The following is a 41,249-nucleotide window of genomic DNA, read 5'->3' as shown; positions in this document are numbered from 1 at the left end:
AGCGCCGATGGTACTATGGTGGCGACGCCATGGGAGAGTAGGTATTCGCCCGTCAAGTAAGCTCTACATATGTAGGGCTTTTTTTATTTGTCCAAATTTAACTTTTTTAATTATTGGCACTATGATTTGCCTTTTTGTTTTTAATTTTATAAAATTTCATTTAGAGGGGGTGTAAGGATGAATGGTCAGATCGATCTTAGTTCTATAATTATATTTAAAGATTTAAATTCATCGACATTGGATAAAATTTTAGAATTACCCATTGGAAAAGTGAACTATAACCCAGGAGACTTGGTAATTTCAGAGGGTGAATTGTTGGAGGATTTGCTAGTAATAAAATCCGGTCTTTTAAAACAAGCAAAACTATTAGAAGATGGTAGTGAAAAGGTGGTTGCTTACTATTATGAAAATGAGGTCTATCCTCTTCATCTCTTTTATGCAGATATCAATAAATGGCCCTATGATATTTATGCAGAGTGGGAAAGTGAAATATATTTGATTCCTTGGAAAAAATTGAGGCCTATTATAGATAATGATGTAGAGCTTTTAAATAATATTATAAAGTTTACGGCCCATTGTACTTGTCATACGAAAATGATACTAAATGCGACTCGTTATAAAAAGATTCAGGAAAGAATTGCCTATTGGTTGGTAAATATGAAGTATATAGATTCTTTTAAGATACCAGCAACACAGAAAATGTTATCGGATACTATTAGAGTTACTAGGCCGAGTTTGAACCAAGAGTTAAAAAAGTTGGAGAGTCTTGGTGTCATTGAAATAGATATCAATGAAATTCGGGTTATTGATGAAGAATATTTAGAGGATATTCTTGAAGACGTGTAATAAAAAGATGACATAATTTTTATACGATGTTCGCGCTCGAACTTGTGGGCCTAATTTTATATTGTTAATATGGACTTGTAAGGAAGACACATAAACTAGTAAACGATTCCATATGGGCAATGTTCTTCTTTAGGTAGATAATGTCTTTGTTATGAGCTCAAATGAAGATTTTACTAAAACTATGAAAACGATATTACAAGGAGAGAGAATTATGTCTGAAAAGATGAACCCTGATTTTAAATTTGTTGACAGTTATGGTTTTGATGAAGAATATTTGAAGGAAGCTTTTGCTGAAGCAAGAAAGATTTATAAGGAAAGAGGCTTCATGAGGGAAATGGGCCAAGGTATAGCTCCTGCAATTACCACTGTAGATATGGCTAAGGCCTGGATGAGTGAAGGACATCCATTTACTTGTGATAAATCTGAAGAAGTATGTGCCAATGCACTTAAAGTCCTGGAGGCTGGTAGAAAAGCTGGTGTTCCAATATTCCATACTACTACTGGTTATGTTGGAGAGAAGCAATGGGATCTACCTCGATGGGATGAAAAGATTCCTATGAGTGCTCTGGACATTGACAGCGAATGGATGGAGATTGACCCTAAATTAAAGCCAAGACCTGAAGAACCTGTAATCCACAAAAAATACGCATCTAATTTCTTTGGTACGCATTTAGCGCAAACTTTAAGCTTTCTAGGTGTTGATACTGTTATTGTAATGGGAGCTACTTCCTGTGCATGTGTTAGACATACAGTTATGGACTCTACTGGATATGGTTTTAAAACTTTGATTCCTGAGGGTACTGTAGGTGACAGAGTTCCTGGAGTTATTGAATGGAATATGTTTGACATGGAGGCAAAGTTTGCTGATGTACTACCTGTAGATGAAGTTGTGAAGTACTTAGAGGGAATTGATAATTCAGTTTATACTAAACACGAAAGAAAAATGGATAAGTAATTACTATCATAGTAGGAGGTTCTAATGAGTTTGTTAATCAAAAATGGAACTATTGTAACTGCTACTTCGGAATTTATAGCGGATATTTTAGTTGAGGGAGAGAAGATTAAAGAAATAGGCATTGACCTTCCAAAGAATGATAGTGAAGTAATTGATGCATCTGGTAAGTATATTTTCCTGGTGGTGTAGATGAGCATGTGCACATGGGGCCATTCGAATCCTATTCCTTCGAGACTTCCCACGCTGCTCTTGTAGGAGGGACTACAACTATTGTAGATTTTGCACCACAATTTAAGGAAATGACTCTTTTAGAATCACTTAAAGAACATGACAGAAAAAATGCAGTTGGAAAGGCATCCTGCGATTATTCATATCATGTAATGGTCATGGACAATGATGAAGAATTGTTAATGAAAAGCATTCCAGAATTAGCGGAAAATGGAGTGGCAAATCTTAAATTCTTTATGGCCTACAAGGGTACGCCTTTTTATGCCAACGATCAACTTATAATTAAAGGCATGAAAGAGGCAAGGAAATATGGTTTAACTGTAATGTTACACTGTGAAAATGGAGACTTTATTGAAGTCTTGGCTGAGGAGTGTAAAGAGAAAGGAATAACTGAACCTATAGGACATTCCTTGTCTAGGCCACCAATCGTGGAAGATGAGGCTACTTTTAGAGGTATTCAAATGGCTAAAATCAGTGATTGTCCACTATATATAGTCCATGTTTCAACTAAAAATGCTATGAATTTTATTAAAGAAGCCCAAGAAGAGGGTTATAGTGTATATGGAGAAACGTGTACACATTATCTGACCTTAGATGACTCTAACTTTTTAAAGGATGATTTTGAAGGTGGAAAATATGTATGTGCTCCTGCCTTAAGACCTAAAGAGCATTTAGAAGCTTTATGGGATGGAGTTGATAAGGGATATTTAAAGGCTGTTGGATCTGACAATGCTGCAGTCATTGGTGGATTTGAGGCTAAAAAAAGAGGCAAGGATGATTTTACTAAGATTCCAAATGGATGTCCCGGTATGCAAAATAGATTATATATGCTTTGGACTCAAGGTGTTATGAAGAATAGGATCACAAAGCAGAAATTTGTGGAATTGACTTCTACAAATCCTGCGAAAGTTTGTGGATTCTATCCTCAAAAAGGGGCATTACTTCCTGGGTCAGACGCTGATATTGTTATCTACAACCCAAAAGTGAGTGGAAAGATTACATTTAAAGACAATTACGAGGGAAGTGACTATGAAACATACGAAGGATTTGAAAGATCTGGAATTTGTGAAAAAGTCTTTTTAAGGGGTAAATTGGTAGCTGAAAATGGTAAATTTGTAGGCGAGAAGGGAAAGGGAAAGTATATAAAACAAAATCCTTATGCTCTTCCCTATGAGAGATATATACCTCGTGATTAAAGAATATAAAGAAGGAGAGCTGTTTAGGCTCTCTTTTTTTACGGAGACCTTTGTCTTTTTCTTTACAAATATACAATTTAAAGTCTAACGGCACACAAAAAAATTAATAAAAGCTTATAAACAAAAATATATTGACAAGATGTTAACAGGGAAACAAAATTACTTATGAAAATGTTGTCCTACTAACTTTTAATAAGATCTCAAGGTGTTAAACTTTAGTTAAGGTATTAAATACCAAATAAAAGATTTACCTAATATGAGGTGGGAGAAAAATGGATATTATTACGGTTACTAACAATAAAAGAATTGAAGATGGCCTTAATACCATACGGGTTTATGGAAGTTACAGAGATGTGTTGGTGAGGGTTAGGGACCTTATATACTTGGGACATGAACTAATTTCATATCCTTTAAATTCAAGTATAAAAATGTTTTTTTCTCCTGTTAAATCCATCTTGATAACCCCAAAGAAAGATAAAATCAGTGAAAATTCTGTTGTCATCATCGAAAATAGTATTTTAAAATACGATTTTACTCTAGGACAAAGGACCCCTGATTTTAAGCATATGGGGGATTATGAATTGTTGGATTATGAACTTTTTAAATCCTCATTGGAGGAAGTTTCTAGGTTTAATTCTATAGGAAAGGGTGAGTGAATTGAAACTTCAACTGCGTAAAGTCGAGATAAGGGATGTTCAATTTGGGGATGAAACCAAAGTTGAGGAAAAGGTTTTGTACATCCATAAAGAATCCTTTATTGAAGAAATGAAGAAAATTTCTGGAGTTAAGGACATTAAAATAGACTTAGCTAGACCAGGAGAAAAGAAAAGGATAATACCTGTCAAAGATGTTATTGAACCCAGATTTACCGTGGAAGGGACTCCAGGTTTTCCAGGAGTTACTACGGATGTAGGACCATGTGGAGATGGCAAGGTCAACGTGCTAGACCAAACTGCCATTGTAACTATTGGTGATATTGTTGGATTTCAAGAGGGTGTTATCGATATGTGGGGAGAGGGTGCTAAATGGACACCATTTTCAAAGACATTTAATATCGTCGTCGATATAACTCCTGTAGAGGGTCTAAATCCCCATGAACACGAAGAGACTTGTAGGATAGTAGGTCTCAAGGCTTCTGAATTTGTTGGAAAGGCAGCAAAGGATATTGAAGAATTCAAGGAAGTCAGTACTTATGAGATGGGGGACCATTCTAAAGAAAATGAAAAATATCCTGATCTACCTAAGGTAGTATATGTGGAAATGTTGATTTCTCAAGGGTTACTTCATGCTGGTTATATTTATGGGACAGATTCTGCTCATATCTTACCAACCTTCCTTCATCCAAATGAAGAACTTGACAATGCTGTAATAAGCGGTAACTGTGTAGCTGCATGTGACAAGATTACGACTTACCAACATCAAAACAACAACGTAATCCGTGAACTTTACAATAAACATGGTAAAGAAATCAACTTTTTAGGAGTGGTACTTACACCGGAGATGACTACTTTAAACGGTAAGTTTGTTTCCTGTGATTATACTGCAAAATTATGTAAAATGGTTGGAGCTCAAGGGGTTATTATCTCTGAAGAAGGATATGGTAATCCAGACTCAGACTTGGTAATGATTTGTTCAAGACTTGAGAAACAAGGGATTAAAACGGTTCTAATCACTGATGAATGTTCTGGTTGGGATGGTACAAGTCAACCTTTAACCGATACGGCAAAGGAAGCAACTGCTGTAATTTCAACTGGAAATGTAAGTCATATTGTGGAACTTGAAAAGGCTGATGAAGTACTTGGAAATCCTGAGGCCATAGCAAATCTTGCTGGTGGATGGGCTGGGGCATATGATGCTGAAACTGGAAAGATGAAATGCGAACTTAATGCAGTTATCGGAGCAACTTCAGAGATAGGTTATCATAATGCCACTTGTAAACTGTATTAGGAGGTTATTATGAGTAAGAGAGTTTTATATTATTTAAACCAGTTCTTTGGTCAAATAGGTGGAGAAGAAATGGCTCACATACCTCCTGAGTATAGAGAAGGAGGAGTAGGACCTTCCCAAGCTTTTGGTAAGGCGGCCCAAGGAATTGAGTTGATAGGAACTATTATTTGTGGGGACAACTACTTCAATGAAAATAGGGAAGAAGCTTTAGATTTTCTTGAAAAGATCTATGAAGAAGTAAAACCTGAAATAGTAGTGGCAGGACCTGCTTTTAATGCAGGTAGATATGGTGTGGCGTGTGCTGAAGTATGTAAATTCTTTAACAAAAAAGGCGTATCTTGCGTAACGGGGATGTATGAGGAAAACCCTGGTGTAGATGAAGCGAAAAAATTTGCATATACTGTGGCTACTGGAAATTCAGCTGCTGCTATGAGAAAAGCAATGCCTGCTATGGTAAAATTGGTTAATAAATTGGCTAAAGACGAAGAGTTGGATCCTAGAATAGACGACTATTTCCCTCAAGGCCAAAGAAGAACTATCTTGGTCGATAAGATAGGTTCTCAAAGAGCTATTGAAATGCTGATGAAGAGGATTAAAGGCGAGGAGTTTGAAACGGAATTGCCAATGCCGGTATTCGATTCAGTAGATCCTGCTGTAGCAATCAAGGATCTATCTAAAGCTACCATTGCCCTTGTAACAACTGGGGGTATAGTTCCAAATGGTAACCCAGATAGAATTCAATCTGCATCTGCTCAAAAATGGGGCAAGTATGATGTGGAAGGCTTAAGTGATCTAGAAGGTGAGTATTACACTATTCACGGTGGTTATGACCCTGTTTATGCAAATGAGAAGCCAGATAGGGTTGCACCTTTGGACATGTTGAAAAAAACGGAAAAAGATGGAGAGATTGGAAAGGTATATAAGTATTTTTATACTACCACAGGAACTGGAACAGCTGTAGCAAACTCTATTAGATTTGGTAAGGAAATTGGTAAAGAGTTGAAAGAAGCCGGTGTTGACGGTGTTATTTTAACATCAACTTGAGGTACCTGTACACGTTGCGGTGCAACAATAGTTAAAGAAATTGAAAGATATGGTATCCCTATAGTACACATGGCTACAATAACAACTATTTCACAATCCGTAGGTGCTAACAGAATTGTTCCTACAGTAGCAATACCTTATCCCGTTGGAAATCCGGATTTAGGTGCTAAGGAAGATAATTTTAGAGAGAATATGGTTAGAACAGCCGTAGAATCTCTAGCGACTGATATTGAAGAAAGTAAGATATTTAAATAGATTTTGGCAGAGCGAAAGCTCTGCTGGAACTAATCTTACTTCTTAGGTTAAAATCAGTATTGTATTTTGAAAATAGAATAGATTTACCTATGGAGGGGTATTATGAGTAACGAAAATAGGAGTAGTTGGAATAGTAGATTCGGTTATATTATGGCGGCAGCAGGATTTTCCATAGGATTAGGTAATATTTGGAGATTTCCGTACTTAGTTGGTACTAATGGCGGTGGTGCCTTTGTGCTAATATATTTACTTATATGTGTCTTAATAGGCATGCCTTTATTTTACATGGAGGTTACACTAGGTAGAAAGGCTCAAGCAAGTCCTATAGTTGGAATGAGGAAACTTACCAAAAAAGGTAGTCCTTGGGTTAGCTTTGGATGGTTAGGAGTTTTAAGTGCATTTTTCATATTGACCTACTATATTCAGATTATGGGATGGATATTGGCGTATTTAGTTAAGATGTTTACTGGAGAAATGAAAGGTCTTGATGCAGCCCAATATGCAGATAGATTTTCTGATTTGATTAAGAATCCTGTAACTTTAATTGCCTTCACGCTAATCTGTGTGATTATAATAGGGATAATCTCCGCTAAAGATTTAAGTTCAGGACTGGAAAAAGCTTGTTCCGTGATGATGCCAGCACTATTTATAATGTTGATTCTCGTTGTAATAAGATCACTGACTCTTCCAGGTGCTATGGAAGGGGTCAAATGGTATTTGAAAGTAGACTTTTCCGAAGTTAATGGACAAACGTTTTTAACCGCATTGGGTCAATGTTTCTTCTCGGTTGGGATAGCAAGTGGAGGAGCTTTTGTCTACGGTTCATATCTAAAAAAAGATTCCAATATACCATCAGATGGTTTAATGGTAATTGGATTTGACACATTGGCTGCACTAATTGCAGGTCTTGCAATTTTTCCAGCTGTATTTGCTCTAGGACTTCAACCAGACTCTGGATCAAATTTATTATTTATTACCATGAGCAATGTGTTTATGAATATGCCATTTGGTTCCTTGTTTGGAGTGTTATTCTTCCTATTGATGTTCTTTGCGGCATTGTCTTCTTCTTTAGGATATTTAGAGCCGGTGAGTTCGTCCTTTAGTGAAATATTGAATATTTCTAGGGCCAAGGGAGTTATTTACGCCTTAGTAACTATATTTGCAGTAGGGCTATTTACAATCTTTGGTCACAATATTTTAGAATCGGTTACAATTGGTGGAAGAAATCTTTTTGACTTTGCAGATTTTCTTTCTGGAAATATTCTGATGCCTCTTGGTGCCATAGTGCTTATCTTATATACACTTATATATTGGAAGTTCAATGGTTTTAAGAGGGATATTGACGAAGGTGCAACTGATTTTAAAGTTCCTATGGCAATGAAGTATATAGCATACCTTTTACCTGTAGTGTTAATAATAATTTTCATTACAGGACTGATGTAAATTTTAAGCCTGTAGTTTATGCTGCGGGCTTTTAAATATTAATCTATAATAAAATTATTTTAAGTATCCAATCAGGTATGTGTTTCCTTGAGAGAAATCCATCTATGATGTAAAATATAGATGAAGAGATTTTAATTCTAGTTTATCCTTGGAATTTTCTTTTATCTACAACAATTCCTTAAATTCAAAGTTTTCAAAGAGGTTAGGTGCGAAATGACAATATGGAACGAGGACATTTTAAATAGGCCAATTTTCAAGGGAATATCTACTGAGTCCATTGCAAGACTTTTAATGACCAATTCACAACGAAAGAGCTATGAACCAAATGAAGTGGTTTTTAGAAAAGGGGATAATCTTAAATACTTTTGTATTATAGAAAAAGGACTGTTAAAATCCTCTGAGTATACTAGTGCTGGAAAAGAGATGAGCTCATCATTTTTTTATCATGAAAAGGATATGGGAACAGACTATCCTTTTGCTATTGACGCTTTTCCCTTTTACTTAATATATGGTGGAATGGGAAAGCATACTATGGATACATACTCTGTAAAGAGCTCAACTATAATAAAAATACCATTAGACGAACTGAAGCCAATTGTGGAATCAGATCCCGTTTTTATGAAAAATGTGCTTATGTTTGTATCTGAATTTGCTTGCTACAGCCAAATAATGTTAAGAGCAGTGGAATATAGACGGGTGGAAGAGAGATTGGCATATTGGATGTTAAATGTAAATGAATCTAGAAACAATATACGAATACCCTATTCCCAAGAGGTTTTAGCAGGGATGCTCCACGTGAGTAGAAGCTCTCTAAATCAAGAACTAATACGCCTTAGGGAAGAAGGTTTAATCGAAGTTAATAAAAGAAAAATAACAATAAAAAATGTTAAATACTTCCTTGATTTGATATAAATATTTACTTGAAATTTACAATACGTTTACACAAAGCTAATTATGTTATAAAATCAAGTAGAGTAAATTAAAGGAGTATTTATGACAATAACATTTTCGAATTTTTTAAGTGAATTGACTACAAACATGCCTCTGTTGATTACAGCGGTTTTAACTTGTGCAGTAATTTTTGTCAATGGATGGACAGATGCTCCAAATGCCATTGCAACCATGGTATCGACCAGGTCCATGGATGTGGATCATGCAATTATAATGGCGGCGATATTCAACTTTTTTGGAGTTTTGGTCATGACTTTAGTAAATGCTAATGTGGCAGAGACCATCTACAATATGGTGGACTTTGGTGACGATGCAAGCATGGCTCTAGTTGGACTTAGTGCTGCATTGTTTGCAATAGTATTATGGGCTACAGTTGCCTGGTATTTTGGAATTCCAACATCTGAGTCCCATGCTTTGATTGCTGGAATTTCAGGTGCGGCAATCGCCATTCAAGGCAGTTTACAAGGAATTAATGGCGGAGAATGGATGAAGGTTATTTACGGTCTTTTAGTTTCTACACTGCTAGGTTTTGGTCTTGGATATTTTGTTGTACTCATTGTAAAAATTATCTTTAGAAAAGTGGATCGAAGAAAGACATTAGGATTTTTCAAAGGTGGTCAAATTTTTGGTGGAGCTGCAATGGCGTTTATGCATGGGGCTCAAGATGGTCAAAAGTTTATGGGAGTCTTTCTTTTAGGAGTCTTCTTGGCTAAGGGACAAGCACATGTCAACAATTTTCATATCCCTATTTGGTTAATGATTCTCTGTTCTCTTTTAATGGGGATAGGAACGTCCATTGGTGGTAAAAAAATAATCAAATCTGTGGGTATGGATATGGTAAAAATGGAAAAGTACGAAGGTTTCTCTGCAGACCTTGGAGCTGCAATCTGCTTATTGTATTCATCTTTGCAAGGTATTCCCGTTAGTACTACTCATGTGAAGACTACTGCGATAATGGGGGTAGGAGCATCAAAGAGGATTAAAAATGTTAATTGGGAAGTTGTTAAAGAGATGATTTTGACTTGGGTTTTAACATTCCCAGGATGTGGATTAATTGGCTTTGTTATGGCTAGAATTTTTGTAAAATTATTTTAAGGAGAAGTTATGGCGGTTTACAATTATTTTGATGGATTTGTAAGGATGTCTGAAAGAGCAAAGGAATGTTCTATCTATTTAAACAATACTCTAAAATCCTATGATAGAACCAATATGGAAAAGAAGACTTTAGAAATTCATGAAATTGAACATAAGAGTGATTTGATTAAACATGAAATAATGGAAAATTTGGTTAGAGAGTTTTTGCCTCCTATAGAAAGGGAAGACATTACCAATATTTTACACTTCATTGACAATGTGGTTGATAATATTGAAGAGATTTTTATTAAGATCTATGTGATGGATGTGGATTCAATTACAGACGAAGCTATACAATTTTCGGATTTAATCATTAGATGTGTGGAAATGCTACATAAATGTGTGCTGGAATTTCACAACTTTAAAAAGTCTAAGGATTTAAAGAAACTCATTGTAAACGTGAATTCAATTGAAGAAGAAGGGGACAAACTCTATATTAAAGTCATGAGAGACCTTTACAAGAATGCAACTGCGGATTATATTATTAGATGGGCGAAGCTTTATGATTTAATGGAAAAATGCCTAGATTCATGTGAAACGGTAGCGGATCAATTAGAAGTTGTTATTTTAAAAAATATGTAATAGTGAAAGGGAGAAGATATGAAATTTTTTATTGATACGGCAAATATTGAAGAAATAAAGGAAGTTGCTTCTTGGGGGATAATAGATGGAGTTACTACTAATCCATCTTTGATAGCAAAAGAAGGCAGAGTTTTTAAAGATGTAATTAAGGAAATTACCGACATTGTAGATGGACCTATCTCAGCTGAAGTGGTGAGTTTGGAATGTGATGGAATGCTTGAAGAGGCTCAGGAACTTGCTAAAATCCATGATAATATAGTTATTAAGCTACCTATGACCAAGGAAGGTCTAAAGGCTTGTAAGAAGCTTTCTGAACAGGGTATTAAGACAAATGTTACTTTGATTTTTTCTGCATCTCAAGCCCTTATGGCAGCAAAGGCTGGCGCTACTTATGTAAGTCCTTTCTTAGGTAGACTTGATGATATCAGCTCTGATGGAATGATACTTATCAATGACATCGTAGATATATTTATGAATTATGACATAGAAACAGAAATTATATGTGCATCTGTAAGACATCCAATTCACTTAGTTGAATGTGCAAAGGCTGGTGCAGATATTGCAACTATTCCATTTAAAGTATTCAATCAAATGTTGAATCATCCATTGACAGATATTGGAATAGAAAGGTTTTTAAAGGACTGGGAAAGTGTTAAGAATTTATAGATATCTGCCTTAGGGCGGATATTTATTCTTTATAATGAAGTGTTCGTTTTTGAAAAATGAAAAAGTAAAGTCAATCTATGAGAATTTGATTCTAACTCAATTGGAGGGAAATTTTGGATTTATCGATTTTAAAGGAGAAAAAACTGGAAGACTTAAAGGTTATAGCAAAGGCCTTAGGAGTTGCAGGGATTTCGAAATATAGAAAGAATGAACTAATAGAAGAAATAGAAAAACAAGTGAAGATTAATGATGATATCAATTCCCGACAAGAGGAGTATGAAGATGTTCAAGAGGATAGTAATGACAATGAAGAAAAGGATAATTCTGGAGGAAATACCAGAGAAATCGAAGGGATACTGGATATATTACCAGATGGTTTTGGATTTTTAAGATCAGATGGATACGATTCTGGTGACGACGATATATATGTCCCACCGGTACAGGTAAGAAGATTTAGATTAAAGACTGGAGATTTTATTGAGGGATTGACAAGGGAAAAGAGAGATAAAGAAAAATTTTCTCCTCTAATCTATATCAATAAAGTCAATTTTGAAACTCCAGAAAACTTGAGAAATAGAAGAAACTTTGAAGACTTAACTCCGATTTATCCACGAGAAAGGTTGATTTTAGAAAGTAACTCTAAAGACCTGTCCACTAGGGTAATAGATTTGATATCTCCTATTGGAAAGGGACAAAGGGGAATGATAGTCGCTCCTCCAAAGACGGGTAAGACTACACTTTTAAAACAAATCTCAAAGGTCTTAAAGGAAAACCATCCTGATTTATATCTGATAGTACTTCTTATAGACGAAAGACCTGAAGAGGTTACAGATATGGAAAGATCTGTAAACGGCGAAGTTGTGGCTTCAACCTTTGATGAGATGCCACAAAATCACACTAGAGTTGCAGAGATTGTTCTCGAAAGAGCAAAGAGAATGGTAGAACATGGTAGAGATGTGGTTATTTTAATGGACAGTCTTACAAGGCTGTCAAGGGCCTATAATATCACTAGTCCATATTCTGGAAAGACACTTTCTGGAGGACTTGACCCAATGGCGTTAAATCACCCAAAGAGGTTTTTCGGCGCTGCAAGAAACTTAGAAGAAGGCGGCTCTTTAACAATTCTTGCCACTGCTCTCATCTCTACGGGAAGCAGGATGGACGATGTAATATTTGAAGAGTTTAAGGGTACGGGAAATATGGAAGTTCATCTTGATAGGAATCTATCAGAATTGAGAATTTTTCCTGCCATCGACATATATTCATCGGGAACTAGAAAAGAAGAACTACTTTTGAGTAAAGAAGAGTTGAGGGCTGTAAGAAAACTTAGAAGGGCACTTTCTGATGGATCAAACGAAGTGGTTGCAGATAAGTTTTTTGAAATGTTAAATAATACTAAAAGAAATGAAGATTTTGTAACAGCTATTAATAAATTGAACTTTAATAGTTGAAATACGATAGATACTATGATATAATTATCGAGCTAAATGTTTAATCGGTTTTGAAAGAGGTGAAATAAATGAAGGAAGGAATTCATCCAGAATACCACGAAGCTACTGTAACATGTACAACTTGTGGTAATACTTTTACAACAGGATCAACTAAAGAAGAAATTAAAGTTGAAGTTTGCTCTAACTGTCATCCATTCTACACAGGCCGTCAAAGATCTGCTGAACGTGGTGGTAGAGTTGAGAAGTTTAAGGAAAAATATAATATTAAGTAATTAAAAAAGGCAGACAAAAAGGTTCTGCCTTTTTGTGAAGAAATCGAGCACTCATCTTTTTTTGAGTGCTTGATTGAATTTGGAGATAAATATGAATAATATAAAAAAGACAACTATTGGAGGTCAAGCCCTCTTTGAAGGAATTTTAATGAGAGGTCCTGAAAAGGTATCTGTAGTTTTAAGAGAAGAATCTGGTGAGATGTCGGTAAAGACAGATAGATTTTCATCTATTTCTGATAGGTATAGAATTTTAAAAATGCCCTTTTTAAGAGGGGTTGTATCTTTATTTGAATCCTTGATTATGGGAACTCAAGCAATTGCATATTCAACTGATGAAGAGGATAAAAAGGATGAAAAGGGAATGGACCTTAGTACAATACTTACTATATTTGCATCCCTTTTTATTTCTATATTGGTTTTTTTCTTTATCCCAACACTGATAACATCGCTTTTTAAAAGAGTAATATCAAATGTCTTAGCACTAAATTTAATTGAAGGAATAATAAGAATACTTTTATTTTTAGGCTACATTTCCTTTATTTCCAACTTGGAAGATATGAAACGAATTTTTATGTACCATGGTGCTGAACATAAAACAATTCATTGTTATGAAAAAGGCTTGGACCTAACTGTTGAAAATGTTAGAACTTGTTCAAGACTTCATAGACGATGTGGTACCAGCTTTTTGTTTACTGTAATGATTGTGTCCATCTTGATATTATCTACTTTTGGATGGCCAAATCCATTGATGAGACTTTTAATTAGAATAATAATGCTACCAGTAATTGTTGGAGTATCCTATGAAATCAATAAAGTCCTAGGAAGAAGTGATTCGATTTTTTCAAAAGTGCTTACGGCTCCTGGTCTTTTAATTCAAAAACTAGGTACTGTTAAAGAGCCAACAGATGACATGATTGAAGTTGCAATTAGGTCTTTAGAAGAAGTCATTCCAGAAGATGAGAATTTAGACATATGGTAATTTCTGATATACTAAAGATGTTTGGTAAAGTAGATGGATCACTTATTTTAGATGAGTTGATGGACTTTGATGCTTCGGATATCATCTTAAAGTCTAATATGAGGATTCCTAAGGAGATTGAAGAAAAGATTTTAGAATTTTATGAAGAGTATCGCAGTAACACTCCAATACATTATATTCTAGGAAAGAAAAACTTTTATGGAAGAGATTTTTATTTAGAAGAAGGGGTGTTAATCCCAAGGTTTGAAACCGAGATACTGATAGAGAACATTCTAGAATTAAAAGAGGATTTCTCAAAGGTTTTAGATATAGGATGTGGAAGTGGAATCATTTCGATAACTTTGGCTCTTGAACTTAAAAATTCTCACGTAACCGGCGTGGATATCTCTGATAGGGCCTTGAGGGTTTCAAATATCAATAAGAAGAACTTAGACGCCACTAATTGTAGCTTTATTAAGTCGGATATTTATGAGGCCTTGGATAAAAATCAAAAGTTTGATTTAATAGTTTCAAATCCTCCCTATATTACTAAAGAAGATATGAAAGCCCTAGATGATAGGGTAAAAAAGGAACCGAAGATGGCGCTTTTTGGAGGGGATGATGGACTGGATTTTTATAGGAAGATAATTAATAATGCTTCTGACTTTCTAAATCCTAAGGGATATATAGCTTTTGAAATCGGGTATGATCAAGGTAAGACTGTTCCAGATTTACTTAACACAGCTGGTTTTAAAGATATTTCTGTTATTAAAGACTACAATGGCTTTGATCGATGTGTGATTGCAAGGAGTGGGATATGATATTTTTAGAGTTGTTTATAACTTTCTTTAAAATAGGTCTTTTCAGCTTTGGGGGAGGCTATGCTATGATACCTCTAATCATGCATGAGGTAGTTACAGTCCACCAATGGATTGAAAAGTCTGATTTTATAAATATCATTTCAATCTCCCAGATTACTCCAGGACCAATTGCTATAAATATGGCGACTTTTATAGGTTTTAATCTAAGGGGAATTCCTGGTTCCGTTGTGGCTACAGCTTCTGTAATCTTTCCCTCTGTGGTTTTAGTAACTTTAATGTTTATTTTTATTAGAAAATTTAGGGATAACGAATATTTGAATTTGTTTTTAGAGGGTATTAAAGTTGTAATAGTTGGATTAATTGGAGCTGGATTTATGTCGTTGGCTACAGAAGGTATAACAGGTATTCAAAGTTTAATCGTTTTTGTTTTGGCTTTTTATGCTGTTGGAGTTAAGAAAGTAAATCCAATCCCAGTTATTTTAATTGCTGGTTTAGTAGGAGTTGTGATTCTTTAGGAGGAATTTTGTTTTATTTTACATTGTTTAAAACTTTTTTTATGATAGGAGCTTTTACAATCGGTGGAGGAATTGCAATGATTCCTATCATTGAAAGAGAAGTGGTTGATAAACATAAATGGTTAAATGACGATGAATTTATGGAAGCTCTAATGGTTGCCCAGGGCCTACCAGGGGTTTTGGCCATAAATATGAGTGTTTATATTGGACTTAAGATAAAGGGAGCAAAGGGTGCGTTTTTTTGTGCTTTAGGTGCTGTACTTCCCTCTTTTATCATAGTCACAATTCTAGCATACTTTTACAATTATCTAGGAAAGATGGAAATTGCTCAAAAGATTTTCCAAGGAGCAATACCTGCAGTTGCTGCGGTAATAGCTGCTTCTGTATATAGTTTAGGTAAAAAGTCTGGGTTTAAAATATGGCAATTTGCATTGGCAATAGCAATTGCCTTATCAGTTGAACTGTTAAAGATAAGTCCTATTTTATTGATTTTGGGTTTTGGGGTTTTTAATATTGTTTATAAGAAAATGGTTAAGAGAATTTAAGAGGTGGATTAGATGTTTGAAAATTTAACTGCAGTTGAAGAGAAATTTCATAAACTGGAAATGGAAATTGCCGATCCAGAAGTTATGAAAGATATGAAAAATTGGCAGAATTTGGTAAGAGAACATGCGGATTTAAAACCGATTGTTGAAAAATATAATGAACTTAAAGATGCACAGACAATCCTTAAGGAAGACAAGGAAATGTTAAATGAAAAGTTAGATGATGAGATGAGAGATCTTTTAAAAGAAGAAGTTTCTAGTCTAGAAGAGGATATTGAAAAATTTGAAGATGAACTTAAGATATTGCTTCTTCCAAAGGATCCTAATGATCACAAGAATGTATTCTTGGAGATTAGAGCTGGTGCAGGCGGTGACGAAGCTGGATTGTTTGCAGGAGAACTACTTAGGATGTATAGGATGTTTGCAGACTCCAAAGGCTGGAAGTCTGAGGTTATGGATATAACTGATCAGGGTGTTGGAGGAATTAAGGAAGCAATTGTGATGATTACTGGTGAAGGCGCCTATTCTAAACTCAAGTATGAATCTGGTGTACATAGGGTACAAAGGGTTCCTGAAACTGAGTCTGGAGGTCGAATTCACACCTCTGCAGCTACAGTAGCTGTGCTTCCTGAAGCGGATGATGTGGATGTTCAAATAGATCAAAAGGATATTAGAGTAGATGTGTTTAGATCCTCAGGAAATGGAGGACAATCCGTTAATACAACTGACTCTGCTGTAAGAATTACTCATATTCCTACTGGAATAGTTGTGTCCTGTCAAGATGAAAAATCCCAGCTAAAGAACAAAGATAAGGCTATGAAGATTTTAAAGTCCAGACTCTATGACAAGATGCTTGAAGAACAAAATAAAGATATCGCCGATGCAAGAAAGTCTCAAGTTGGATCGGGAGATAGGTCTGAGAGGATTAGAACTTATAATTTCCCTCAAGGTAGGATTACAGATCATAGAATAAACATGACTATTTATAGACTACAGGACTTTTTAGATGGTGACATCGAAGAGATGATAGATTCTTTGATTACTTATGATCAAACTGAGAAATTAAAACTTGTAGGATAACCGAAAGGTTGTCCTTTTTAAATTATCTTTAGCTTATGTAGGTCTTTAGATGAATATTGATAATCGACCAGGGAATATGATTTTTATAACTGTCTAGGAGAGTAAGACCCATATTATAAGCACCTTATATTTATGTTATAATCTGATTTGGTGAAGAGATGAAAAAGAATGATATATTAGATATTTCAAATGATAAAAAGGCCTACAACGGGCCTGAAAATATAGGATTTATATTGGAAAAGCTGGGTAATCCCCAGGACAAATTGAATATAGTTCATGTAGCAGGTACCAATGGGAAAGGGTCTACCTGTAACTTTGTGGCTAAGGCCTTGGAAGAAAATGGTTATAGGGTAGGTCTATTTACTTCACCTGCCATATTTGACAAAACTGATAGATTTCAAATTAACCATAAAAATATAGATGAAGACTTGCTATTGAAATATTACAATCATATTAGAGAAATTGAGAGAGAATATGGGCTTTCCTTACAGGAATTTGATATGGCAACAGTGATTGCTTTTTTGTATTTCTATGAACATAAATGTGATTTTGTGTTATTAGAAGTAGGGATAGGCGGAAGGCTAGATTCTACAAATGTAATTAAAAGTCCTCTTATTTCGGTTATTGTAAAAATTGGATTTGACCATATGGACCTTCTTGGAGATACTTTGGGTAAGATTGCCCTGGAAAAGGCAGGAATAATCAAAGAAAATAGCTCTTTGGTGTATTATCCCCAAGAAGAAGAGGTGAATGAAGTTATAGAAAAAGTAGCTAATTCTAAAAATACTAAGATAATACAACCGGATTTTGGAAAGATAAAAGATCTATCTATTACCTTTAAATCTTTGCGATTTAATTATCTAGGATATGATTTTGATTTAAAATTACAGTCTGAAATTCAAAGGTACAATGCTGTCATAGCCTTTGAAGTGATTAGAGAGTTGATAAGAATAGGATATGATATCCAGATGGATAAAGCTATTCGAGGAATTAACGAGACTGAATTGCCTGGCAGATATCAACTATTAAATGAAAATCCTATAGTGATTGTAGATGGAAGTCACAACCCCCAAGCTGTAGAGTCTCTTTCCAGTACTCTAATGAGGGATTTTCCAGAGGACAAATTTGTCTTTATAGTCGGTTTTTATAAGGATAAAGACTATAATAAGTTATTGGAACTAACATCAAAATTGGCAATATGCTACATCACTTGCGATACTGGAGCAGAGAGAAGTCTTCCATCTAAAGAGGCTTTTGCTGAGGCGAAGAAGTATTCCAATAAAGTTTATGATATGAAGACTGTTAAGGGGGCAATAGATTTTGCCTTGGCTGAATTTAAGGAGGAAACTATAGTTATATTTGGTTCTCTGTCCTTAGTTGAAATGGCAATTAAATACTTTAAGTAGAGGAGCAATATGACAATGGATTATAAAAATATATTTAAAGATTTAGATATTGGAGAGGTTTTATTTGACGAGCCAATGAAGAAGCATACCACCTTTAAAATAGGAGGACCGTGTGATGTTTTGGTTAAACCTTCTACTGAAGAACAAATTTTAAATCTTTTAAATAGAATTAAAGATAAAAATTTAGATTATATGATAATAGGAAATGGTAGTAATTTATTGGTTTCTGATTTTGGGATAAATAAAGTCATTATTAAGTTACATACCAACTTTTCAAATATAACTTTAAAGGATGACAAGATAATTTCACAAGCGGGAGCCACATTGGAAGAGATTGCAAATTTTGCCCTTGAGCATAGCTTGACAGGGTTTGAATTTGCCTCTGGAATTCCAGGAGATTTAGGTGGAGCTGTAACTATGAATGCAGGTGCCTATGGTGGTGAAATGAAAGATGTTCTCGAGTCCGTTAGGGTGATTGATAGGGACTTGAATGTCATAGAGATCCCTGCCGAAAAAATGGATCTTCGATATAGAAATTCTAGGGTTCAGGATGAAGGTCTAATCGTTTTGGGTGCTACGATAAAATTAAGTAAAGGCGATTATAATAAAATAAAAGAGTATCAGGATGAATTGACTTATAAGAGAACTTCTAAACAGCCTTTAGAGTACCCATCTGCAGGATCTACATTTAAAAGGCCTGAAGGTTATTATGCAGGTAAGTTAATAGATGATTGTGGACTTAGGGGATATAGATATAAGGATGCACAGGTTAGTGAAAAACACTGTGGATTTGTTATTAATGCTGGAGAGGCTGACTGTAGTCAAATACTACATGTAATAGATCATGTTAGAGATAGGGTTTTTGAAAAGTTCGGTGTTAGATTAGAACCGGAGGTAAGAATCATTGGAGAATTTGAAGAGTAGGATTGTTGCAGATTATCATACTCACACCATATATAGTAGGAACAATCATGGTAAGGGAACCATTAGAGAAAATGTAGAAAAAGCTGTAGAATTAGGACTTAAAGAGATTTATATAACAGACCACGGTCCAGGACATTATCTATTTGGAATAAGGAAAAATTCCATTTTGAAGGCAAGAAAAGAAGTTGATAAGTTAAAGGAAGAGTTTGCTGGAATCATAGATATATTTCTAGGAGTGGAGGCAAATGTAATAGGTTATGATGGAACTTTTGATATTACAGAGGAATATAAGGATTATTTCGATATAATAAACTTGGGTTTTCACAATGGTGTACTATTTAAGGATTTTTACAGCTTCTTCCATTATCATGTAATTAATAATATAAAAATATCAAAAAAGGTTTTAGACTACATTACTAAAAAAAATACGCAAGCTATTATAAAGATAATTGAAAAAGAGAATATCTTTACTATTACTCATCCTGGAGATAAGGTACCTGTGGATATAGAAATGCTTGCCAGTGCCTGCGAGAGAACCAATACCGCATTGGAGATTAATAGTTCCCATAGGAATTTAACGGTGGAACAGCTAAAAAAAATAAAGGGCTCCAGTGTAATGCTTACCTTGGGTTCTGACGCCCATAGACCTCAGTATGTTGGCAATCTTGAATTTGCTTTAAGGAGACTAGAAGAAGCTAAAATTGATTCTTCAAGGGTTTTGAACTTCAAAAGGAGAGAAAGATAATGGAGATAGTGGTTGTTACGGGAATGTCTGGAGCTGGTAAAACTTCTGCATTAAATGTGTTGGAAGACATGGGTTACTATGCTATGGACAATTTACCACCTGCATTGATAAAGGATTTTGTAAAACTTTTAGGTAACAATAAATCCAATATAACAAAGACTGCAATAGTAGTTGATATTAGAAGTGGTGCGGTTTTTAATGAGTTATATGAGGAAATACTCTATTTAAAAGAGGCTGGAGAAAATATTAGCATTTTATTTTTAGACTCCAAAAACGAGATTTTAGTGAGAAGATTTAAGGAGTTAAGAAGGCCACACCCTTTAGGCAACACCGGCAATATCTTAATGGAGATAAATGAAGAGAGAGATTTACTTCAAAAACTCAAGGACAATGCAACCCATATAATCGACACTTCCGTTTTAACTTTAGGTGAGCTAAAGAGTAGGATTATCTCTTTATATGGAGACAGTAGTTTTCAAAATGAAAATATCCATATTACGATTATGTCCTTTGGATTTAAAAATGGAACTTTACTAGATGGAGATTTGATCTTTGATGTTAGATTTTTACCTAACCCTTTTTATGAAGATGAATTAAAAGAGAAGACAGGGGAGGATTTAGATGTTAGAGATTTTGTGTTCGAATTTAAGCAAACGGAAATCTTCCTAGAAAAAGTAAAGGATTTGGTTGAATTCCTATTGCCATTTTATAAAAAAGAGGGTAAGTCAAACTTGGTTATTGGCATTGGCTGTACAGGGGGTAGACATCGTTCTGTAGCCATTGCAAATGAACTTGGAAGACGATTTGAAGAAGAAGGAGAGACGGTCTATGTATCCCATAGGGATTCTAGATTTTGGTAATTGAAATGAAAATAGTCACAATTGGTGGAGGAACTGGAAATTCTACCATTTTAAAGGGTTTAAAGAAAATAACAAATGATATTACGACAATTGTCACCGTAGCAGACGATGGAGGAGGTTCTGGAGTTTTAAGGAAAGACTTAGGAATACTTCCCCCTGGTGACATTAGAGCTTGTCTGTTGGCTTTAGCAAATGTTGAGCCAGCCATGAAAAGATTGATGGACTATAGGTTTCAAGAAGGCATATTAAAGGGTCAATCCTTTGGAAATCTATTTATAGCTGCCATGGTGGATATCTATGGAGATTTTGACAAAGCTATAAAGGAAACTGGAAATGTCTTGGCGATTACAGGAAAGGTACTTCCTATGACTCTGGATGATGTAACCCTCTATGCGGAGATGGAAGATGGATCCATTATAAAAGGGGAGTCAAATATAGGGGAGTTGACAAAGGATTATCCTGTATCCATACGTAGGGTTTATTTAAAACCTGATGGCTCAAAACCGGTACAGGAAGCTGTGGATGAGATTCTTAATACAGATATAGTATTGATTGGTCCTGGGAGTTTATATACCTCGATTATGCCAAACTTGTTAATAGAGGACATTGCTCGAGCATTAAAAGCCACTAAGGCGAAAATCTATTATATTTGTAATATCATGACTCAAAATGGTGAGACCAGTGGTTATTCTGTCTTTGATCATGTGAGTTCTATAAATCGTCATTTAGGATTTAAAATCATTGACAAGATCATTGTTAACAAAGAAGAGATTCCCGAGGATGTTTTAAGAAAATATGATAGTGTACCAGTGTACTTAAATGATGAAGATATGACTAAGTTAAAGGAATATGAAATAGTTGAACTAAATTGTTATAAAAATCTTAAGGGTAAAGTTCGCCATGACTATAAGGAGATAGGCAGATTTTTATTAGAAGATTTTCAAAGTGAATATATAGGAAACTAAGTAGAAAATAGCACTCAATACATAATTGGGTGCTATTTTAATCTACAAACATTGGTAGTATATGATTTTTTATAAAGATCCATCTATTTCTTGAATCGTGTATAAAACTAGAGCTTATGGCAACCACTAAATCCAGTTTTGGAATGACACAGATACATTGGCCTCCTATTCCCAAAGCACAATAACCGTCAATTCCTCTGTGATTATAGATCCACCAAAGGTAACCGTAATTGTATTTAGTTCTAGTGAAGGAATCCTTAACCCACTGTTTTGAAATTACTTCCTTACCATCCCAAGTTCCCTCATTGAGATATAAAAAGCCGAACTTTGCCATATCCCTCAAGGACATATTTATTCCAAAACCTCCTATGGAATAGCCTTGAGGATCATAAATCCAACCCTTAACATACCTTCCAAAGAGATTGTCAAAACCAAAGGCTGTCATGGGATAATATGGAATTAAATCCATTCCAATTTGAGAAAAAAGGTATTTATTGGCATATCTTCTCAATGGTATTCCCGTAGCTTTTGCCAAGACGATGGCTAGAAGATGAGTTCCAATTGTAGAATACTTAAACCTTTTTTTATCGTTTTTTTCAGATAACAGATTTAGAGCATATTCTAACCAGTTTTCTGATTGAACAAAATCTCCCAGTGGCTCCTTCCAAGCAGGAAAATCAAAGGGAGCAGTCATGTTTAATATCTGTCTTAAAGTTATGTTTTTCTTACATATGTCATCTGTTTTAAAATCTGGAAAGAAATTTAGCACAGGTTCATCTATGGATTTAATATAACCCTGTTCTAAAGCTATTCCAAATAGGGCAGAAAGGATGGACTTACTAACAGATGCCAAAGGTTTCTTATCTTTTGCGGTTACACCGTTATAATACTCTTCAAAAACACAGTATCCGTCTTTAATCATCATAATGCCTGTTATATTATTATATTCATCCTCCAGGGATGAATTCATTTTATCCAACAAATTTTTTTCGAACTTATAATCTTTATATTTCCAGCCTCTTGTAGGCCAATAATTACGATCCATCTAGTTATCACCTTATTAAATTTTATCATAGCTAGGTTTAATAACAAAACCCTTTGAAATATTTATTAGAATACTTAATAAGGACAAGGGGTTAACAATTATATTAAAACCTTGAACGTGGTATAATAAATAATAGTTTATTAAATTTAAGGAGGATTGCATGGAAGAGATAAGTGGCGGCGGAGTAATTGTCCGTAATGGTAAAGTTGTCGTTTTAAGAAAATTCCGTGGAGATTGGGTCCTTCCAAAAGGTCGTTTAGAGAAAGGGGAAACAAAGGAACAGGCTGCTCTTAGAGAAGTCAAGGAAGAATCCGGTGTAGATGGCGAGATAATAAGATATATTGGATTTGTCAAATATTGGTATCGTCATATTACTGGAGAAAAAGTTCAAAAGACAGTTCATTACTATTATATGACTACAGAGACTCAAAAATTGATTCCTCAAAGGGAGGAAGGATTTGCAGAAGCGGTTTTTATGCCCTTTGATAAAGCTATTAAATTAGTTAGACATAATGCGGAGAAGAATATGATCCGCAAGGTAAAAGAATTTTATAAGGACGAAAGAAAGGGATAGTCTTGTCATTTTCAACAGATGTTAAGAACGAGATATCTAGACAGTTGATAGATTCTAAAGAAGAAGCCATTGCAGAACTTGCGGGACTTTATAGAGTAAATGGCTCGCTTCTTTCGAATTTGTCAAATATCAGAGTACAATTCTCAACGGAAACAAATGCTATTGCAAGGCGGATATTTATAAATATTAAAAAGATTTACAACTATGAATGCGTAATTGAAGTTGTTAGGGGCAACACCTTTAGAAAAAATAATTTATATAAAGTCTATGTGGATGAGCCCTATGCCCATAGACTTTTATCCGATATAAAGCTTAGCAGTGACCCATTTGCTATTTCTGTTACTAGAATTCCAAAGGAAATTTTGAGAAAAGACAACCTCAAAAAATCATATATTTTAGGTAGTTTCCTAGGAGCAGGATCTGTTACAAATCCTGAAAAAGGATACCATCTTGAATTGATAGCCGGTGATGAAGAATATGCAAAGGATTTGTATAAACTTTTAAAAAATTTTAATATTGAAGCAAAAATAGCCAGTAGAAAAGACGACTTTTTTATCTATTTAAAAGAGGGAGAATCAATAGCGGACTTTCTTTCTCTAATCGGTGCCTTTCAAAGTATGTTTAAATTTGAAGACATCAGGGTTTTTAAGGAGATAAAAAACAATGTCAATAGAGTAATGAACTTTGAATCCGCCAATATGGATAAAACCATTGAGGCCTCTATTAGACATGTTGAGGATATTGAAAAGATTATGAATATAAAGGGGCTAGACTATTTAAACGAGAGTTTAAGGGAAATTGCCGTAGCAAGGCTTGAATATCCTGAAGATTCCTTAAAGCAGCTAGGAGAAAGGTTAGACCCTCCCGTTGGCAAGTCTGGAGTTAACCATAGGCTAAAAAAAATTCATGAGATTGCAGAAGGTCTTTAATAAAAATTGTTGATTTTTTGTAATAATTAACAAGTTTATTTATCTAAAAGCTTGATATAATAGATTAAGGTGATAAAGATGTATAATATTTTGGTTTGTGATGATGAAAAAAACATTGTTGAAGCCATTGAGTTTTATCTAGAAGAAAGTGGATACAATGTCTATAAAGCCTATAACGGCAAAGAGGCTTTAGATTTGATTAAAGAAGATAATTTTTATGACCTTATTTTAGTAGATGTGATGATGCCCATAATGGATGGGATAGAGCTAACTAGAAGGGTTAGGGAGATTTCGACGGTTCCTATTTTGATTTTATCAGCTAAAGGTGAATTGGAGGATAAGGTTGGGGGTTTGGAAAGTGGTGCCGATGACTACATTACTAAACCCTTTGATTCAGTGGAACTATTAGCTAGAGTAAAGTCTGCACTTAGAAGGGTTGAACTTCAAAAAAATTTCAGCAATTCTATGGATCAAGAGATTTACACTGCTGGAAGAATTCGTTTAAATAATACTAAAAAACAAGTTCTTATCGATGGAGAACAAATCTCTATTACTCCCTATGAGTATGGAATACTCTATTTACTCATTTCCAATAAAGGTAGAGTTTTCAATTCTGAAGAGATATATGAAATAGTATGGGATTCGCCACCCTACGATGTAAAAAAGGTGGTTTCTGTACATATTTCTAGACTTAGGGATAAGATTGAGATCGACTCAAAAAAACCGGATCATCTAAAATCTGTGTACGGAATGGGTTATAAGATAGAATAGGAAAATATGACTAAAAGAGAAAATTTTTTCAAGAGGATAATAAATTATTATATTCAGCTGTTCTTGAATATCGATGGTTATATAGAAGAGCAGTTTTTACCTGTAGCCATCCACATAGGTAGTCAATATCTGATCCTTAGATTTTTTATGGCCATCACAGGATTTTATTATGGGGCATTTATTTATGGATTTATTTTATATGCTGCCTTTCTATGTATTTATAAAATTGTCCAAACCATTAAAAGATATGGGATTCATGCTTTTTTATTGGTGGATTTAATCTATGGATTTAAACTCAAATACTTCAAGGTTTATTTTGAAGCTCTTATTTTGGTTGGATTACTTGCAGCTTTGTTTTTATATATTTTGCAAGAAAATGACGACCCTATTGGGATTATATTTATGGGAGTGTTGGTCTATAGAATCAGTATTTCCATTTTAAAGAACTATCTTGGCAAGGTGCTTCTCAATAGAAAGATTGAAGCCTTATATAATGGGGAATACGAAAAGATATATATTAATGACCCAACTTTTAAAAACTCCATTTTTTTAATAGACAATCTCTATAGTACAATGAAAAAATCCATAGATGCAGAGTATAAGAGTGAAAAGTTAAAAACTGAGCTAATTACTGGAGTAAGTCATGATATAAAAACGCCTTTGACATCGATAATAAACTATGTGGACTTGGTTAAGAGGGCTAAAACTCCTGAGCAACGTTCGAGGTATTTAGAAACTCTAAGTTATAATGCTACAAGGCTAAAATCCATGATCATCAATCTTATAGAGGCATCTAAAGCAGGATCTGGTGCAATTGACTTAGATATGCAGATTGTTGAATTAAATGAGCTAATGCTACAAACCTATGGGCAATTTGACAAGGACTTTGTCGACAGAGGTCTAGAGTTACAATACAATAGCTTTAGTGACAATATATTTATTAGGCTAGATGCGAATAGGTTAAATAGGGTTTTTGAAAATGTTTTTTCAAATATCGTAAAATATGCACAGGAACAGACAACGGTCAATGTTGACATAATAAAAGGAAAGTCTGAACTTGTAATTCGTGTTAGTAATAAGTCCTCTATCACACACGATTTAGAAGCGTCAAATCTTTTAAATAGATTTACCAGGGTGGATAAGCCAGGGGACATTGAGGGATCCGGCCTTGGTTTATACATTGCAAAGGCATCAATCGAACTGTTAAATGGGGATTTTCAAGTTAAAATTGAAGAGGACAACTTTATTGTCGAAATTATATTTAATACGAGAGTTAAGCGGAAATGATTGGGTATAAAGTATACATCATGGAAACTTAACTCTTTACTAATTTAAATACTTAAAATAATGGGAGATAATTTATCCCTTTAAGTTGTAAAAATTTTGATTTTAACCTATAATCAATACGAGGGTAGTTTCTGTAATTTGGTAAAAATGCTATTCTTAAGGAGGAATATAATGAGCGCAAAAAAGACACCACTTTATGACAAACATGTTGAGCTTGGTGGCAATGTTGTTGATTATGCTGGCTGGATGTTACCAGTAGACTATGTAGGTCTTAAGGAAGAACACAAGGCAGTAAGAGAAAACGTTGGTATTTTCGATGTTTCCCATATGGGAGAGTTCGAAGTAAAGGGAAAAGACGCACTTAAGTTTTTAAACTATGTGTTCACTAACGATTTTTCTAAAGCTGATGACTTTCAAATAACTTACACCTTAATTGGAAATGAACAAGGTGGAATTATTGATGACCTATTGGTTTATAAGTATAATGATGAACATTTCTTACTTGTACCAAATGCTGCTAATACTCAAAAGGATTGGGATCATTTAAGCCCAATTGCCAAAGATTTTGATGTTGAATTGACAAATATCTCTGACGAAGTTGGAGAGATAGCAATTCAAGGTCCAAATTCTCAAAAGGTGTTACAAAAGGTCGTAGACTATGACTTGGATTCTATCGAATATTATCATTTTGCTGATGATATTGAGTTCAAAGGTCATAAACTTCTTATATCCAGAACTGGATATACTGGAGAAGACGGTTTTGAAGTTTACACTACTAGAGAAGGAATTGTAGCTGTTTGGGACGCAATCCTTGAAGCTGGTAAGGAGTTTGATCTTCAACCATGCGGACTAGGATGTAGGGACACTTTAAGATTTGAAGCTTCTATGCCTCTATATGGCAATGAAATGGCAGATGACATTTCACCATTGGAAGTAGGTTTGAAGTTTGCAGTTAAGTTCGATAAAGACGACTTTATTGGAAAAGCTGCAATGGAAAAAGTTAAAGAAGAAGGGCCAAAAAGAAAATTGGTTGGTCTAGAAATCTTGGATAAGAGACCTCCAAGACAAGGGTATGAGGTGGAAAAAGACGGTAAGAAAATTGGATTTATCACTACCGGATATCTTTCTCCAACACTTAATAAAAGATTGGCAAATGCTTTGATAGACATCGAAGAAGCAGAAATGGGCAACGAAGTTGATGTTGTTGTTAGAAATAAGAACAATAAGGCAAAAGTTGTAAGTAGAAGATTTTTAAAGAAATAGTTAATTAAGTTTTTAAAAAAATTAAAATAAATAGGAGGATTTAATAATGAAAGTAGAAAAAGGATATTTATACACTAAGGATCATGAATGGGTAAAGGTTGATGGAGATATTGCTGAAATAGGTGTTTGTGACTATGCACAAAACAACTTAGGTGACATCGTATATGTTGACCTACCAGATGAAGACGACGAAGTTGAAGTTGAAGAAGAAATAGCTTCTGTAGAATCAGTTAAGGCTGCTGCTGAAGTTATGTCTCCAGTAAGTGGAACAGTTGTTGAAGTTAATGAAGAATTAGATGATGATCCTGCATTATTAAATAAGGCACCATACGAAGCATGGATCTGCAAAATTGAAATGTCTGACAAATCTGAATTAGATAACCTTATGAGCGACGCAGAATACGAAGAATTCGTTAAGGAGGCATAATTTATGTCCAAATATCCATATATTCCTAACACTGAAGAAGATGTTAGGGAAATGTTGGATGTCATTGGGGCTGAATCACTAGAGGATCTATTCTCTGATATCCCTAGTGACATGAGACTAAAAGGTGAGTTACAATTACCAAAGGCTAAATCCGAGGGAGAGGTTTACTCTTATCTATGCAAACTTGCATCAAAGAATAAGACTGTAAACGATATGGCTTGCTTCCTTGGAGGAGGAGCTTATGATCACTATATTCCTAAAGTAATTCGTCATATTACTGGAAGATCTGAGTTTTATACTGCATATACTCCATATCAACCAGAAATCAGTCAAGGAACTCTTCAATATATTTTTGAATTCCAAACATTAATGACTAGATTAACTGGTATGGAATATTCTAATGCATCATTATATGACTCACAAACAGGTGTAGCGGAAGCTGCAATTATGACTGCTAATATGTCTAAGAAGAATAAGATTGCAATTTCAGAAACTGTGGATCCGCAAGCGATAAAAGTTTTAAAGACCTATGCGCATGCAAGAAACTATGAAGTTGTTATTATTCCAAGTAAAGACATGGTAACCGATTTAGAAAAAGCTAAAGAACTAGTTGACAAAACTGTAGGTTCTGTAATAATTCAAAGTCCTAACTTCTATGGATATATTGAAGACATGCCTGCGTTTGTTGAATTAGCACACCAAGAAAAGAAGAGATATATCGTTCAATCCACTACTCCTCATTCTTTGACAACTATGAAAAAACCTGGTGAAATGGGTGTTGACGTAGTAGTCGGAGAGGGACAAGGACTAGGTATTCCTCTAAGTTTTGGTGGTCCTTACCTAGGACTTTTAGCATTTACAAAAGATTTTATCAGAAAGATTCCAGGCAGAATTGTTGGTCAAACTGAAGATTTAGACGGAAAGAGATCTTGGGTGTTGACTCTATCTGCAAGAGAGCAACATATTAAGAGAGAAAGAGCTACTTCTAATATCTGTTCTAACCAAGGGCTAAATGTTCTTGCAGCAACAGTATATATGTCTCTTCTAGGAAAGAAGGGTATGAAAGAAGTTTCTTCTCAATGTATTGCGAAATCTCACTATCTTTTTGAAGAACTTAAAAAATTAGATAAAGTTAAAACTTTTACTGATAAGCCATTCTTCCAAGAATTTACCATTGGATTTGACGCTGATGAAGATGAAGTACTATCTAAGTTAGAAGAAAATGACATTCTTGGTGGAATTAAACTTTCCAATATCAATCCTGAACTTGGCAATGGTTTAATCATTGCAGTTACAGAAAAGAGAACTAAGGAAGAAATGGACAAATTCGTAGAAGTTATGAAGGAGGTATTATAATGGTTGTTGATTATGACAAATTGATATTTGACTTATCTTCAGAAGGTAAAACCGGTTATATGCTTCCTGAATCTGAATTTGATACAGAAAATCTATCTTCATATATTCCAGAAGAATACCTAACTGACAAGGAATTGGACTTCCCAGAAATCAGTGAAGTTGATGCCATAAGACATTACACTCAATTATCCATGAAAAATTACGGTATCGACACAGGATTCTATCCTTTAGGCTCTTGTACTATGAAGTACAACCCTAAGATAAATGAAGATGTAGCAGCAATGGATGGTTTTGCAAACATTCATCCATATCAACCACTAGACACTGTTCAAGGTGCCCTAGAACTTATGTATAATGTTGCTCAATCATTAATTGAAGTAGCGGGAATGGACTATATGACTTTACAACCTGCTGCTGGTGCTCATGGAGAGATTACTGGTGTTATGCTAATTAAGGCATATCATGAAAGTAGGGGAGATTATAATAGAAACAAGATAATCATTCCTGACTCTGCCCATGGTACAAACCCTGCTACTGCAGCGATGGCTGGATATCAAACCATAGAGATTAAATCCAAACCAAATGGAATGGTAGACATCGATCTATTAAAATCCATTGTAGGTGACGATACAGCAGGATTGATGCTTACAAATCCTAATACTCTTGGTATCTACGATGAAAACATCAAAGCAATAACAGACATTATCCATGAAGCTGGTGGATTAGTATACTACGATGGCGCTAATATGAACGCCGTTATGGGATACAGTCAACCGGGAAGAATGGGATTTGATATATTCCATTACAATGTTCATAAGACATTCTCTACACCTCATGGTGGTGGAGGACCTGGAGCAGGACCTGTTGGTGTTAAAGATTTCTTGAAGGAATTTTTACCAACTCCAGTTGTAGATAAGAAAGAAGATGTTTCATTCTACCTTAACTATGATTTGGAAAAATCTTATGGACAAATGAAGGGCTTCTATGGCCATTTTGGAATGTTGGTTAGAACTTATACCTATATTCTAACTTTAGGTTCCGATGGACTTAAACATGCAAGTGCTATGGCAGTTCTAAATGCGAACTACCTTGCACAAAGATTAAAGGGAGCTTACAATTTACCACTTGATAGAATTTACAAACATGAATTCGTATTAGCTGGTATTAAAGATGATTCTCACACTATTACAACTTTAGATGTTGCTAAGAGAATTCTAGATAAGGGATTCCATGCACCTACTGTTTACTTCCCACTAATTGTTCCTGAAGCAATTATGGTTGAACCAACAGAAACAGAATCAAAGCAAACTTTAGATGGTTTTACAGAAGCTTTATTAGAAATAGCTGAAGAAGCAAAACAAGATCCGCAAATTCTTAAGGAAGCTCCTCACAATACACCTGTGAGAAGACCTGATGAGACTAAGGCGGCAAAAGATTTAATCTTAAAATATGAAGGGGATTTACATGCCTAAGATAGTAGTTATAGGCGCAGGACCTGGCGGATATGAAGCAGCTATTAGGGCTGCTCAGCTAGGTGCTGACGTTGTTTTAATAGAAAAAGGAAGAGCAGGTGGTACCTGCTTAAATATTGGTTGTATACCAACAAAGACACTTTGGAAAATAGCAGAATTTTATGATCAAGTAAAAGAATCTTCAACTTTTGGTATCAAATTGGAAAATCCAAGTATTGATATGAAGGCTGTTAGAGAAAGAAAAGACTATGTTGCAGATAGAATGAATCAAGGAGTTAACTTCCTTGTGGATTCTTATCCAAACTTGGAATATATCCAAGGTACTGCTTCTTTCAAAGATGAAAAAACAGTTGTTGTTAAAAAAGAAGATGGAGAAGTAGAAGTTACAGGAGACAGTTTTATAGTTGCTTCTGGTTCTATAGCTTTAGTTCCTGGTTTTGAAGGTGCTAAATTAGAAGGAGTATTGACTTCTACAGAATTACTTGATTTAGATTACTTACCAAAAAGCTTAGTAGTTATCGGAACTGGAGTTATTGGAATGGAATTTGCTTCTATCTACAACTCCTTTGGTACAGAAGTAACTGTACTAGGTTCTGATGTTCTTGCTGCAAGTGATGGAGAAATAACCAAGAGAATTCAATCCTTATTTAAACAAAAAGGAATGAAAATTCATAAGGGTTATAGAGCAGAAAAGATTGAAAAGACAGACAATGGCTTAAAGGTTTTTGCCGCTAACAAGAAGGGTAAAGAACTTGAAGTTGAAGGAGAATTGGTTCTTATGGCCATAGGAAGAATTCCTTACACTGAAGGTCTTAACCTTGAAGAAATCGGCGTAAAAACCGATAGAGGTGGAATAGTTACTACTGAAAACTGTAAGACTTCTGTTGAAAACATATACGCTATTGGAGACTGTGTTGCTGGCAACAACCAATTAGCCCACGTTGCTTCAAATCAAGGTCTAAACCTTGTTGAAACATTAATGGGTAACGAACCACATATAAATGAAGAAGTGGTTCCTGCTGCGACATTTACATTACCAGAAATAGCTCAAGTTGGTAAAACTGAGGAACAATTAAAAGAAGAAGGAATAGAATACGATAAGTCTAAATTCCTATTCTCAGGAAATGGTAAGGCAGTATCTATGGGTGAAACTGATGGTTTTGTTAAAATATTGGCTACAAAGGACCATAAGAAGATTTTGGGAGTTCATATATTTGGACCTCATGCTAATGATATGGTACACTTTGGAGCAATAGCTATGGCAAATGATCTATCAGTTGAAGATTTAAATAGAACAATTTTCGCTCACCCAACATTAGCAGAAACATTTATGGAAGCTTCCCATGCAATGCTAGGAGCGTCTATTCATACTGCAAATATTAATAAGTAATATCATACTAGTTTAATGAGGGAGTCTAGAAATAGACTTCCTTTTATAATTTTAAGTAAAATAAAGAACTCTTACTTTTTAAAGGAGCATTTACATATTAAGATTTTAAGATTTTCTGAGTGGACAAATTAAAATTTTATTAATTTCAGCCATGTTTATGGATTAATCATTATCCTTACTTTATGATAAAATATACTTAGAAGAAAACGAGGTAATGTATGAAAAAGATTAGAGTAGAAGATGCTATTGGTCATATCTTGCCCCATGATATGACCAAAATAGTCAAAGGGGAATTTAAAGGCCCTGCTTTTAAAAAGGGACATATAATAAAAGAAGAAGATATTCCTAAACTCTTGGATATGGGAAAAGAACATATATATGTAATTGAAAAAGATGAAAACAAAATCCATGAGGTTGAGGCTGCGAAAATTCTTGGTGATATTTGCCTTGGAGACAATATGTATTTAACAGATGTTTCCGAGGGGAAGATTGGTGTTAAAGCAGCTATAGATGGTTTTTTTCAGGTAGACAAAGATAGATTGTTTAATCTGAATATGATTGATGAGGTTGCAATTTCAACTAGAATGGGAAATCTTCCAGTAAATAAAGACGATACTTTAGCTGGAGCTAGAGTAATACCTCTATTGATCGATAGAGATAGGATGCAAAAAGCTAAGGAATTATGGAATAATAGACCTATTTTAAGTTTAAAACCCTTTATCGAGAAAAAGGTTGGTGTAATAACAACAGGTTCTGAAGTATTTCATAAAAGAATTAAAGATCAATTCACCCCGGTTGTAATAAAAAAAATCGAACAATACAATAGTGATGTAGTTTTTCATAAAATTTGTGATGACGATTTGGATCAGATAAAGTCAGGAATTTTAGAAGCCATAGATTTTGGATGTGATTTTATAATTTGTACAGGTGGTATGTCAGTGGACCCGGATGATATGACCCCTGGGGCTATAAAAGAGTCTGGCGCCAAGATTATATCCTATGGAAGTCCAATGCTTCCTGGGTCAATGTTTTTAGTATCTTATTTAAATAACATTCCGATCTTAGGTCTTCCTGGCTGTGTGATGTATATGAAAACCACTGTTTTTGATGTTATCTTACCTTATATTTTTTCAGATACAGAGGTTACAAAAGAGATAATTGCAAGTTTGGGATATGGTGGGTATTGTCTAAATTGCGAAACTTGTCACTATCCTAATTGTCAGTATGGCAAGGGAATCTAATGTTAAAGCGAGATAAAATAATTATATGCCTTACTATTATTTGGGTTTTATTTTTAGGAATTAGTTTAAAATTAGGGTTTTCGCCACTTAAAACTTTAGATAATAGGGTTTTAAATCTTTTTGTGACATATAATAAGCCGATTAATTTCTATAAGTTTGTTACAATTTTTGGGAACACCAACACATATTTTTATATATTTATACCAGTTGGGCTTTGGATGATTTTTCACAATTCTAAAAGGGGTTTTGGCTATATTTTGGTTTCAATATTGTTATCTACTATTTTGGTAATAGCTTTAAAGAATATAGTACAGAGGACAAGGCCTATAAAATACTTTATTATCGACCAAGATGGTTATAGCTTTCCCAGTGGCCATGCATTAGTGTCATCGGCCACCTATTGGACAATATATAGAAATACAAAGGTTAAAAATAAGTTTTTTAAGACTTTTCTAATAATATTTCCAATTTTAATTGGTTTAAGCAGGTTAGCCCTTGGTGTTCACTGGCCGACGGATGTTTTTACTGGGTTATTGATAGGATATTGTGTTGCTCTTATAAATGGGTATTTATATTTAAAAAAAGGAAGTACGAATGAGAAAAAATTTGCCTGAGACCATTACTATTTTACTTTTATTGTCAATTATGACAATAGGAATCATTAGAAGAAGAAGCAATGGATTTAATATGGATGTAAGAATAAGGGATTTTTTATTCAATAAAACTTCAAGTAGCTTTAAAAAGGGGATGGAGACGGTAACCAATCTAGCTAATGTTGATACTATTTGGGTAATTACTCTTCCCATACTCTTTTATCTTATTGCAGAACAAATGTATGTTACTGCATCGGCTATAATACTTTCAATTTTTATGGCTGTCTTTGCAAGTCAGGGTTTAAAAATTTTATTTAGAATCCATAGGCCTGAAACTGCTAAGGAGTTTTATGATCTAGGATATTCCTTTCCTAGTGGCCATGCCACTGTGGGTATGAGCTACTATTTAACCTTAGGATTTGTGCTTTCTGATATGACAGGGGGCAATTCCCTAATTGTTTTTGTCATGGGTTTTCTAGCTGTTCTCATAGGTGTTTCTAGGCTTGTACTGGGAGTACACTGGTTTACGGATGTTGTTATTGGACTTTTTCTTGGTGCGATTTGTTGCTATTGGGTGATATTTTTATTTAGTACTGGTTATTATATTAAATTGATTTTTTAGGAGGAATTATGAGTTTTTTAGAAAGATTAAGAAAAGATAAAATGAAAGCTTTAAAGGATAAAGATAAATTAAAGGTTAATGTTGTAACATTACTTATGTCTTCTATAGCTTTAGAAGAAAAGGAATCAAAAAAGGAATTGACAGATGAACAGGCTATAAAGTTTGTTCAAAAGGAATTAAAACAACTTAAGGACACATTAGATCAGACTCCAGAGGATAGAGAAGACATAATTTCAGAGACCGAAGATAGGATTAGAATAGTGGAAAGTTATTTGCCAAAGCAAGCTGAGCCTGAAGAAATTGATAAAGAAATAATAAGTTTTATAGAGTCTGAAGGGCTTTCCAAGGAGCCTAAAAATAAGGGTATAATAATAAAACATATCCTGGGTAAATTTGGTGCTAAAACCGATGGCAAGACTGTAAATGGTGTGGTTGATAAAGTTCTTAAAAACTAGACGGGGACAAAGGTGGCATAATGGGGGAAGAGTTTAACGGATTAATAGATGCTTTATCCTATATTAGGGTAAGAGATATTATCGATGTAATAATTGTAGCTCTGGCAATCTATAAGATTTTTACTTTGATTAAACAGACAAGGGCAGAACAACTTATGAAGGGTGTTCTTGCTATTTTTACATTCTCTATTGTAAGTAGATTGTTGAATTTATATACTGTTTCATGGATTTTGGAAAAGGCTATGACCGCTGGGTTTATCCTATTTATTGTAGTCTTCCAACCAGAATTGAGAAGGATGTTAGAGTATATTGGAACCAGTAATCTATTTAGGAAATCTTTTATAGATATTCAATATGAAACCGCCAAAGACATAGTTGAAGAGGTCTCCAGCGCCATGGGCTCACTGTCTAGGCAAAAGATAGGGGCTTTATTGGTATTTGAAAACAAGACTGGTTTAAACGAAGTTATTGAGACTGGTACCAGGTTAAACTCTGATATTTCCAGTGAACTCTTGATAAATATCTTTATTCCAAACACACCTTTACATGATGGAGCAGTTATTCTTCGTAAGGATAAAATTGTAGCAGCGTCATGCTTCTTACCCATGTCCGATAGTCAGACTGTTTCAAAAGAATTGGGAACAAGACACAGAGCTGCCTTAGGAATGTCAGAAAGGTCTGACAGTTTGTCCATAATAGTCTCTGAAGAAACAGGAACTATTTCTGTTGCTGAAAAGGGCGAATTAAAAAGATATGTGGACATTGAAACTTTAAAGGAGATTTTGTTTAAGTTTTACAATGTAGATTGGAAGGAAGAAGAGGAGGATAATAGTGGAAAGGATAAAGAATAATTGGCCATTTAAATTGATCTCTCTGGTCTTCGCAATAGCTCTTTGGTATTATGTGGTATCAGAGACCAATCCAACCATAAAGAAAGAGTTTAAGTCCATTCCTGTTAATTTTAAAAACGAAGAAACTCTAAAGAGAAAAAATTTGACGATAGTGGACCCCCTCGAACCAATTGTAAATTTAAAATTAGAGGGAAAAAGAAATGTAATTTCTAGAATTAAGAGAACTGATATAGATGTTTATGCGGATCTAAATGAGATAAATGACAATGGTGAAGTCAGTTTGAACTTTGCAATACCTCAAGGAACCTCCATAGTGGAAAAGTCAGATAATAAATTGTCTTTGAAGCTAGATGAGATTATGACCCTAGTTAAAAAAGTTGATGTTAAACGTTTGGGAGAGCTTCCTTCAGACAATATTACTGTTACTGATATTGAAGTTGTTCCTGAAGAGGTAAAGATAACAGGTCAAAAGGAATTGATTGACAAAATTTCTAAAGTTTTGGTTCCTGTAGATATCTCTGTTATGACAAAAGATACAACTATTTCAAAAAAAATTGAAATTTTAGATGCAAATGATGGTGAAATCGAAAATTTGGATGTGGATAGTACGGATGTGACCGTCAATGTTTTCATATCTTCCACCAAACAAGTTCCAATCAAGATTTCTGCTAAGAATAAACCCTTTGACTTCAACGAAGCGGATTTGAAACTAGCTAAGAGCAAGATAACTATAATTGGGGCTAAGGATATCCTTGATAAGACAGAAAGTGTGGAAACAGAGGTAATAGATTTAGAAGATTTTATTAATAATACAACAAAGAAGATAAAACTTCATTTTCCACAAAATATAAGTCCCTTATCAGGTGAAGATAAAACCATAGATATTACTTATTCGGCGGATGTTGGAGAAGGGCAGCCGAGCAAGGTTTTTACCCTTAAAACTGACAATATAGACTTGATTAATAAAAAAGAAGGTAAAGCCTTGGTATTGCCTGCAAATCTTCCAGAAGTGTCCATAAGGGTCTTTGGAGAAGAAAAGGCAATAGACCTTATTAAGCTCGATGATATCGCATTAAAGATAGATTTAAAGGACTTAGATAATGGAGAACATAATGTTCCCATTATTGTAGATCTAAAAAAAGAAGGAGTGACTAGAACTATGGTCAATCCTTCTACAATAACTGTAAAAATTGTAGATGAATAATGGAGGAAAAATGGGTAGATATTTTGGAACTGATGGAATTAGAGGGGTAGCAAATACTGAACTTACCCCTGAACTGGCTTTTAAATTGGCAAGGGCTTCAGCCTATAGATTAAAAGAAGATCATAACAAATTGATAGTTATAGGTAAGGATACTAGGATTTCTGGGGATATGTTGGAAAGTGCTCTAGTAGCTGGATACAATTCAATGGGATATGATGTAAAATTATTAGGGGTGATTCCAACTCCTGCAGTTGCGCATTTAACTTTAAAATATAAAGCTGAAGCTGGAATTGTCATATCTGCTTCCCATAATAGTTTTGAATATAATGGAATTAAATATTTTGGTAAGGATGGGTTCAAACTCCCAGATGATGTGGAAGATGACATTGAGGATCTAATTGATAATTATAAGTCCATTGGAGAAAGACCTTTTGGAGATAAGATGGGTAGGGTTTTCTTTGAAGAAAAAGCATTACAAGACTATAAGTCACATTTAAAAGATTTGGTGTCTACAGATTTTAAAGGCTATAAAATAGCTTTAGATTGTGGTAATGGTGCTACTTATAAAATAGCTCCTGAAGTTTTTGAAGAATTGGGAGCAGAAGTAATAGCCATAAATACAGATCCTAATGGTATTAATATAAATGATAACTGTGGTTCAACCCATCCTAGTAAATTACAGGAGACCGTAGTAAGTAATAATTGCAATATAGGCTTTGCCTATGATGGTGATGGGGACAGGCTAATTACTGTAGATGAAAAAGGGAATCTATTAGATGGAGATCACTTTTTAGCGATTTTGTCCTCCTATCTTAAGGATTTAGGGAAGTTGGAAAATAATGGCGTTGTTGGAACTGTTATGACCAATATGGGATTAGATGAATTTTGTAAATCCAATGACATCCAACTACTTAAAGCTTCCGTAGGAGATAGATATGTATTGGAGATGATGACTAAGGAAGGTTATTCTCTAGGTGGAGAACAATCTGGGCATATTATTTTCAAAGATTTTGCCACAACTGGTGATGGCGTTTTATCTTCTTTGATGCTAATGGAGGTTTTGGTAAAAACCAAAAAGGAGATGTCAGAACTAAATAATATTATGACTACTTATCCTCAAGTACTAGTAAATGCAAAGGTTCGAAATGAGAATAAAAAGTTATATGAATTAGATGACCAAGTTCAAAATGAGATCCGTAGGGTTGAAGGAATCTTTAATGGACAGGGAAGAGTGTTAATCAGGCCATCGGGAACAGAACCTTTGATTAGGGTAATGATAGAAGGGAAGGACTTAAAAGTGCTTGAAGAGGAAGCAAAGAAGCTTGCATCTTTGATTGAGTCCAAATTCTCTTAGGAGGTAAATATGCAGAAAAGACTTATAGTAGCCGACTCTGGTTGCGATTTGAGCGAAGAAATTAAGAAGAGATTAAATATAGAAATAGTGCCTTTTAATATAGACATAGATGGAGAGTCCATTATGGATACACCTGATGTAGATAAGAAAAGTTTTATGAAGAAGATGAGAAAAAGTTCTAATCCTGTGAGATCCGCCGCTCCATCTCCTAATCTTTTTATGGAAAAATTTAAAGATTTTAAGGAGATTTTAGTTATAACCATCTCTCAAAAATTAAGTGGGACCTATAATAATGCAGTATTAGCAAAAAATATGTTTCTAGAAGAAGTGGATGCAAAAATCCACGTTTTTGATTCAAAATCCGCTTCTTCAGGAGAGACGGCTATTGCTATGAAGATTCAAGAGCTTATGGATCAAAATTTTAATTTTGAAGAGATAGTTACTGAGGTTGAAGATTTTATTTCCAATATGAAGTCCTACTTCATTCTAGATGACTTTGATAATCTAATTAAAAATGGGAGGATGTCTAAGATTACAGGAACTATTGCTAAATTTCTATCCTTTAAGCCTGTTATGCAAGGGGTAGACGGCGAGATTCAAGTATTTGCTAAAACAAGAGGTCAGCTCAATGCTTTGAATAAATTGGTGGAAGCAATTGGGATGGAAAAGAAATTAGATGATAGAAATCTTGTAATATCCCATTGTGAGGCTTTGGAAACTGCATTAAAGCTTAAAAAAGCTATAGAACAAAAATATAAATTTAAGAGTATTCAAATTGTAGAAACTGGTTTGTTGGCATCGGTCTATGCCAATAGGGGAGGAATTGTAGTATGCTTTTAAAACCTCCTGGGGGGAACACAGTTGTAATAATTTGTGCTATGGAATCAGAAATTGAGTTTTTCAAGGACAAAATTGAGATCTTCTCGACGGAATACATTTGTAAAAGAAAGGTCTATGAAGGTCTCTATAATGGGAAAAAAATTGTATTTTCAGACTGTGGTGTTGGGAAGGTAAACAGTTCAATGCTTACTCAGGCATTAATAGATAGATATAATCCCTATCTTATTATAAACTCAGGCATTGCTGGAGCTTTAGATGATAGATTGAAACATCTTGATCTTGTGATTGGAAAGGAACTGACCTACCATGACTATGAACTTAGACTCTTGGAAAAATATTCTCCCTATGTAAGATCTTTTAAAGCGGATTCTGATTTACTGAAGAAATTTGAATCCTTGATTAAAGATGGAAATTATTACGAGGGTTTGATAATAACAGGAGATAAATTCGTTGTTGACAACGAGACAAAAAACCGTTTAAAAACAGATTTTAATGCATTATGTGTGGAAATGGAAGGTGCTGCCATTGCCCATGTATGTTATCTAAACGATGTTAAATTTCTCGTAATTAGATCTATTTCAGATCTTGCCGATAGTTCTGGCGATGAAGATTATGATAAATTTGAATTTATAGCTGGCAGACGAGCTGCTGAATTAACATTGAATTATATAGGAAAATAAAACAATAAAAAAGACTGTTGGAGGGGCTTTAGTAAAGTAGGACTCCAACAGTTTTTAATTTAAAAAATGTAATTATTCAATAAAGTGAAATTATTTTTCTAGAGACTCTTCAATCGCCCTAGATGTTAAAATATCCATTGCATCTATAAATTGCAAATTAGGATTACTAAACTCTAAACAACTGAGTTCCGTACATGCAAGTATTGGGATTATCTTGTTCTGATTTAACTTTACAATCATATCTTCAAAATCTTTAGATTGAAGGATAGATTTTTCCTTTACATTATAAATCGTATCCATAGTCAAAGTTTTTTCGTCGTCTTTTAATTTATAATTTGTTAGCTTGTACTTTTCGATATATCTATCATAGACTCTAGAATTTAAAGTACCTAAAGTTCCTAAGACTGCAATTTTATTAAAATTTGTAGATGAAGCAATAAAAGAAACCGTCTCTTCTACCATGTTTATTATATTGATATCTGTCATCTTTTTAAATTCATCAATAAAAAAATGACTAGTATTACAAGGTATGACAATATTATCAACCTCGATATTATTCATAATATCAAAATCTGCTTTTATTTCATTTAAAAAAACATCGAATTTTCCTTCGGAGATGATCCGAGTCCTATCTGGAAGGGAAGCGTGATTTAAAATTACCATATCTATATGATCCTGATCCTTACTGGCTTTAGTATTTTTAACAATTCGTTCAAAAAAGCGTACAGTGGCTAAAGGACCCATCCCTCCAATAATACCTAATTTTTTTATTTTAAACACCAACTTTCTTTCGTACTAAACAATTATATATAAATATTTGGGACTTGGCAATTTTCGTTTTTTGTAGTAGAATAATCATTGTGCTAAAAAAAGTGATTTTTTTCTAAGACTTACTTAAATTTAAAATGATCTTAATATTTTTTTAGCATTTTCAAGGGATTTTGCAAGTAAATTAAAATAAGTTTAAAAAAACTTCAAAAAGGGCTTGCAATATATTTTATGTATGCTATAATATAATAGTCGTCAGTCAGAGATGACATTTCGGGGTGTGGCGCAGTCCGGTAGCGCACGTGGTTTGGGACCATGGGGCCGGGGGTTCAAATCCT

The 41,249-nt window shown here is 34.4% G+C and carries 44 protein-coding genes; 42 read left to right on the top strand and 2 right to left on the bottom strand.

The annotated features are described in order from the left end of the window. Positions 1-177: 177 nt before the first annotated feature. From Q1K37_RS06735 to Q1K37_RS06620, 24 genes are all read left to right on the top strand, one after another. Positions 178-846 carry a Crp/Fnr family transcriptional regulator gene (locus tag Q1K37_RS06735; RefSeq protein WP_300410728.1) on the top strand — a complete coding sequence of 223 codons (669 nt, stop codon included), beginning with the start codon at positions 178-180 and terminating at the stop codon, positions 844-846. A 211-nt stretch (positions 847-1,057) separates the two neighbouring features. Further along, a complete protein-coding gene (locus tag Q1K37_RS06730; protein WP_300410726.1) occupies positions 1,058-1,801 on the top strand; it encodes an isochorismatase family protein in 744 nt (247 codons plus the stop codon). A 24-nt stretch (positions 1,802-1,825) separates the two neighbouring features. Next, positions 1,826-1,990, top strand: a complete 165-nt coding sequence (locus Q1K37_RS06725; protein WP_300410725.1) for a hypothetical protein — start codon at positions 1,826-1,828, stop codon at positions 1,988-1,990. 14 nt (positions 1,991-2,004) lie between these two features. Next, a complete protein-coding gene (hydA, locus tag Q1K37_RS06720; protein ID WP_300410723.1) occupies positions 2,005-3,225 on the top strand; it encodes a dihydropyrimidinase in 1,221 nt (406 codons plus the stop codon). 272 nt (positions 3,226-3,497) lie between these two features. Continuing rightward, positions 3,498-3,881 carry a GrdX family protein gene (locus Q1K37_RS06715; RefSeq protein ID WP_300410722.1) on the top strand — a complete coding sequence of 128 codons (384 nt, stop codon included), beginning with the start codon at positions 3,498-3,500 and terminating at the stop codon, positions 3,879-3,881. A 1-nt stretch (position 3,882) separates the two neighbouring features. After that, on the top strand, positions 3,883-5,172 hold the full coding sequence (locus Q1K37_RS06710; RefSeq protein ID WP_300410720.1) for a glycine/sarcosine/betaine reductase component B subunit: 1,290 nt from the start codon (positions 3,883-3,885) through the stop codon (positions 5,170-5,172). 9 nt (positions 5,173-5,181) lie between these two features. Further along, positions 5,182-6,471, top strand: coding sequence for a glycine/betaine/sarcosine/D-proline family reductase selenoprotein B (locus tag Q1K37_RS06705; protein WP_300410718.1), 1,290 nt, complete (start codon positions 5,182-5,184; stop codon positions 6,469-6,471). A gap of 102 nt (positions 6,472-6,573) precedes the next feature. Then, positions 6,574-7,914 (top strand): sodium-dependent transporter, encoded by a 1,341-nt coding sequence (locus tag Q1K37_RS06700; RefSeq protein WP_300410716.1) that lies wholly within the window; start codon positions 6,574-6,576, stop codon positions 7,912-7,914. 213 nt (positions 7,915-8,127) lie between these two features. Then, positions 8,128-8,826 carry a Crp/Fnr family transcriptional regulator gene (locus Q1K37_RS06695; protein WP_300410714.1) on the top strand — a complete coding sequence of 233 codons (699 nt, stop codon included), beginning with the start codon at positions 8,128-8,130 and terminating at the stop codon, positions 8,824-8,826. A gap of 81 nt (positions 8,827-8,907) precedes the next feature. Beyond that, positions 8,908-9,960 carry an inorganic phosphate transporter gene (locus Q1K37_RS06690; RefSeq protein WP_300410713.1) on the top strand — a complete coding sequence of 351 codons (1,053 nt, stop codon included), beginning with the start codon at positions 8,908-8,910 and terminating at the stop codon, positions 9,958-9,960. 9 nt (positions 9,961-9,969) lie between these two features. Continuing rightward, positions 9,970-10,581 carry a DUF47 family protein gene (locus Q1K37_RS06685; protein WP_300410712.1) on the top strand — a complete coding sequence of 204 codons (612 nt, stop codon included), beginning with the start codon at positions 9,970-9,972 and terminating at the stop codon, positions 10,579-10,581. An 18-nt stretch (positions 10,582-10,599) separates the two neighbouring features. Beyond that, the gene (gene fsa / locus Q1K37_RS06680) at positions 10,600-11,247 is read left to right on the top strand and encodes a fructose-6-phosphate aldolase (RefSeq protein WP_300410710.1); all 648 of its coding nucleotides are present in this window, start codon (positions 10,600-10,602) and stop codon (positions 11,245-11,247) included. A gap of 113 nt (positions 11,248-11,360) precedes the next feature. Further along, positions 11,361-12,698: a transcription termination factor Rho gene (gene rho, locus Q1K37_RS06675; protein ID WP_300410708.1), complete on the top strand. Its 1,338-nt coding sequence runs from the start codon at positions 11,361-11,363 to the stop codon at positions 12,696-12,698. A gap of 68 nt (positions 12,699-12,766) precedes the next feature. Next, positions 12,767-12,970 carry a 50S ribosomal protein L31 gene (gene rpmE / locus Q1K37_RS06670; protein WP_300410705.1) on the top strand — a complete coding sequence of 68 codons (204 nt, stop codon included), beginning with the start codon at positions 12,767-12,769 and terminating at the stop codon, positions 12,968-12,970. A 91-nt stretch (positions 12,971-13,061) separates the two neighbouring features. Beyond that, on the top strand, positions 13,062-13,949 hold the full coding sequence (locus Q1K37_RS06665; protein WP_300410703.1) for a DUF1385 domain-containing protein: 888 nt from the start codon (positions 13,062-13,064) through the stop codon (positions 13,947-13,949). Beyond that, on the top strand, positions 13,943-14,749 hold the full coding sequence (gene prmC / locus Q1K37_RS06660) for a peptide chain release factor N(5)-glutamine methyltransferase (protein ID WP_300410701.1): 807 nt from the start codon (positions 13,943-13,945) through the stop codon (positions 14,747-14,749). The genes Q1K37_RS06665 and prmC overlap by 7 nt, the downstream gene beginning before the upstream one ends. Then, on the top strand, positions 14,746-15,264 hold the full coding sequence (locus Q1K37_RS06655; RefSeq protein ID WP_300410699.1) for a chromate transporter: 519 nt from the start codon (positions 14,746-14,748) through the stop codon (positions 15,262-15,264). Before prmC ends, Q1K37_RS06655 begins: the two co-directional genes overlap by 4 nt. Positions 15,265-15,272: 8 nt before the next feature. Next, entirely contained in the window at positions 15,273-15,809 is a 537-nt protein-coding gene (locus tag Q1K37_RS06650; protein WP_300410697.1) for a chromate transporter, read from the top strand. Between the two features lie 12 nt (positions 15,810-15,821). Beyond that, entirely contained in the window at positions 15,822-16,889 is a 1,068-nt protein-coding gene (gene prfA, locus Q1K37_RS06645) for a peptide chain release factor 1 (RefSeq protein WP_300410696.1), read from the top strand. 158 nt (positions 16,890-17,047) lie between these two features. Next, the gene (locus tag Q1K37_RS06640) at positions 17,048-18,295 is read left to right on the top strand and encodes a folylpolyglutamate synthase/dihydrofolate synthase family protein (RefSeq protein WP_300410695.1); all 1,248 of its coding nucleotides are present in this window, start codon (positions 17,048-17,050) and stop codon (positions 18,293-18,295) included. A gap of 15 nt (positions 18,296-18,310) precedes the next feature. Further along, positions 18,311-19,219, top strand: coding sequence for a UDP-N-acetylmuramate dehydrogenase (murB, locus tag Q1K37_RS06635; protein ID WP_300410729.1), 909 nt, complete (start codon positions 18,311-18,313; stop codon positions 19,217-19,219). After that, on the top strand, positions 19,200-19,964 hold the full coding sequence (locus Q1K37_RS06630) for a PHP domain-containing protein (protein ID WP_300410693.1): 765 nt from the start codon (positions 19,200-19,202) through the stop codon (positions 19,962-19,964). Before murB ends, Q1K37_RS06630 begins: the two co-directional genes overlap by 20 nt. Continuing rightward, entirely contained in the window at positions 19,964-20,824 is an 861-nt protein-coding gene (rapZ, locus tag Q1K37_RS06625) for an RNase adapter RapZ (protein WP_300410691.1), read from the top strand. Before Q1K37_RS06630 ends, rapZ begins: the two co-directional genes overlap by 1 nt. A 5-nt stretch (positions 20,825-20,829) precedes the next feature. Next, positions 20,830-21,789: a YvcK family protein gene (locus Q1K37_RS06620; protein WP_300410690.1), complete on the top strand. Its 960-nt coding sequence runs from the start codon at positions 20,830-20,832 to the stop codon at positions 21,787-21,789. Between the two features lie 37 nt (positions 21,790-21,826). Here the strand turns inward: Q1K37_RS06620 and Q1K37_RS06615 are convergent, their stop codons facing one another. Next, positions 21,827-22,834, bottom strand: a complete 1,008-nt coding sequence (locus tag Q1K37_RS06615) for a serine hydrolase (protein WP_300410688.1) — start codon at positions 22,832-22,834, stop codon at positions 21,827-21,829. Between the two features lie 160 nt (positions 22,835-22,994). Here Q1K37_RS06615 and Q1K37_RS06610 point away from each other — a divergent pair, with 160 nt between their 5' ends. The 18 genes from Q1K37_RS06610 to Q1K37_RS06525 all read left to right on the top strand — a co-directional run bounded on the left by Q1K37_RS06610 (position 22,995) and on the right by Q1K37_RS06525 (position 40,143). Beyond that, positions 22,995-23,408, top strand: coding sequence for an NUDIX domain-containing protein (locus tag Q1K37_RS06610; RefSeq protein ID WP_300410686.1), 414 nt, complete (start codon positions 22,995-22,997; stop codon positions 23,406-23,408). 2 nt (positions 23,409-23,410) lie between these two features. Continuing rightward, positions 23,411-24,337, top strand: coding sequence for a DNA-binding protein WhiA (gene whiA, locus Q1K37_RS06605; protein WP_300410684.1), 927 nt, complete (start codon positions 23,411-23,413; stop codon positions 24,335-24,337). Positions 24,338-24,415: 78 nt separating this feature from the next. After that, complete coding sequence (locus Q1K37_RS06600; protein WP_300410682.1) at positions 24,416-25,108, top strand: response regulator transcription factor; 693 nt, start codon at positions 24,416-24,418, stop codon at positions 25,106-25,108. Positions 25,109-25,114: 6 nt separating this feature from the next. Beyond that, positions 25,115-26,395, top strand: coding sequence for a HAMP domain-containing sensor histidine kinase (locus Q1K37_RS06595; protein WP_300410680.1), 1,281 nt, complete (start codon positions 25,115-25,117; stop codon positions 26,393-26,395). Positions 26,396-26,566: 171 nt separating this feature from the next. Next, positions 26,567-27,658, top strand: coding sequence for a glycine cleavage system aminomethyltransferase GcvT (gene gcvT, locus Q1K37_RS06590; RefSeq protein WP_300410679.1), 1,092 nt, complete (start codon positions 26,567-26,569; stop codon positions 27,656-27,658). Between the two features lie 46 nt (positions 27,659-27,704). Beyond that, positions 27,705-28,085, top strand: a complete 381-nt coding sequence (gene gcvH, locus Q1K37_RS06585; protein WP_300410678.1) for a glycine cleavage system protein GcvH — start codon at positions 27,705-27,707, stop codon at positions 28,083-28,085. A 3-nt stretch (positions 28,086-28,088) separates the two neighbouring features. Continuing rightward, the gene (gcvPA, locus tag Q1K37_RS06580; protein WP_300410676.1) at positions 28,089-29,441 is read left to right on the top strand and encodes an aminomethyl-transferring glycine dehydrogenase subunit GcvPA; all 1,353 of its coding nucleotides are present in this window, start codon (positions 28,089-28,091) and stop codon (positions 29,439-29,441) included. Then, the gene (gcvPB, locus tag Q1K37_RS06575) at positions 29,441-30,913 is read left to right on the top strand and encodes an aminomethyl-transferring glycine dehydrogenase subunit GcvPB (protein WP_300410674.1); all 1,473 of its coding nucleotides are present in this window, start codon (positions 29,441-29,443) and stop codon (positions 30,911-30,913) included. The genes gcvPA and gcvPB overlap by 1 nt, the downstream gene beginning before the upstream one ends. Further along, positions 30,906-32,303: a dihydrolipoyl dehydrogenase gene (lpdA, locus tag Q1K37_RS06570; protein WP_300410672.1), complete on the top strand. Its 1,398-nt coding sequence runs from the start codon at positions 30,906-30,908 to the stop codon at positions 32,301-32,303. Before gcvPB ends, lpdA begins: the two co-directional genes overlap by 8 nt. Positions 32,304-32,521: 218 nt before the next feature. After that, positions 32,522-33,544 carry a molybdopterin-binding protein gene (locus Q1K37_RS06565; protein WP_300410670.1) on the top strand — a complete coding sequence of 341 codons (1,023 nt, stop codon included), beginning with the start codon at positions 32,522-32,524 and terminating at the stop codon, positions 33,542-33,544. After that, positions 33,544-34,158 (top strand): phosphatase PAP2 family protein, encoded by a 615-nt coding sequence (locus Q1K37_RS06560; protein WP_300410669.1) that lies wholly within the window; start codon positions 33,544-33,546, stop codon positions 34,156-34,158. The genes Q1K37_RS06565 and Q1K37_RS06560 overlap by 1 nt, the downstream gene beginning before the upstream one ends. Continuing rightward, positions 34,139-34,759: a phosphatase PAP2 family protein gene (locus tag Q1K37_RS06555; protein WP_300410667.1), complete on the top strand. Its 621-nt coding sequence runs from the start codon at positions 34,139-34,141 to the stop codon at positions 34,757-34,759. The genes Q1K37_RS06560 and Q1K37_RS06555 overlap by 20 nt, the downstream gene beginning before the upstream one ends. 8 nt (positions 34,760-34,767) lie before the next feature. Further along, positions 34,768-35,214, top strand: coding sequence for a GatB/YqeY domain-containing protein (locus tag Q1K37_RS06550; protein ID WP_300410665.1), 447 nt, complete (start codon positions 34,768-34,770; stop codon positions 35,212-35,214). A gap of 20 nt (positions 35,215-35,234) precedes the next feature. Further along, positions 35,235-36,065 (top strand): diadenylate cyclase CdaA, encoded by an 831-nt coding sequence (cdaA, locus tag Q1K37_RS06545; protein WP_300410664.1) that lies wholly within the window; start codon positions 35,235-35,237, stop codon positions 36,063-36,065. Next, complete coding sequence (locus Q1K37_RS06540; RefSeq protein WP_300410662.1) at positions 36,046-37,269, top strand: CdaR family protein; 1,224 nt, start codon at positions 36,046-36,048, stop codon at positions 37,267-37,269. Before cdaA ends, Q1K37_RS06540 begins: the two co-directional genes overlap by 20 nt. A gap of 10 nt (positions 37,270-37,279) precedes the next feature. Then, on the top strand, positions 37,280-38,623 hold the full coding sequence (gene glmM, locus Q1K37_RS06535; RefSeq protein WP_300410660.1) for a phosphoglucosamine mutase: 1,344 nt from the start codon (positions 37,280-37,282) through the stop codon (positions 38,621-38,623). A 9-nt stretch (positions 38,624-38,632) separates the two neighbouring features. Beyond that, positions 38,633-39,463 carry a DegV family protein gene (locus Q1K37_RS06530; protein WP_300410659.1) on the top strand — a complete coding sequence of 277 codons (831 nt, stop codon included), beginning with the start codon at positions 38,633-38,635 and terminating at the stop codon, positions 39,461-39,463. Next, complete coding sequence (locus tag Q1K37_RS06525; RefSeq protein WP_300410657.1) at positions 39,454-40,143, top strand: 5'-methylthioadenosine/adenosylhomocysteine nucleosidase; 690 nt, start codon at positions 39,454-39,456, stop codon at positions 40,141-40,143. The genes Q1K37_RS06530 and Q1K37_RS06525 overlap by 10 nt, the downstream gene beginning before the upstream one ends. Before the next feature lie 90 nt (positions 40,144-40,233). Here Q1K37_RS06525 and Q1K37_RS06520 read toward each other — a convergent pair whose 3' ends face one another. Then, a complete protein-coding gene (locus Q1K37_RS06520) occupies positions 40,234-40,923 on the bottom strand; it encodes an amino acid racemase (protein ID WP_300410656.1) in 690 nt (229 codons plus the stop codon). Positions 40,924-41,249: the final 326 nt, after the last annotated feature.

This window comes from Lagierella sp. (assembly GCF_029983815.1).
Classification (GTDB): domain Bacteria; phylum Bacillota; class Clostridia; order Tissierellales; family Peptoniphilaceae; genus Mediannikoviicoccus.
The sequence above is the reverse complement of the archived record's forward strand: the minus strand, read 5'-3'. Positions and strand labels throughout refer to the sequence as shown.

What these genes read in the sequence shown, in the direction of transcription:
- lpdA (WP_300410672.1), top strand. Translation starts at nt 30,906, where the DNA reads ATGCCTAAGATAGTAGTTATAGGCGCAGGACCTGGCGGATATGAAGCA.
- Q1K37_RS06730 (WP_300410726.1), top strand. Translation starts at nt 1,058, where the DNA reads ATGTCTGAAAAGATGAACCCTGATTTTAAATTTGTTGACAGTTATGGT.
- Q1K37_RS06665 (WP_300410703.1), top strand. Translation starts at nt 13,062, where the DNA reads ATGAATAATATAAAAAAGACAACTATTGGAGGTCAAGCCCTCTTTGAA.
- gcvPA (WP_300410676.1), top strand. Translation starts at nt 28,089, where the DNA reads ATGTCCAAATATCCATATATTCCTAACACTGAAGAAGATGTTAGGGAA.
- Q1K37_RS06700 (WP_300410716.1), top strand. Translation starts at nt 6,574, where the DNA reads ATGAGTAACGAAAATAGGAGTAGTTGGAATAGTAGATTCGGTTATATT.
- gcvPB (WP_300410674.1), top strand. Translation starts at nt 29,441, where the DNA reads ATGGTTGTTGATTATGACAAATTGATATTTGACTTATCTTCAGAAGGT.
- Q1K37_RS06595 (WP_300410680.1), top strand. Translation starts at nt 25,115, where the DNA reads ATGACTAAAAGAGAAAATTTTTTCAAGAGGATAATAAATTATTATATT.
- Q1K37_RS06685 (WP_300410712.1), top strand. Translation starts at nt 9,970, where the DNA reads ATGGCGGTTTACAATTATTTTGATGGATTTGTAAGGATGTCTGAAAGA.
- Q1K37_RS06735 (WP_300410728.1), top strand. Translation starts at nt 178, where the DNA reads ATGAATGGTCAGATCGATCTTAGTTCTATAATTATATTTAAAGATTTA.
- rpmE (WP_300410705.1), top strand. Translation starts at nt 12,767, where the DNA reads ATGAAGGAAGGAATTCATCCAGAATACCACGAAGCTACTGTAACATGT.
- Q1K37_RS06615 (WP_300410688.1), bottom strand. Translation starts at nt 22,834, where the DNA reads ATGGATCGTAATTATTGGCCTACAAGAGGCTGGAAATATAAAGATTAT.
- Q1K37_RS06565 (WP_300410670.1), top strand. Translation starts at nt 32,522, where the DNA reads ATGAAAAAGATTAGAGTAGAAGATGCTATTGGTCATATCTTGCCCCAT.
- fsa (WP_300410710.1), top strand. Translation starts at nt 10,600, where the DNA reads ATGAAATTTTTTATTGATACGGCAAATATTGAAGAAATAAAGGAAGTT.
- Q1K37_RS06525 (WP_300410657.1), top strand. Translation starts at nt 39,454, where the DNA reads ATGCTTTTAAAACCTCCTGGGGGGAACACAGTTGTAATAATTTGTGCT.
- cdaA (WP_300410664.1), top strand. Translation starts at nt 35,235, where the DNA reads ATGGGGGAAGAGTTTAACGGATTAATAGATGCTTTATCCTATATTAGG.
- Q1K37_RS06655 (WP_300410699.1), top strand. Translation starts at nt 14,746, where the DNA reads ATGATATTTTTAGAGTTGTTTATAACTTTCTTTAAAATAGGTCTTTTC.
- Q1K37_RS06555 (WP_300410667.1), top strand. Translation starts at nt 34,139, where the DNA reads ATGAGAAAAAATTTGCCTGAGACCATTACTATTTTACTTTTATTGTCA.
- Q1K37_RS06530 (WP_300410659.1), top strand. Translation starts at nt 38,633, where the DNA reads ATGCAGAAAAGACTTATAGTAGCCGACTCTGGTTGCGATTTGAGCGAA.
- prfA (WP_300410696.1), top strand. Translation starts at nt 15,822, where the DNA reads ATGTTTGAAAATTTAACTGCAGTTGAAGAGAAATTTCATAAACTGGAA.
- murB (WP_300410729.1), top strand. Translation starts at nt 18,311, where the DNA reads ATGGATTATAAAAATATATTTAAAGATTTAGATATTGGAGAGGTTTTA.
- Q1K37_RS06600 (WP_300410682.1), top strand. Translation starts at nt 24,416, where the DNA reads ATGTATAATATTTTGGTTTGTGATGATGAAAAAAACATTGTTGAAGCC.
- Q1K37_RS06715 (WP_300410722.1), top strand. Translation starts at nt 3,498, where the DNA reads ATGGATATTATTACGGTTACTAACAATAAAAGAATTGAAGATGGCCTT.
- Q1K37_RS06690 (WP_300410713.1), top strand. Translation starts at nt 8,908, where the DNA reads ATGACAATAACATTTTCGAATTTTTTAAGTGAATTGACTACAAACATG.
- prmC (WP_300410701.1), top strand. Translation starts at nt 13,943, where the DNA reads ATGGTAATTTCTGATATACTAAAGATGTTTGGTAAAGTAGATGGATCA.
- Q1K37_RS06640 (WP_300410695.1), top strand. Translation starts at nt 17,048, where the DNA reads ATGAAAAAGAATGATATATTAGATATTTCAAATGATAAAAAGGCCTAC.
- gcvH (WP_300410678.1), top strand. Translation starts at nt 27,705, where the DNA reads ATGAAAGTAGAAAAAGGATATTTATACACTAAGGATCATGAATGGGTA.
- Q1K37_RS06610 (WP_300410686.1), top strand. Translation starts at nt 22,995, where the DNA reads ATGGAAGAGATAAGTGGCGGCGGAGTAATTGTCCGTAATGGTAAAGTT.
- Q1K37_RS06620 (WP_300410690.1), top strand. Translation starts at nt 20,830, where the DNA reads ATGAAAATAGTCACAATTGGTGGAGGAACTGGAAATTCTACCATTTTA.
- Q1K37_RS06550 (WP_300410665.1), top strand. Translation starts at nt 34,768, where the DNA reads ATGAGTTTTTTAGAAAGATTAAGAAAAGATAAAATGAAAGCTTTAAAG.
- glmM (WP_300410660.1), top strand. Translation starts at nt 37,280, where the DNA reads ATGGGTAGATATTTTGGAACTGATGGAATTAGAGGGGTAGCAAATACT.
- Q1K37_RS06560 (WP_300410669.1), top strand. Translation starts at nt 33,544, where the DNA reads ATGTTAAAGCGAGATAAAATAATTATATGCCTTACTATTATTTGGGTT.
- Q1K37_RS06695 (WP_300410714.1), top strand. Translation starts at nt 8,128, where the DNA reads ATGACAATATGGAACGAGGACATTTTAAATAGGCCAATTTTCAAGGGA.
- hydA (WP_300410723.1), top strand. Translation starts at nt 2,005, where the DNA reads ATGGGGCCATTCGAATCCTATTCCTTCGAGACTTCCCACGCTGCTCTT.
- gcvT (WP_300410679.1), top strand. Translation starts at nt 26,567, where the DNA reads ATGAGCGCAAAAAAGACACCACTTTATGACAAACATGTTGAGCTTGGT.
- Q1K37_RS06725 (WP_300410725.1), top strand. Translation starts at nt 1,826, where the DNA reads ATGAGTTTGTTAATCAAAAATGGAACTATTGTAACTGCTACTTCGGAA.
- rapZ (WP_300410691.1), top strand. Translation starts at nt 19,964, where the DNA reads ATGGAGATAGTGGTTGTTACGGGAATGTCTGGAGCTGGTAAAACTTCT.